This is a genomic window from Streptomyces sp. NPDC029292 (assembly GCF_055569295.1).
On record NZ_JBVHXR010000003.1, the window covers coordinates 280,923 to 337,866 of the forward strand.

49 protein-coding genes (2 of these 49 only partly in view) are annotated in these 56,944 nt (G+C 71.6%); 24 read left to right on the forward strand and 25 right to left on the reverse strand.

Features of this window, described 5'->3' with window-relative positions; translation table 11 throughout:
- The 9 genes from ACZ4WS_RS09500 to ACZ4WS_RS09540 all read right to left on the reverse strand — a co-directional run.
- Positions 1-93, reverse strand: the 5' end (the start) of a protein-coding gene (locus ACZ4WS_RS09500) for a 2-oxo acid dehydrogenase subunit E2 (RefSeq protein WP_467978748.1). 783 nt of this gene lie to the left of the window's left edge; 93 of the gene's 876 nt are visible here — the first part of the coding sequence; it begins with the start codon at positions 91-93; its stop codon lies off the left edge, out of view.
- Positions 90-383 (reverse strand): acyl carrier protein, encoded by a 294-nt coding sequence (locus tag ACZ4WS_RS09505; protein WP_467978750.1) that lies wholly within the window; start codon positions 381-383, stop codon positions 90-92. Before ACZ4WS_RS09505 ends, ACZ4WS_RS09500 begins: the two co-directional genes overlap by 4 nt.
- Before the next feature lie 4 nt (positions 384-387).
- A complete protein-coding gene (locus ACZ4WS_RS09510) occupies positions 388-1,431 on the reverse strand; it encodes a 3-oxoacyl-ACP synthase III family protein (RefSeq protein WP_467978751.1) in 1,044 nt (347 codons plus the stop codon).
- A complete protein-coding gene (locus ACZ4WS_RS09515) occupies positions 1,428-4,457 on the reverse strand; it encodes a type I polyketide synthase (protein ID WP_467978753.1) in 3,030 nt (1,009 codons plus the stop codon). Before ACZ4WS_RS09515 ends, ACZ4WS_RS09510 begins: the two co-directional genes overlap by 4 nt.
- The gene (locus tag ACZ4WS_RS09520; protein WP_467978754.1) at positions 4,454-4,720 is read right to left on the reverse strand and encodes an acyl carrier protein; all 267 of its coding nucleotides are present in this window, start codon (positions 4,718-4,720) and stop codon (positions 4,454-4,456) included. The genes ACZ4WS_RS09515 and ACZ4WS_RS09520 overlap by 4 nt, the downstream gene beginning before the upstream one ends.
- An 89-nt stretch (positions 4,721-4,809) precedes the next feature.
- The gene (locus ACZ4WS_RS09525) at positions 4,810-6,504 is read right to left on the reverse strand and encodes an acyl-CoA dehydrogenase family protein (RefSeq protein WP_467978756.1); all 1,695 of its coding nucleotides are present in this window, start codon (positions 6,502-6,504) and stop codon (positions 4,810-4,812) included.
- Positions 6,504-8,273 (reverse strand): acyl-CoA dehydrogenase family protein, encoded by a 1,770-nt coding sequence (locus tag ACZ4WS_RS09530; protein WP_467978758.1) that lies wholly within the window; start codon positions 8,271-8,273, stop codon positions 6,504-6,506. Before ACZ4WS_RS09530 ends, ACZ4WS_RS09525 begins: the two co-directional genes overlap by 1 nt.
- Positions 8,270-10,117, reverse strand: a complete 1,848-nt coding sequence (locus ACZ4WS_RS09535) for a fatty acyl-AMP ligase (protein ID WP_467978760.1) — start codon at positions 10,115-10,117, stop codon at positions 8,270-8,272. The genes ACZ4WS_RS09530 and ACZ4WS_RS09535 overlap by 4 nt, the downstream gene beginning before the upstream one ends.
- Entirely contained in the window at positions 10,114-12,009 is a 1,896-nt protein-coding gene (locus ACZ4WS_RS09540; RefSeq protein ID WP_467978761.1) for an HAD-IIIC family phosphatase, read from the reverse strand. The genes ACZ4WS_RS09535 and ACZ4WS_RS09540 overlap by 4 nt, the downstream gene beginning before the upstream one ends.
- Positions 12,010-12,149: 140 nt before the next feature.
- Here ACZ4WS_RS09540 and ACZ4WS_RS09545 point away from each other — a divergent pair, with 140 nt between their 5' ends.
- Complete coding sequence (locus ACZ4WS_RS09545) at positions 12,150-13,517, forward strand: FAD-dependent oxidoreductase (RefSeq protein ID WP_467978763.1); 1,368 nt, start codon at positions 12,150-12,152, stop codon at positions 13,515-13,517.
- Complete coding sequence (locus ACZ4WS_RS09550) at positions 13,504-14,370, forward strand: MFS transporter (RefSeq protein WP_467978765.1); 867 nt, start codon at positions 13,504-13,506, stop codon at positions 14,368-14,370. The genes ACZ4WS_RS09545 and ACZ4WS_RS09550 overlap by 14 nt, the downstream gene beginning before the upstream one ends.
- 299 nt (positions 14,371-14,669) lie before the next feature.
- On the opposite strand, the gene ACZ4WS_RS09555 is transcribed toward ACZ4WS_RS09550, so the two are convergent.
- Positions 14,670-15,488 (reverse strand): thioesterase II family protein, encoded by an 819-nt coding sequence (locus tag ACZ4WS_RS09555; protein WP_467978767.1) that lies wholly within the window; start codon positions 15,486-15,488, stop codon positions 14,670-14,672.
- A complete protein-coding gene (locus ACZ4WS_RS09560) occupies positions 15,485-16,330 on the reverse strand; it encodes an AfsR/SARP family transcriptional regulator (protein WP_467978768.1) in 846 nt (281 codons plus the stop codon). Before ACZ4WS_RS09560 ends, ACZ4WS_RS09555 begins: the two co-directional genes overlap by 4 nt.
- A gap of 224 nt (positions 16,331-16,554) precedes the next feature.
- Between ACZ4WS_RS09560 and ACZ4WS_RS09565 the strand changes: the two genes are divergently transcribed.
- On the forward strand, positions 16,555-17,739 hold the full coding sequence (locus ACZ4WS_RS09565) for a sensor histidine kinase (RefSeq protein ID WP_467978770.1): 1,185 nt from the start codon (positions 16,555-16,557) through the stop codon (positions 17,737-17,739).
- A gap of 16 nt (positions 17,740-17,755) precedes the next feature.
- Here ACZ4WS_RS09565 and ACZ4WS_RS09570 read toward each other — a convergent pair whose 3' ends face one another.
- The 6 genes from ACZ4WS_RS09570 to ACZ4WS_RS09595 all read right to left on the reverse strand — a co-directional run bounded on the left by ACZ4WS_RS09570 (position 17,756) and on the right by ACZ4WS_RS09595 (position 27,587).
- Positions 17,756-18,364 (reverse strand): response regulator transcription factor, encoded by a 609-nt coding sequence (locus ACZ4WS_RS09570; RefSeq protein WP_467979257.1) that lies wholly within the window; start codon positions 18,362-18,364, stop codon positions 17,756-17,758.
- Between the two features lie 111 nt (positions 18,365-18,475).
- Entirely contained in the window at positions 18,476-20,692 is a 2,217-nt protein-coding gene (locus ACZ4WS_RS09575; RefSeq protein ID WP_467978771.1) for an MMPL family transporter, read from the reverse strand.
- 85 nt (positions 20,693-20,777) lie between these two features.
- Positions 20,778-22,457 carry an allophanate hydrolase gene (gene atzF / locus ACZ4WS_RS09580; protein WP_467978772.1) on the reverse strand — a complete coding sequence of 560 codons (1,680 nt, stop codon included), beginning with the start codon at positions 22,455-22,457 and terminating at the stop codon, positions 20,778-20,780.
- 191 nt (positions 22,458-22,648) lie between these two features.
- A complete protein-coding gene (locus ACZ4WS_RS09585; protein WP_467978774.1) occupies positions 22,649-26,170 on the reverse strand; it encodes a 5-oxoprolinase/urea amidolyase family protein in 3,522 nt (1,173 codons plus the stop codon).
- Positions 26,167-26,766 (reverse strand): urea amidolyase associated protein UAAP2, encoded by a 600-nt coding sequence (locus ACZ4WS_RS09590; protein ID WP_467978776.1) that lies wholly within the window; start codon positions 26,764-26,766, stop codon positions 26,167-26,169. The genes ACZ4WS_RS09585 and ACZ4WS_RS09590 overlap by 4 nt, the downstream gene beginning before the upstream one ends.
- On the reverse strand, positions 26,763-27,587 hold the full coding sequence (locus ACZ4WS_RS09595) for an urea amidolyase associated protein UAAP1 (protein WP_467978778.1): 825 nt from the start codon (positions 27,585-27,587) through the stop codon (positions 26,763-26,765). The genes ACZ4WS_RS09590 and ACZ4WS_RS09595 overlap by 4 nt, the downstream gene beginning before the upstream one ends.
- A gap of 229 nt (positions 27,588-27,816) precedes the next feature.
- On the opposite strand from ACZ4WS_RS09595, the gene ACZ4WS_RS09600 reads away from it, so the two are divergent.
- The 6 genes from ACZ4WS_RS09600 (at position 27,817) to ACZ4WS_RS09625 (ending at position 33,311) form a co-directional block, all read left to right on the forward strand.
- Positions 27,817-28,443, forward strand: a complete 627-nt coding sequence (locus tag ACZ4WS_RS09600; RefSeq protein WP_467978779.1) for a TetR/AcrR family transcriptional regulator — start codon at positions 27,817-27,819, stop codon at positions 28,441-28,443.
- 315 nt (positions 28,444-28,758) lie between these two features.
- Positions 28,759-30,348 carry an ATP-binding protein gene (locus ACZ4WS_RS09605; protein WP_467978781.1) on the forward strand — a complete coding sequence of 530 codons (1,590 nt, stop codon included), beginning with the start codon at positions 28,759-28,761 and terminating at the stop codon, positions 30,346-30,348.
- Positions 30,345-30,752 (forward strand): roadblock/LC7 domain-containing protein, encoded by a 408-nt coding sequence (locus ACZ4WS_RS09610; protein ID WP_358817141.1) that lies wholly within the window; start codon positions 30,345-30,347, stop codon positions 30,750-30,752. Before ACZ4WS_RS09605 ends, ACZ4WS_RS09610 begins: the two co-directional genes overlap by 4 nt.
- Complete coding sequence (locus ACZ4WS_RS09615; protein ID WP_467978783.1) at positions 30,749-31,177, forward strand: DUF742 domain-containing protein; 429 nt, start codon at positions 30,749-30,751, stop codon at positions 31,175-31,177. Before ACZ4WS_RS09610 ends, ACZ4WS_RS09615 begins: the two co-directional genes overlap by 4 nt.
- On the forward strand, positions 31,158-31,778 hold the full coding sequence (locus tag ACZ4WS_RS09620) for a GTP-binding protein (RefSeq protein ID WP_467978786.1): 621 nt from the start codon (positions 31,158-31,160) through the stop codon (positions 31,776-31,778). The genes ACZ4WS_RS09615 and ACZ4WS_RS09620 overlap by 20 nt, the downstream gene beginning before the upstream one ends.
- Before the next feature lie 63 nt (positions 31,779-31,841).
- Positions 31,842-33,311, forward strand: a complete 1,470-nt coding sequence (locus ACZ4WS_RS09625) for a cytochrome P450 (RefSeq protein WP_467978788.1) — start codon at positions 31,842-31,844, stop codon at positions 33,309-33,311.
- On the opposite strand, the gene ACZ4WS_RS09630 is transcribed toward ACZ4WS_RS09625, so the two are convergent.
- Both ACZ4WS_RS09630 and ACZ4WS_RS09635 read right to left on the reverse strand, forming a co-directional pair.
- A complete protein-coding gene (locus tag ACZ4WS_RS09630; RefSeq protein ID WP_467978791.1) occupies positions 33,305-34,282 on the reverse strand; it encodes an RluA family pseudouridine synthase in 978 nt (325 codons plus the stop codon). The genes ACZ4WS_RS09625 and ACZ4WS_RS09630 overlap by 7 nt on opposite strands.
- Before the next feature lie 54 nt (positions 34,283-34,336).
- Positions 34,337-35,887, reverse strand: a complete 1,551-nt coding sequence (locus tag ACZ4WS_RS09635) for an amino acid permease (RefSeq protein WP_467978792.1) — start codon at positions 35,885-35,887, stop codon at positions 34,337-34,339.
- Between the two features lie 223 nt (positions 35,888-36,110).
- On the opposite strand from ACZ4WS_RS09635, the gene ACZ4WS_RS09640 reads away from it, so the two are divergent.
- The 3 genes from ACZ4WS_RS09640 to ACZ4WS_RS09650 all read left to right on the forward strand — a co-directional run bounded on the left by ACZ4WS_RS09640 (position 36,111) and on the right by ACZ4WS_RS09650 (position 38,760).
- Positions 36,111-36,761 (forward strand): PadR family transcriptional regulator, encoded by a 651-nt coding sequence (locus ACZ4WS_RS09640; protein ID WP_467978794.1) that lies wholly within the window; start codon positions 36,111-36,113, stop codon positions 36,759-36,761.
- 200 nt (positions 36,762-36,961) lie between these two features.
- Positions 36,962-37,987: an ATP-binding cassette domain-containing protein gene (locus ACZ4WS_RS09645; protein WP_467978795.1), complete on the forward strand. Its 1,026-nt coding sequence runs from the start codon at positions 36,962-36,964 to the stop codon at positions 37,985-37,987.
- Positions 37,984-38,760, forward strand: coding sequence for an ABC transporter permease (locus ACZ4WS_RS09650; protein WP_467978797.1), 777 nt, complete (start codon positions 37,984-37,986; stop codon positions 38,758-38,760). The genes ACZ4WS_RS09645 and ACZ4WS_RS09650 overlap by 4 nt, the downstream gene beginning before the upstream one ends.
- A gap of 152 nt (positions 38,761-38,912) precedes the next feature.
- On the opposite strand, the gene ACZ4WS_RS09655 is transcribed toward ACZ4WS_RS09650, so the two are convergent.
- Both ACZ4WS_RS09655 and ACZ4WS_RS09660 read right to left on the reverse strand, forming a co-directional pair.
- Positions 38,913-39,749: a siderophore-interacting protein gene (locus ACZ4WS_RS09655; protein ID WP_467978800.1), complete on the reverse strand. Its 837-nt coding sequence runs from the start codon at positions 39,747-39,749 to the stop codon at positions 38,913-38,915.
- An 89-nt stretch (positions 39,750-39,838) separates the two neighbouring features.
- A complete protein-coding gene (locus ACZ4WS_RS09660) occupies positions 39,839-40,768 on the reverse strand; it encodes a 5'-3' exonuclease (protein WP_467979259.1) in 930 nt (309 codons plus the stop codon).
- 226 nt (positions 40,769-40,994) lie between these two features.
- Between ACZ4WS_RS09660 and ACZ4WS_RS09665 the strand changes: the two genes are divergently transcribed.
- The 8 genes from ACZ4WS_RS09665 (at position 40,995) to ACZ4WS_RS09700 (ending at position 49,713) form a co-directional block, all read left to right on the forward strand.
- Positions 40,995-42,083, forward strand: coding sequence for a quaternary amine ABC transporter ATP-binding protein (locus ACZ4WS_RS09665; protein WP_467978802.1), 1,089 nt, complete (start codon positions 40,995-40,997; stop codon positions 42,081-42,083).
- Complete coding sequence (locus ACZ4WS_RS09670; RefSeq protein WP_467978803.1) at positions 42,076-44,685, forward strand: ABC transporter permease/substrate binding protein; 2,610 nt, start codon at positions 42,076-42,078, stop codon at positions 44,683-44,685. The genes ACZ4WS_RS09665 and ACZ4WS_RS09670 overlap by 8 nt, the downstream gene beginning before the upstream one ends.
- 151 nt (positions 44,686-44,836) lie before the next feature.
- Positions 44,837-45,424, forward strand: coding sequence for a hypothetical protein (locus tag ACZ4WS_RS09675; RefSeq protein ID WP_467978805.1), 588 nt, complete (start codon positions 44,837-44,839; stop codon positions 45,422-45,424).
- On the forward strand, positions 45,418-45,669 hold the full coding sequence (locus tag ACZ4WS_RS09680) for a hypothetical protein (protein WP_467978807.1): 252 nt from the start codon (positions 45,418-45,420) through the stop codon (positions 45,667-45,669). The genes ACZ4WS_RS09675 and ACZ4WS_RS09680 overlap by 7 nt, the downstream gene beginning before the upstream one ends.
- A 162-nt stretch (positions 45,670-45,831) precedes the next feature.
- Positions 45,832-46,410, forward strand: a complete 579-nt coding sequence (locus ACZ4WS_RS09685; protein WP_467978809.1) for a helix-turn-helix domain-containing protein — start codon at positions 45,832-45,834, stop codon at positions 46,408-46,410.
- A gap of 73 nt (positions 46,411-46,483) precedes the next feature.
- Positions 46,484-47,260 (forward strand): helical backbone metal receptor, encoded by a 777-nt coding sequence (locus tag ACZ4WS_RS09690; protein ID WP_467978811.1) that lies wholly within the window; start codon positions 46,484-46,486, stop codon positions 47,258-47,260.
- 335 nt (positions 47,261-47,595) lie between these two features.
- The gene (locus ACZ4WS_RS09695; protein ID WP_467978812.1) at positions 47,596-48,783 is read left to right on the forward strand and encodes a hypothetical protein; all 1,188 of its coding nucleotides are present in this window, start codon (positions 47,596-47,598) and stop codon (positions 48,781-48,783) included.
- A 408-nt stretch (positions 48,784-49,191) separates the two neighbouring features.
- Positions 49,192-49,713, forward strand: coding sequence for a hypothetical protein (locus tag ACZ4WS_RS09700; RefSeq protein ID WP_467978814.1), 522 nt, complete (start codon positions 49,192-49,194; stop codon positions 49,711-49,713).
- Between the two features lie 66 nt (positions 49,714-49,779).
- Here ACZ4WS_RS09700 and ACZ4WS_RS09705 read toward each other — a convergent pair whose 3' ends face one another.
- Together ACZ4WS_RS09705 and ACZ4WS_RS09710 are read right to left on the reverse strand one after the other, a co-directional pair.
- Positions 49,780-50,145 (reverse strand): hypothetical protein, encoded by a 366-nt coding sequence (locus ACZ4WS_RS09705; RefSeq protein ID WP_467978816.1) that lies wholly within the window; start codon positions 50,143-50,145, stop codon positions 49,780-49,782.
- A gap of 190 nt (positions 50,146-50,335) precedes the next feature.
- Positions 50,336-51,451, reverse strand: a complete 1,116-nt coding sequence (locus ACZ4WS_RS09710) for a TDT family transporter (protein WP_467978817.1) — start codon at positions 51,449-51,451, stop codon at positions 50,336-50,338.
- A 70-nt stretch (positions 51,452-51,521) separates the two neighbouring features.
- Here ACZ4WS_RS09710 and ACZ4WS_RS09715 point away from each other — a divergent pair, with 70 nt between their 5' ends.
- A complete protein-coding gene (locus tag ACZ4WS_RS09715; RefSeq protein WP_467978819.1) occupies positions 51,522-52,487 on the forward strand; it encodes a LysR family transcriptional regulator in 966 nt (321 codons plus the stop codon).
- Between the two features lie 270 nt (positions 52,488-52,757).
- The gene (locus ACZ4WS_RS09720) at positions 52,758-53,720 is read left to right on the forward strand and encodes an aminoglycoside phosphotransferase family protein (RefSeq protein WP_467978822.1); all 963 of its coding nucleotides are present in this window, start codon (positions 52,758-52,760) and stop codon (positions 53,718-53,720) included.
- On the opposite strand, the gene ACZ4WS_RS09725 is transcribed toward ACZ4WS_RS09720, so the two are convergent.
- Positions 53,689-54,372 carry a gamma-glutamyl-gamma-aminobutyrate hydrolase family protein gene (locus ACZ4WS_RS09725; RefSeq protein WP_467978824.1) on the reverse strand — a complete coding sequence of 228 codons (684 nt, stop codon included), beginning with the start codon at positions 54,370-54,372 and terminating at the stop codon, positions 53,689-53,691. The two genes, ACZ4WS_RS09720 and ACZ4WS_RS09725, sit on opposite strands and share 32 nt — an antisense overlap.
- 94 nt (positions 54,373-54,466) lie before the next feature.
- Positions 54,467-55,216: a FadR/GntR family transcriptional regulator gene (locus ACZ4WS_RS09730; RefSeq protein WP_467978827.1), complete on the reverse strand. Its 750-nt coding sequence runs from the start codon at positions 55,214-55,216 to the stop codon at positions 54,467-54,469.
- Positions 55,217-55,293: 77 nt separating this feature from the next.
- On the opposite strand from ACZ4WS_RS09730, the gene ACZ4WS_RS09735 reads away from it, so the two are divergent.
- Entirely contained in the window at positions 55,294-56,658 is a 1,365-nt protein-coding gene (locus ACZ4WS_RS09735) for a glutamine synthetase family protein (RefSeq protein WP_467978829.1), read from the forward strand.
- Between the two features lie 8 nt (positions 56,659-56,666).
- Positions 56,667-56,944, forward strand: partial view of an aldehyde dehydrogenase family protein gene (locus ACZ4WS_RS09740; protein ID WP_467978830.1) — the start only. Its footprint extends 1,147 nt past the window's final position; 278 of the gene's 1,425 nt are visible here — the first part of the coding sequence; its start codon is at positions 56,667-56,669; its stop codon lies off the right edge, out of view.

Below are 56,944 nucleotides of genomic sequence, written 5' to 3' on the forward strand. Positions count from 1 at the left end.
GTCCGTGTCCAGGTGGACGGGCCGCTGCCGGGCGGCGTACTCCAGGAAGTGGAGGGTGTGGCGGCGGTCGCGTACGGGATGGACCGTGCTCATGGGGTCACCACCAGGTCGTGGATCCGGCGCAGGGACCGGGCTTCGAGGAGCCTGCCGACCGGCACGGAGCGGCCGAGTGCCTGCTCCAGCGCCGTCACGAGTTTCAGCAGGTACAAGGAGTCCCACTCGGGCAGCTCGTCGAAGTCGGCGTCGAGCAGGGCCGCCTCCTCGGCGGGTGTCGAACCCAGGGGGAGGCCGGTCTCGTCGCGTACGAGGCGTGCGAACTCGGCGAGGGACAGGCTGCGTTGGCCGGATGCCCGGCCGTGCACGGTGCTGCTGGTTTCTTCCATGTCGTCACAGTCCTTCCAGTGCGAAGCCCGCTTTGATCCACTTGCTCGACTCGACAGCCACCGCCAGCGCCTTCTGGCCGCCGCCGATCTCCTTCATCAGCTGCTCGATCTGGAGGAACGGCAGCGCGTTGCCGTTGTTGCCCGTGTCGGCGACGCAGGAGATTTCCCGGGCGGCCGGCAGCCCCAACTGCTCCGTGATCAGCCGGGTCATCCGGCCCGACAGCTGCGGCGGCAGCAGGAAGTCGAGATCCTCGGCCGACCAGCGCAGTTCGTCGAGGAGTTCCCACAGGATTTCGACGGCCATCGTGGGCACCGACTCCTCGATGGCCTTGTAGTCCTCGGTGAGTGCCTGGCGTTGCTCGTGCCGGTCGGCGAGTCCGAACCAGTCGATGATCTGGCCGGGGCGGCGGCCCAGGCCCGTACAGCGGTTGAGCGTGTGGCGCAGTGCCACGGGCCGTTCGCCGGGGCGGGCGCCGAGGACGGCGGCACCCGCGCCGTCCCCGAACAGCACGCAGTTGACGAGGTCGCCGGGGGCTGCCGCGGAGAGGTCGCGGCGCAGGTCGAGGTGTTTGGTGCAGACGTCGCCGCCGACGGCGAGGCCGGTGGTGTACGCGCCGCTGCCGATGAAGTGGTGGGCCAGGGCGAGGGCCTGCACCGCGCCCGCGCAGCCCGACTGGAGCTGGTAGGTGGGGAGTTGGTCGAGGCCGAGCTGGTCGGCGATCTCGTTGACAGTGGCCGGCATGAGATGGTCGGGCGTCGCCGTGGCCAGGACCAGGAACTCGACCTCGGACGGATCGGTGCCGGCGCGCTCCAGGGCGTGCGCCGCGGCCTGCGCGCACAGGTCGGCGAGCGACCAGCGGACCTCCCCGGTGGCCAGGTCGCGGGCGAAGTGGCGGGTGCGGGTGCCGATGAAGAGGTCGATCCACTCCTCGTTGACGCCGAGCGACCCGGCGAGGGCGGCGTTGTCGACGGGGGCGCCGGGCAGCGCCGACCCGGCGGAGACGATGTGCACGACGGGAGGGGTGTCCCTGGGGCCGGGCTCGGTCACGGGGCGGGCTCCGTCCTGGGGAGATTCGCCGTACTCGCCGTACTCGCCGCGCGCGCCGTGACGTACGCGATGAGTGTGCCGAGCGTGGACAGATGGGTGAGCAGCTCCTCCACGGGCAGCGGCCCGAGGTACGGCAGCCGCGCCTCGACGCGCGCCTTCAGCTCGATCAGCGTGACCGAGTCGAGGCCGAGGTCCTCCTGGGGGCGGGAGTGCGCGGAGAGGGCGGCGGGATCGTAGCCGCCGAGCTCGGCGACGACTTCGAAGACGCAGGTCGCGATCAGGTCCGCGGGGGTGGTGGGTGGCGGTGGCTGCTGCGGATCGTGCTGGATCGGTCGTACGTCGTCCGGTTCCAGCAGCGACGCGCTCGCCCGTACGCCGGTCGAGGGCGCCGGAGCGGACGGCAGACCTCGGCGCCAGAACCGTGACTCCGTGGCGAAGACGTACGGTGCGAGCCGCCGTGTGGGGCCCTCGTCGAGCGCGGACCACTCCACGTCCAGGCCCGCCCGGTACAGGGCCGCCACCGTCCGGGCCAGTTCCTCGCCGGTCGCGGATTCGCCCGGCAGCGGGTGGAGCGGCGCCGGGCGGTGGGGGGCGGAGATGCGGCGGGCCAGGGAGGTGAGGACCGGGCCCGGCCCGAGTTCCAGCACATGCGAGGGGCGCTCGTCGAGGAGCTGGGCGGCGGCGTCCGCGAAGAGGACCGGGGCGCTGATGTGCTCCGTCCAGTAGGCGGCGTCCAGCGGCTCGGACTCCAGGAGTTTGCCGCGCACGGTCGAGTAGAACGGGGTGCTCGGTACGCCGCCCGCCGTGTCCTCGGCGATGTGGTGGAAGGCTTCGAGGACGGGCTTCATGAGGGGCGAGTGGAAGGCGTGCGAGACCTTGAGGCGCCGGACGTGGACACCGGCGAGGGCGGGCGAGGACGCGATCCGGTCCAGGGCGGCCAGGTCGCCCGACAGGACGGTGGAGCGGGCGCCGTTGAGGGCGGCGAAACCGACCAGGGGCTCGTCCTCGACCAGCTCCTGGAGGAGCGCCGCGGGTGCCTGGACGGCCAGCATGCCGCCGCCGTCCGGGAGTTGCTCCATGAGCGCTCCGCGCGCGGCGATCAGGCGGGCCGCGTCGGCCAGCGACAGCGCCTCGGCGTGCACCGCCGCGGCGTACTCGCCGACGCTGTGTCCGAGCAGCAGCCCAGGGTGTACGCCGACGTCGGCGAGGGCGGCGCCGAGCGCGTACCCGACGGCGAAGAGCGCGGGCTGGGCCCACCGCGTCCGGTGTACCAGGGGGTCGCCGTGCAGCAGCAGGTCGCGTACGGACTCCGCGGTGAAGGGGAGCAGCGCCGCGTCGGCCGCGTCGAGGTGACGGCGGAAGAGGGGGGACGCGCGGTAGAGGGGGGCGCTCATGGCGGGGAACTGGGCGCCTTGGCCTGTGTAGAGGGCGGCTATGAGGAGGGGGTGACGTGGAGGGGCGGGAGGGGTGGAGGGGGTGGGAGAGGCAGGAGGGCCGGGCCAAGAACTCTCGCCCCGGCCCGCCCCGGAGGCCGCCCGCAACAGCCTGGCCAGCCCCGTGCTGCTTTCTCCCGCCCCGACCACCATCGCCGCCCGCACCCCGTGCCCGGATTTGACCCGGTGCGAGGCCCGGCACAGGGGGGCCGCCGGTGACTGGCGGCGCGCCAGGGAGTCGGCCTGGGCCGCCAGGTTGCGGCGCAGCGCGGGCTCGTCCGGGGCCGTGAGAGTGAAGACGTGGGCGCCGAGGGCGGGTTGGGCCGTCGGGGAGGACCGGCGTACGGTGGGTGCCGATTCCAGGACCGCGTGGGCGTTTGTGCCGCCCATGCCGAAGCTGCTCAGGCCCGCGAGGGCGGGCGCGTCCGCGGGCAGTCGCATGGGGGCCTTGAGGAGCCTCAACCCCCTTTCCGCCAGCCGGAGTCCGGGGTTCTCGCGGGCCGCGAAGCGGCTCACCGGGACCGTGCGGTGGTGCAGGGCGAGGGCCACCTTGATGATCCCTGCGATGCCCGCGGCACCCTCCGTGTGGCCAAGGTTGCCCTTGACCGAGCCGAGCGCCATAGGGCGGTCCCGGCCGGCGTGCCAGGCGCCGAGGGCCTTCGCCTCGATCGTGTCGCCGAGGGCGGTACCCGTGCCGTGGCCTTCCGTGAACGCGATGTCGACGGGTTCGACGCCCGCCCTGCGGTACGCGGCCGCGACGACGTCCTGCTGCGACCAACGGCTCGGCGCGGTCAGCCCGTTGCTGCGGCCGTCCTGGTTGACGGCCGTCCCCCGGATCACCGCGTAGACCGGATCGCCGTCGGCGAGCGCGTCCTCCAAGCGGCGCAGGACGACGGCGCCCACACCCTCACCGCGCCCGATGCCGTCCGCACCCGCGCTGAACGGTTTGCAGCGGCCGTCGGGCGCCGCGAGCCCCGCCCGCTCGTAGAACAGCCCGAGCGCGGGCGTCAGCGCGATGTTCACTCCGCCCGCGAGCGCCCGGTCGCACTCGCCTGTGAGCAGCGCGTTCACCGCCAGATGCACCGCGACCAGGGACGACGAACACGCCGTGTCGACGGCCAGGCACGGGCCCCTGAGGTCCAGGTGGTACGAGATTCGGTTGGCGATCATGCAGTAGCCGTTGCCCGAGCCGATCTGCGGGGTGATCCCGGGCAGGTCCGTCAGCGTCAGCTGCGCCCACTCGCTGCCCATCACGCCGACGAACACCCCGGTCGCCGTCCCCGCGAGCCGGTGCGGCGCCGTGCCCGCGTCCTCGAAGGCCCGCCAGGCGCACTGGAGCATCAGCCGCTGCTGCGGGTCCATGGAGGCTGCCTCGCGCGGTGTGATCGTGAAGAAGGAGTGGTCGAACGCGTCCGCGTCGGCCAGGAAACCGCCCTCGGCGGGCCCGCCCGTCGCCTCCGGATCCCAGCGTTCACGCGGTACGCGGCCGATGCCGTCGCCGCTACGCATCAGCAACTCCCAGAAGCGATACGGGTCTTCGGCCCCCGGAAAGCGGCAGTCGAGCCCGGTCACCGCGACCCCGCCCGCGCTCATCCGGTGCCCTCCAGCTCCGCCCGCAGATGTCCCGCGAGCGCCCGCACCGTGGGAAAGTCCCAGGCGGCCGTGGGGTCCACGGGGACACCGAAGTGATCCTCCACGTCACCGCACAGGCTGAGCGCGGCCACCGAGTCGAGGCCGTACTCGGCGAGCGGCACGGCGGGGTCGATCTGTGATGGATCGCGCCGCAGGTAGGCGCCGACGCGAAGGGTGATCCAGTCGATCAGGGACTGCTCGGTGGGGACGGTGGGCAGGGACATGACGTTCTCCAGATCCGGGGCAACAGAGGGCATCTGAGGGCGACAGCGGGCAAAGCAGGGCAACGGGGGCGGACTGCGTGGCGCCGTCGCTACCCATGGCTTCCGTACAGATCGAAGGGCCGCAACTCCTCATACCGCCGCAGGAGTTCGTCCTGAAGCGGCCGCGCGTACGGCTCCGGGATCCCGCCCTCGCGCAGTCCGAGGCGGCGTGCCGAGCGGTGCAGTGCCGCGCCGAGCCACACCGGGTCGGCGAGGAAACCGCGGGGCGCGGACCGCCATACGCCGACGGCGGCGGCCGCGGCGAGCAGTTCGGCGTAGCGCGCGGCGAGGGCGAAGGCGCCCGGTGAGGCGAGCGGGGTGCGGTCGGCGGGAGGCAGGGCCCGGCAGGCGCGGTGGACGTCCGCGAGTTCGGCGGACAGGTCCCGCAGCAGGTCGCGGACGAAGGTGTCGGGCGCGCCGTTCTCCTGTGTCAGGGCCGCGGTCAGCGGGTCTCCGGTCGCGGCCAGGGTGAGGCGGCCGAACGGAACGCCGGTGGGGACACCCTCGCCGTCGATGGTGAACAGATCGGCCGGCACGGAGAGCTGGGGTGCTGTCGCCAGCCTTCGCAGCTGCGGTACCAGCGTCGCCAGACAGGCTGTCGGGCCGGCGTGGCCGAGCGAGAGGACCGGCAGATCCCGTACATGCCGGCCGAAGTCCGCGTGCTCGCCCTCGCGCAGGTAGAAGCGGGCGCCGAGCACCACCGACAGTTCGCGGACGCTCTCGGTGAGCAGCTTCGGCACCAGGTACTTCACGGCGGCCGCCGTGACGCTCGCCTGTTCGGGCAGCAGATGGACCGTGCGGGTGGCGGCCAGTGACAGGCTGTCGCAGAGCAGCAGATCGGCGAACGCGTTGGTCAGGACGGCCGCCGCGTGAGGGAGTTGGAGGACCGTGCGGTGGTAGAGACGACGGCCGAGTGCGAACCGCAGGACGGTGCGCAGACAGCTGTCGGCCGTGCCGATCGCCATCCCCGGCAGCGCGCTGCGCGTCACCTGGAAGGAGCGCAGGGCCACCTCACCGCCCCGCCCCGCCTCGCCGACCAGGGCGGAAGCGGGCAATGGGCAGTCGCGGAAGGCGAGTCCGGAGATCCGGCAGCCGCGTACGCCCGCCGTGCGGTAGCGCGGCAGCGGCTGCCAGCGGCCCGTGGGCACATCGTCGGGGCCCGCGAGCAGTACCGAGTGGCTGCGGCTGCCGGGGGCCGGATCCGTGCGCGCGAACAGGACCCAGGCGCGGGCCGTGTCCGCGTTGTTGATGACCTCCTTCGAGCCGTAGAGGCGGTAGCCGCCGCGCTTGGACCGCGCGGCGCGCGCGGTGAAGTCGCCGCGCAGGAAGTCATTGCCGTGGGCGAGCTCGTGGTAGGCGACGGACACCTTGGCGCCGTCCAGGAGGAGGCCCGCGAGCCGGCCGCGCTGCTCGGGCGAGCCCGCCGTCCAGACGTTGACCGCGGCCATGAACGACGTGATGCCGTGCCCCAGGCCGAGTGCGACATCCCGGCGGAACACCTCGCGGCACACCCGCACCAGACCGTCCAGGCGCGTCAGCCGCCCGCCGAGCTCGACGGGCACGTACTCGGCGCCCATCCCGAACCCGTCGAGCAACGCCTCGCCGTCCGCGCTGAGCTCGCCGCGCTCGTCGGCGGCGCCCAACCGCGCCTGTCCCAGCGGGTTTTCGGGATCGTCCGGGTCACCGAAGGCGTGCGCGAGCGCTGTCGCCCGCCGCGCCGCGCCAGCCGTCACGGTGTACGTCATCACGCCGCCCCTCGCGCCAGATCGAGCCGCAGGAGAGAGAAGAGCCGTCCCCGCCCGTGCGCCGCGAACGCCTCCTCCAGCAGCTCCTCGTACGCATCACCGGCACCCTGCTCGCCACCGGGCGGCCCTTCGCCGAGCCGCACCAGGAGCCGGTCCAGTACGGCCCGCAGCCACACTCCGTCGCGCCATAGCCCCTCCTCCTCCGCGGGACCACGCGTGTTGCGCACCCACAGTCCGAGGCAGGCGGAGGCCGCGCAGCACAGGCAGTAGCGGCGCGCCACGTCGAAGGCGTCCTCCGGCACATCGGTGACCAGGTCGGTGAAGTCCGCCATCCGGTCGTGGAGTTGCCCGGTGACGGTCAGGAGATGCCGGGCCGCGTCCGCGGCGCCCTTGAGGGCGGGCTGCCCCACGGCCTGCTCCCGCAGCGCCTCCACGAAGGCGGGCAGCGCGGCGAGCAGCGAACTGCCGTTCCGGGCGAACAGGGAGAGCCGTGCGGGCTCGAACTCGGGCAGCGGCACGGCCAGTTCGCAAGCCGCCCGCGCGGGTGCGGGATCCGACGTGCCGCGCCTGAAGTGCCTGACCAGCGAACGGAACTGCTGCACCAGTGACGTCAGGTTGACCAGGGTGTTCCCGTCGAAGAGGCCCACGATCCGGTGGTCGCGCTCGATCTTCTGGAACATTCCGTACGACCCCACACCCTGCCCCGACACCAGGAACGCTCGCGCTCCGAGTACACCGGCCAGGGCCCTGAGTACGTCGTCGGTGCCGGTCGGCAGCAGGTACTTCGTGACGGCCGCCACCAGCGACAGCTCCTCCGGCGCTGTGTGCACCATCCGGGAGGCGACGAGGGCGAGCGCCTCGTGGGCGAGGACGTCCGCCGCCGCCGATGCCAACACATGCCGTGCCTGCGGGAGTTCGGCCAGCGTGCGCCCGTACAGGCGGCGCTCGCGGGCGAAGCCGAGGGCGATGCGCAGACCGTGGTCGGCGGCGCCGAGGGACAGGGAGGCGCACATGGTGCGGGTGAGCTGGAGCGCCTTCAGAACGGTCTCGATGCCGCCGCCCTCCGCGCCCACCAGCGCGTCCGGGCCCACCCGGGCGCTGTCGAGGACGATGCCGGAGATGTCGGCGCCGCGGATGCCGTGCGTGGGCACCTTCGGCAGCGGGCGATGGCTGCCGGGCGCCAACTCCCGTTTGTCGGTGAGGAAGACGCTGAAGCCGCGGGCGCCGCCGGCCGGGTCGGTGCGGGCCAGCAGCGCCAGCAGGGTGCCACGGGTGGCGTTGTTGATGAGCCACTTCTCGCCGTGCAGCCGCCGGCCCCCGCCCGTCGCCTCGGGCGTGGCGGTCACCTCGCCCGCCAACAGGTCGCTGCCGTGGGCCCGTTCAGTGAGCGCGAGCGCCACCGGCACCCCCGCGCGGATGTCCGCGCCGAGCCGCGCGGCCTGCTCCTCGCAGCCCGCGACCCACACGCACACCGCCCCCAGGTAGGTCTTGCCGTGCGCGACGGCCACCGTCAGATCACGCCGGGCCACGGTCCGCATGAGGTGCAGCGCGTGCTCGTAGTCGCGCAGTCGGCCGCCGTGCCGCACCGGCACGTAGTAGTCCGGCAGGCCCCAGCCGTCGAGGTCGCGGCAGATCGCCGCCGGGAACTCCTCGCGGGCGTCGAGATCGAGACAGGCGGCGTACGAGAAGGTGGTGCGCGCGTCGGAGGGGTCACCGAGGGCGTGCTCGAGTTCCTCGGCGAGGCGGTAGGGCGAGTGATCCCTGGTCACGAGCCGCCTCCGGGGGCCTGTGCGTCCCGTACGGTCGCGTCTCGTACGGCCGGGTCCTGTACGTCGCGTACCGCCGGGTCATGTACGTCTACCGTCGCGTCCCGTACGTCTCGTACCGCCGGGTCCACGACCTCGTACAGCGGGGTCACCTCGCCCCGCAGGAACAGCTCCCGCATCGCCGCGCGGCGGACCTTTCCGCTGGTCGTGCGGCGGACGGCGCCGGGGCGGACGAGGAGGACGGTGCCGACGGGGAGTGCGAACACCCGGCCCAGGGTGTGCTGGACGGCCGTTGCGACCGTGTACAGGTCGCCGTCGGGGACGGCCGCGAGGCGGACCTCCAGGATCAGGACGAGGTGTTCGCGGTCGCCCGCGCGGACGCCGAACGCCGCGCCCGTGCCACGTGCGAGCGCGGGGTCGGCCGTCCGCGCGGCGCGCTCCACGTCGTGCGGATAGAGGTTGCGGCCGGCCAGGACGACGACCTCCTTGAGGCGCCCGGTGACGTACAGCTCGCCGTCGTCCAGGGCCCCGAGGTCGCCGGTGCGTAGCCAGCCGTCGGGCAGGAAGCACTCCGCGGTGGCCGCCGGATTGCCGTAGTAGCCGGCGGTCACGCCCGGCCCGCGCACCCACACCTCGCCGACCCGCCCCTCCGGCAGGGCGCTTCCCGTCTCGGGATCGCAGATCCGTACCTCGGCGTCGCGCACGGTGCCGCTGGCGACGAGGGAACGGTCCGCGCCCTCGGCGAGCACGCCCTGTTCCAGGGCGGTGGCGTCGACGGAGCGCAGGGTGGGCCCGGTCGTCGCGTCGGCGCCCGTGACCAGGAGCGTCGTCTCGGCCAGGCCGTAGCACGGGGTGAACGCCTCGGCGCGGAAGCCGGCCGGCGCGAAGCGCTCGGCGAAGGCCCGCAGGGTGTCGGCGCGCACCGGCTCCGCACCGTTCGGGGCGACCCGCCAGCTGGACAGGTCGAGCTGCTCCAGCTGCTCGTCGGTGATGCGGCGCGTGCACAGCTCGTACGCGAAGTCGGGTGCGCCCGAGCCCTCGACCCGGTAGGTGCCGATCATCTCCAGCCAGCGCCTCGGCCGTTTCAGGAAAGACAGCGGCGACATCTGGACGGCGACCCCGCCCACGTACAGCGGCTGGAGCAGATGACCGATCAGGCCGAGGTCGTGGTAGTGCGGCAGCCAGCCGCCGACGACCATGTCCTCTCTCGTGCCCGCCCACCGGTGGATCGCGGCCTCGTTGGCGAGGAGGTTGGCGTGCGTGACCATCACGCCCTTGGGGTCGCTGGTCGAGCCCGACGTGTACTGGAGAAACGCCAGATCGTCCGGACCGGTCGCCGGGGGACGCCACAGCTTCGGGTCGGCGACGAGGTCGACGGCGCCCGCGTCGGTGGCCAGGGTGTGGACGTGCGGCAGGGCGAGGGAGTCGAGCCAGGCCTGGAGGAGGGGAGCGTACGCCGAGGTGGTGAGGACGGCGACGGCCCGCGAGTCCCGCAGGATGCCTGCCACACGGGCCAGTTGCTCTCCCTGGTCGGTGGGCAGCGGCGCGGGCACCGCCACGGCACCCGCGTACAGGCAGCCCGCGAACGCCGCCACGAACGCCGGACCCGGCGGGTGCAGCAGCAGGACGGGGCGGCCGGTCGCGCGCCGCTCCTGGAGCCAGGCCGCGATGCGCCGCGCCCTCAAGTCGAGGGTTCCGTAGGTCAGATGCTCCGGTTCCGTGCCGTCCGAGCCGTCCGGGAGGTAGATGAACGCGTCGCGCTCCGGGTGCGCGGCGGCCCGCTCCAGGACGACGCGGGTGAAGGTGTCCGCGGTCGCCGGTGCGGAGCGGAGCGGAGTGCTGGTCACGGCCGTCCCCCTGTCACAGTGAGTGCGATGTGCGCGGGCGCTGCCGGCACTTCGTGCAGCGTGTGCCGGAAGTCGACTTCCCCGTCGGGCAGTTGACGCGTCGGTGCGAAGCCGAGCGAGGGATAGAAGTCTTCGAATCGGTGGTTCTTCGCGGTGGGCCGGAAGCGTCCGTGCACCGCGGGCGCGCCTTCCTGCCGGGCCAGCGCCAACACCCCTGCGAACGCGGCCTGTTCGATGCCGCGTCCGAAGACTCGGCAGCTGAGCAGCGCGTTGCCGATGTGCCAGCCCTGGTCGTCGAAGGCCACGAACACGGCGCCGACCAGACCGTTGCCGCCGAACCGGTCGCGGGTGGTGAGAGTGAGGACCAGGCCCTCGGCCGCGGCGCGGCGCACCTCGTCGGAGGTCATACGGCGGGTGGTCAGGTTGAACTGGTTGGTGCGCTGGGTGAGTTGGGCGACCCGGACCACCTCGTGCGGACGCAGCGGCGCCACCTCGACGGCCACGTCCAGGCGCGCGAGGAACTCCTCGTACGACTCCGCGCTCGCCAGCAGCTCCCGGCGCTCGCCGTCGCTGCGGTACTGCGCGGCCCGTTCCCGGTCCGTGTCCGTCAGCTCCGGCACGTCGAACCAGCTGTCCGCAAGCAGGCGTTCGGTGTGCAGCGCCGGTTCGTCGTCCAGCGGGACCAGCGCGACGTCCGGCAGCGCGCCCGCGACCTGGGCCCGCTCGAACGGTGAGTCGTCCGCGAACACGAGGCTGTCCACGCCGAGTCCGAGACGCTCCGCGATCGCCCGCAGCCCCTGATCCTTGGGGCCCCAGTCAGCCCGTACGACCGTGAAGTCGCCCTCGGACAGGACCATGTCGGGGTGGCTGCGCAGGACGTCGATGAGCGGATCCGGGTCGTTCTTCGAGCAGATGGCCAGCAGTACGCCCTGAGCGCCGAGCTGCTGCACCACGCGCTGGAACCGCCCGAACGCCTCCCCGCGCAGCGTCGACGCGGCGGCGATCCCCTCGGGACCCGCGTCGCCGAGCACGCCGTCCCACAGTGTGTTGTCCGCGTCCAGGACCAGCACCTTCTTCGTACGTCCCCGCAGAGCGCGCGCCAGATGCGCCACCTCGCGGGCGTACGCGGCGAGCAGTTCGGCGCCGAGCCGGGCCCGCGCGTACCCGGCGAGGCGGGTGTCGCGCACGGGGCCCGCGGCGTTCGCGAGCGGCTCCAGGTCGATGACGTGGGTGCGCGGACGGCGGGTCGCCAGCCGCAGCAGGCCGGCGTTGAACTGCCGCCAATTCGCGCCCAGTTCCGCCCGTGAGCGGTGGTCGACGAGCTGGTGCGTGTGCTCGCGCAGGAGTGGCAGTGTGTTGAGGACGAGGGTGCCGTGGCCGTGCCGCGCGTGGTGTTCGGCGAGGCGGTCGAGGCGGGCCAGGAACTCCTGGGCCGCCTCGGCCGCGTCCTGAGCGGTCCACGGTTTCGCCGCGAGCGTGTCGAAGACCACCGAGGCGTCGAGCACACACAGGGCGAGGCCGGTACCGGGCGCGTACACGGCGCTGTGCGCGTCCAGCAGGTCCCGCTCCCAGGCGCCGTGGTCGCCGGTGAGCGGGCGCAGCAGCAGGTGGTGCCGGGCCAGTTCCGCGGTCAGCGAGGGCACCAGGCCGTCCAGCGTCGAGCTGCCGCTCACGGCGACGGTCACCGTGTCCGGGGCCGGTCCGGCGACCGGTTCCCGGAGGGTTCCGATCAGTCGCCCCGCCGTCCGCAGGGCGGTCAACGGGTTGTCCCCCGCGGCCAGTTGCTCGAGCAGCGCGGGCAGTTCCCGCCAGTGCGCCGCGAGCCTGCCGTCGGAGTGCATCAGGCGCAGCCGGTCGAGTGGCCCGGCCGCCGCGGTCGTCTCGGTGGTCATGGCAGGGAGCGTGCGGGCGGCTCCTTAACGGTCCCTTGTGCGGGGGAGGGCGGCGCAAGGGGCGCGCAAGCGCGGGGGCGGAGGGTCTGGGGGCGGTGCAAGGCCCGGAGTGACCGAGCCGGAGAGCGGAGGGCGGGACGATGGACGACCTGCGAGGGGTGACCGGTGATCTGGAGGCGGGCTCGCGGGAGCCGCAAGGCGTGACCGGCGGAGCGGAGGGGGGCTCGCGGCAGCCGCAAGGAGTGACCAGCGGCCCTGGCGGGGCACCTCGCGAGCTGCGGGCCCAGGTGTGCGTGGTCGGCGGTGGGCCCGCCGGGCTCACGCTCGCCGTGGAGCTCGCCCGGCGTTCGGTGTCGGTCGTCGTGCTGGAGACGTCGCGGCACTTCAACCGCTCGTTCCGTGGCGAGTCCGTGTCACCGGACTCGGTGTGGCTCCTCGACCGGCTCGGCATCCTCGACCGGCTTGACGGCGCGTACGTCCAGATGCGGCGCATGGAGATCGTCGACTCGGGGCACACCGTGCTCGCCGCCGAATTCGACCGCTTCCGTTATCCGCACCCCTTCCCGGTGGAGCTTCCGCAGCACTCCCTGCTCGCCACGCTCGCCGAGGCGGGCGCCGAGCACTCCGGGTTCACCCTGCTCCAGGGCGCCACGGCCACGGAGCTGCTGCGCGACGGCGAGGGCCGCGTGACCGGTGTGCGGGCCCGCACCTCAGACGGCGAGACGACGATCAGGGCCGCGCTCACCGTCGGCGCGGACGGCCGCTTCAGCAAGGTGCGCGAGATGTCCGGCCTGACCGCGCGCACGGTTCCGCTCGAGCGGGACGTCATCTGGCTCAAGCTGCCCTTCCCGTACGGCAGTTGGGACGACCGCACGTATAGGATCCGCATCCGCGGCGACCATCACGGACTGTTCATCCCGACCCGGCCCGACAGTGTCCGCGTCGGCTTCAACATCCCCAAGGGCGGCCTCAAGGAGATCCGCCGGGACGGCCTGCCGCTGCTGCACCGGCGCCTCGACCTGCTCGCTCCCGAGCTCTCGGACACCGTCCGGGCGCACATCCGCGGCTGGTCGGACACGTCGATGCTGGACATCTTCACGACCGTCGTGCCGCGCTGGTCGGCACCCGGCCTGGTGCTCGTCGGGGACGCGGCCCACACCCTCACGCCGATCCTCGGCCAGGGCGTCAACCACGCCATCATCGACGCCGTCACCCTGGCGCCGCTTCTCGAACAGGCCCTGCCCGAAGGGCCCGCCGCCGTCACCGAGGCGACCGATCGCTTCCAGCGCACCCGCGAGTCCTCCGTGGCCCGCTCCCGCTCCCTCCAGCTCCGCCAGGAGCGCCTCTTCTCGCTCGGCGGCCGACTCGGCGGAGCCTGGCGCCGCACGCTGTACCGCGCGGTCGACCACAGCGAGTTCCTCACCCGCCGGGTCCTCGCGGGCGCGTACTTCCAGCTCCAGGAGCCGGGGGAGCGGATCGCCAAGGTGCAGCAGGATGTCCGGGGTTGAGGGGCGCGGAGACGGGGGCCGGGCCGGATCCGGCGGGTCGGCTGCCGTGACGCCCGAGGACGCGGACCGGGGTGAGCGGATGTCCGAGGGTGCGGGCCGCTGTGTTCGGGCGTCTGAGGAGGCGGACCGGGGTGAGCGGATGTCCGAGGGTGCGGGCCGCTGTGTACGGACGCCCGAGGACGCGGACCAGAGCGACCGGGGCGTGGCACGGCGCACCCGGCCGGGGCTGCGCCTCGCGCCCACCGGCCGCCCGGATCGCCCCGGGCTGCTGCTCGGCGCCCTCGCCCTGCACCAGCTCGTCATCGCCGCCGCCGGTGCCGTCGCGGCCGTCCTCGGGCCCGAGCTGCGCGCCGCGAACGGGCTGCCCGGCACCTGGCTGCCGTGGAGCGTCGTCGTCTACGTCGTCGCGCTCGGCGCGCTCGTGCTGCCTGCGCGGCGAGTCGGCCGGCGTACGGGCCCCCTGGTGGTCCTGATCATCGGACTCTGGCTGTTCGCGCAGGCGTCCGTGGCCTGCACCCTGGTGTCCGGCGCCGAAGCCTTCCTCGCGCTGCGCGCGGCCCAGGGCGCCGGGGCCGCCGCCCTGACGGCCGCCGCGCTGCTCGTCCTCCCGGCCCGCACGGACCGGTTGCTCGCGGTCTGGAACGCCGTCCTCGTCGCGGGCCTGACCGCAGGCCTCTGCGCCGGGGCCAACGTGCCCGCCCAGTACTGGCGTTGGACCTTCTGGGCCGACGTGCCCCTCGCCGCCGCGGGCGGCCTCACCACAATCCGCCTGCTCCGCGCACGAACGCGGCAACCTGCGGCGTCCGTTGCGCGAGACGCGGAGAGGCGCGCTGTTCGGGACGCGGCAGCGTGAGGAGAAGCGCGAGGCGCGCAGTGCGGATGCCGTTGCGGTGGCGGCGGGTTGGGCGGCGGTCCCGGCGCTTTCGCGCGAGGAGGGGCTGCGGCTGGTGCCTGCGCGATGCTGTTCGTGGGTGCGGCGGCGTGGCGTAGCGCTGTGGCGGCGGCGGTCTCCGGCCGCTCCGCCATGGTGACGACGGGCTTTATTACTGCGGTCTGGGCGCTTTCGCCCGAGGAGATGGCGGCGTCCGGCGGCTGCGTGGTGAGGCCCGGCGGGGTGCGGCGGTGTGACGTACCGCCGGGGTGGCGGCAGCCTCACGACCCCCCAGCCGCTCCCCCCGTGCCAGCAGCCGACTCTCGCCCCCGCCCCACGCGACGCGGCTGCGGAACATACCGCCGTACCACCCCCGCCACCGCGTCGAGCAGGGCCGACTCGTGGGTGCGCAGGAAGAAGTGGCCGCCGGGTACGGTTCGCAGGTCCCAGCCTTGGGTCGCGCAGTGGCGCCAGGCCGCGACGTGGGTGCGTGGTGCCAGCGTGTCCGCTTCGCCGGCGAACAGGTGGAGTGGCACCTCGACGGGGTCGGCGACCCCACCCGCGCCCGCGCACAGTCGCAGGTCGTCCCGCACGACCGGCAGCAGCGCCAGGAGCCACTCCGGGTGGCCGAGCAGCGCGGGGGGAAGCCCGCCGAGCGCGGCGAGTTCCCGTGCCAGGTCCTCGTCGGAAGCGTCGGGCGTGCCGATGCGTGGCGGGGGCAGCTGCGGGGCACGGCAGGCGGCGAGGAGCGCGGCGCCAGGGAGGCGGGCACCGTGTGATTGGCGGCGCTGGATCAGCTCGTACGCCAGGAGCGCCCCCATACTGTGCCCGTACAGGAGGACCGGCGGCCCCTTGTCGAGGGCCGGTCCGAGCTCCGAGTCCAACTCGGCGACCAGCGCGGTGAGGTCGGTGTGGCGGGGCTCCTCGGTGCGTCCCTCGCGTCCGGGCAGCCGCACCGGCAGCACGTCCACCGCCGCGCCGCGTCCCGCGAGCCCCCGCTCCCAGCGGGCGTACGCGGACGCGCCCCCGCCCGCGTACGGGAAGCAGAGCAGCCGCGCGGCCGCACCGGTCCGCGGCGACCGTGAGAGGTACGCCGTCACCGCACGACCAGCAGCCGCGGGGCCGCGGGTGACGCCACCCCGCCGCCGGCCGACGTGACGGGCCCGCCGGTCTCCAGAGCGGGGTCACCCCGCAATATCGCCTCGTGCAACTCCCGTACTCGCAGAGACGGTTGGAGTCCCAGCTCGTCCGCGAGTGTCCGGCGCAGCGCGCGGAACGTCTCCAGGGCCTGCCAGGAGCGGCCACTGCGGTGCAGGGCGAGCATCAGCTGAGCATGCAGGGTCTCGTGCAGCGGGAACCACGCGGTCAGCGAGGTGAGTTCACCGAGGAGCGCCCGATGACGGCCGAGCCGCAGCTCGGCGTCGAAGCGTTCCTCCCGGGCCGCCATGCGCAGCTCCTCCAGGCGCAGCACCTCGGCCCGCAGCACGAAACCCGGTGTCATATCGCCGAGAGCGGGCCCCCGCCACAGGCGCAACGCCCGGACCAGGAACGCGGATCCCTCGTCGTCCGCGCCCCGCTCCAGCGCGGAACGGCCCGCCGAGGCGAGCCGTTCGAAGTGGGCGGCGTCCGTGGCCTGCGCCGGGACGTCGAGGAGATAGCCTCCCGGGACGCGGCACAGCACATCCCGGGGACCTCCCGGGGCGTCGGGTCCGAGCGCCTCCCCGATCAGCCGCCTGAGCTGTTTCACATACGTATGGAGCGTGGCCTGGGCCGAACGCGGCGGCCGGTCCCCCCACAACTCGTCGACCAGCAACGAAACACTCACCGGACAGCCACAGTTGAGCGCGAGCAGCGCCAGGACCTTGCGTGGTTTTGCGGCGCTCGGCACGACCGACGCCTGCCCCAGGCGTGCGCTGAGCGGTCCGAGTACGGCGATCTCCATCACTCGTCCCCCCTGCTGATAAGGCATATGAATGCTCTGTCGACGTTCGCAGGGGGTGCGCGGCGGGCGCCAGTGACCGCGGCACGAAGTCGGTATGAATCTGTCATACCCGGCACGGCGTACGACAGGGGGGTTACAGATGCCCACTGTCGGGCGGGCCCCCGTTGCGCCTAGCATCCCGCCCGTCCAGACATGGAGAGCAGGGCAGACTCTGGAGGGAGTCGATGTCCGGAACGGCTGAACTGCCGCCCGGCGCGTTGGCGCACCCGGTCCACGGGGGGCTCGTACCGAGGCGTGCCGGACGCGTCGCGCTCCTGAGCAGCGCCGTGTTCCTGCCCCTGGGCCTGCTCGCCATCGCCGCCGAGCGCCCGGGAACTGCCGCGGCCGCCGTCGCGGTGGGCGCGCACCTGGGGACGTACGCCCTGCACCTGCTGCACAGCCTGCCCGTCCGGGACGGGGCGCGCGGACCCCGCCGCGGCCTGACGCTCACGGCGCAGGGCGTCCTCGGCTTCCTGCCCGCGGTGGCGACGGGGACCGTGTGGCCCGGCATGGCCGGTTACTTCACCGGCTCGCTACTGCTGACCGTCTCGTCGCGCGCGGGCCGGGTGCTCGCCGGGCTCGCCGTCGCGGGCGTGTGCGCGGCCGCGTTCGGGGAGGGCGCGGACCCCGCGCGGTGGCTGTACGCGGGCTGGTCCACCGCGGTGGTGGCCCTCGTCGCGTACGGCACGGGGCACCTGGCCCAACTGGCCTCGGCCGCGCGGGAGGAGCGCGAGACACTGGCCTGGCGGGCCGTCGAGCAGGAGCGCCGCCGCTACGCCCGCGATCTGCACGACCTGCTCGGTTACAGCCTCTCCGCCATCACGCTCAAGGGTGATCTGGCGCAGCGACTGGTGCGCCGGCATCCCGAGCGGTCCCGCGAGGAGCTCGACGGCCTGCTCGTGGTGGCCCGGCAGGCGCTCTCCGACGTACGGACCGTCGCCCGCGGGTACCGCGACCTGTCGCTGTCCGTGGAGGCCGAGTCGGCCCGCTCGCTGCTCACCGCGGCCGACATCCGCGCGAGCGTGGATCTGCGCTGCGAGAGCCAGGGACCCGTGGGCACGGTCCTCGCCACGGTGCTGCGCGAGGGCGTCACCAACATCGTCCGGCACAGCAAGGCCACCGAGTGCCGCATCGAGACCCGGCGCACCGACGACGGCTTCGTCCGCCTCACCCTCACCAACGACGGTGCGGGTTCCGGTCCTTCGCGCCCCTGCCTGCTCCATACCGGAGTCCCGGGAGACGCCGGTGGCAGGGGAGGCCTCGCCAACCTCGCCGAACGGCTCGCGGCGATCGGCGGCCGGCTCACCGTGGACACCGACGACCGCGGCTGGTACCGGGTGGTGGCGGAGGCGCCGTCCCACCTGCGGTGACGCCGGGGGAGCGGCGCTACAGGAGCCAGCCCGACTCCCGCGCGATGCGTACCGCGTCCACGCGGTTGCGCGCGTTCAACTTCATGACCACGGAGGTCAGATAGTTCCGCACGGTGCCCACCGACAGGTGCAGCGCCTGCGCGATCTCCGACGCGTCGGCGCCCCGCGCGGCCAGGCGCAGGATCTCCGTCTCTCGTTCGGTCAGCGGCGACTCCCCGTCGGAGAACGCGGAGAGCGCCAGTTCCGGGTCGACGACCCGCTCCCCGGTGGCGGCCTTGCGCACGACCTCGGCGAGGTACGAGGCGGGCGAGTCCTTGAGGACGAACCCGGTGACCCGCACGGCGAGCGCCCGGCGCAGCGTGCCCGGCTTGCCGAGGCTCGTGAGGATGACGGTGCGGCAGCCGGGCAGGTTCTCGTGCAGCTGCGCCGCCGCCGTGATCCCGTCGGTGCGGGGCAGGTCGAGGTCGATGACCGCGACGTCGGGCCGTGTGGCGAGCGCGGCCTCGAGCACCGCGTCCCCGGATTCGACCTCGGAGACCACCTCCAGGTCGGGCTCCAGATTGAGGAGCGCCACGAGGGCACCGCGGACCATCGAGACGTCCTCGGCCAGCAGAATCCGTATCAACCCGCCCCCAAGGCTCACGCGAACGGCAGACCGCAGTCCCACGTGGCCGGGAGTGTATCCCCGTCATATGACTGTTTTGTGATGCATTTGTGGCGGAGGATCGGAAGGTGATCACGCTCGGCCACGAACGGAGCCGACCGGTGAGGGAGTGCTCAACGGCCGGTCGTCCGTGGAGGTTTCGGCCATTCCCGCCCGCCGGTGCAGCCGCCGCAGCGGCCCAGGAGCCCACCAGGTGGCCCGCCCGGTGAGGCGGAGGACGGCGGGCACCAGCAGACTCCGTACGACCATGGCGTCCATCAGCACCGCGAGCCCCACGCCGAGCCCGAGCATCTTGATGTTCGTGACCCGTGAGGTGCCGATCGCCGTCATCACGACGGCCAGGATCAGCGCCGCCGCCGTGATGAGCCCGCCGGTGCGCCGGATGCCGTCCGCGATCGCGGCCCGGTGGTCGCCCCCGGCCTCGTACTCCTCCTTGATACGGGAGATCAGGAACACGCCGTAGTCCATGGAGAGCCCGAACGCCACGCAGAACATCAGCACGGGAAGAGCCGTCTCGATGTCCCCGGTGGGCGTGAAGCCGAGCGGTCCGGCCAGGTGTCCCTGCTGGAAGACCCACACCATCGCCCCGAACATGGCGGTCAGGCTCAGGGCGTTGAGGAGGATCGCGAGTACGGGGAGCAGCACGCTGCCGGTGAACAGGAACACCAGCACGAGCGTCGCACCGGCGATGATGCAAAGCGCCCACGGAAGGCGCTGCGCGGTGCCGTGCTGGGTGTCGGCGAGGACCGCGGCGGGGCCCGTCACCGAGGTGCGGAAGGGGGCCGGAACCGACCGGATCTCGCCCACCAGATCCAGACTGGCGTGCGAGGTGGCCTCGCCGGAGTGCAGCACGGTGAGGTACCCGGCCTGCCGTGCCGCAGCGTCACTGACGCGTGCTCCCTTCACAAACCGGCCCGCGGGGCCGGTCACTTGGACGACGTGCGGCAGTGCGGACACCCTGCGGCTGTAGTCGGCGACGGCCTGGCGTTGCCCCGCTTCCCGGCCCTCGGTGAGCACCGTGAGCGCGCTGCCCGGACTGCCGGGGAACTCCGACCTGAGATGCTGCTGCACCACGCGCGGCCCGGACGACTCGGGCAGCTGCCGGTCGTCCGCCGTGCCGAACCGCACGTCCTTGAACGGCAGCCCGAGGGCGACCAGGAGGGCGACCGTGCCCGCCACGAACAGTGGGGCCCGCCGCATCACGAGCCGCGCGAGCCGCCCCCACCCGGCGCCCGGCTGCCCGCCGCGCACCCTGCGCGGCGCCAGCCGCAGCGCGTTCACCCGCTGCCCGAGCAGGACGAGCGCGGCGGGCAGCGCGATGAGCGAAGCCGCCGCCGCGATGAGGACCACGGCGATCCCCGCGTACGCGAACGACCGCAGGAAGTACTGCCGGAACACGAACATCGAGGCCAGGCAGGCGGCGACGGTCAGGGCCGAGAACAGCACGGTCCGGCCGGCCGTCCGCAGCGTCGCGGCCACCGCCGCCGGTGGATCGAGCCCCGCCGCCAGCTCCTCCCGGTGGCGGCGCACGATCAGCAGGGCATAGTCGATGGCGAGCCCGAGGCCGAGCGCCGTCGTGAGGTTCTGCGCGTACACCGAGACATCGGTGAACTCGGTGACGAGCCGCAGGACCGCGTTCGTGCCGAGGATCGCCACGATGCCCACGAGCAGCGGCAGCAGCGCCGCGACCGCGCTGCCGAACACGATCACCAGCAGGAAGAGCGTGAGCGGCAGCGCGATCATCTCGGCCCGCACCAGATCCTCGGCGATCACGTCCTGCGAGGCGTGCCGCACGGCGGCCGGACCTCCGAACCGGATGTCCACGGCGCCGGGTTCACCAGCGCCGTGTTCACCGCTGTACCGGGGTTCCAGGGCCTTCAGGGTGTCGTCGACGGCGTCCTCGTCGCCGCGCAGATGCGCCGTGATCAACGCCTCACCGCCGTCCCGCGCGCGCAGCGCCTTGTCACGCCCGTCCCAGTACGAGACGACGCCGCCGACGCCGGGTTCCCGCTTCAACTCGCCTGCCAGCGCCCGTGCTTCGGCGGTCACGGCGGGATCGTCGACACCCTGCTTCGAGCCGGTGGCGACGAGCAGCAGCAGGTTCGGCTGGGACGCGGGCCACCGTTTCTCCAACTGCCGGGTGGCGTACGTCGATTCGGAGCCCGGTATCTGCGAACCCCCGCTGCTGAGCCGCTCCGCGACCCCCCGCCCCAGCAGGACGGCGAGCGCGGTGAGCAGCAGCACCAATAGGAGGGTGAGGCGTGGGCGGGCGGTGAGGATCCTGGTCATCGGAGTCGTCCTCCCTGATTCCCTGGTGGCGCGATTCGCTGGTTGCGCGGGCAGGGTGTGCGGACTCCGATGGTCGCGGGAGCGGCTAAAGCGGCGGCTGCACGGACCGCGCTCGGAGGTAGCCGCGCCAGCCGCCGTAGGCCGTGATGTCCTCGGCGCCTTCGAGCGCGGACGGCTCGCACAGGAAGCCCGGTACGTGACTGCCGTCGGCCAGCTCGACCCGGCCCAGGGTCATCGGCCGGGGCAGCGCGGTGAGCAGCTGCCCGAGGCCCGCCGCGGGCAGCCGCCACACCTCGGCCTCGACGGCGGCGCCCCCGGCGCCGTCCGCGCCGACGTGGACGAGGCCCGGCTTGGGCGGGGTGGTGGACAGCGCGTGCAGACGGTAGGCGGATGCCGTCGTGGTCGTACGCTCCCACTCGGCGCCCAGGGCGAGGAGCTGGGGGTTCAGTGGCTGGCCTGACAGGTGTGCGCCGACCACGGCGATCCGGAGCTGCGGCTGGAGCAGTGCGGCGATACGGGCGAGGCGGTCGTCCGTGAACGCGGGGCCGATCAGCATCACGCCGAAGGGCAGTCCCGCCACGCCGCCCCCGGGGACGGCGACGGCGGCCAGGTCGAAGAGGTTCGTGGAGTTGGTGAAGCGGCCCAGGCGGGCGTTGGCGCCCAGCGGGTCGGCGGCGACCTCGGCGAGCGTGGGATGGCCGGGCGTGGTCGGCAGCAACAGCGCGTCCGCGTCTGCGAGTTGGGTCAGTGCCCGGGTGCGGAGGTCGTCCAGGCGTTCCTGGTCGGCGTACAGCTGGTGGGCCGGGACGCCCCGGGCGCGGGTGATGATCCCGGCTACGGTCGGGTCCAGACCATCACCACCCTCGGCGATCAACTTGTCGACAAAGCTCCCCACCGCGGTGTAGCGCTCGGCGACGAACGCGCCCTCGTAGAGCATCGCGGCGGCCTCGGTGAACGGGGTGAGGTCGAGGGTGCGTACCTCGGCGCCCGCCGCCGCCAGTTGGGCCACGGCCGCCTCGTACGCCTCCGCCCAGCCCTCGTCCAGCTCTCCGAGCTGGGCTGTCGGGGCGACGGCGATCCGCCAGGGCCCCGGGGTGCGCTGGGGGAGTGCCGGGAGATCGCGTCCGGTCGGGGACGTCATGTACGCGAGGGCCTGTTCGGCCTCCGGGAGTGTGCGGGCGAACACGGTCACGCAGTCCAGCGAGGCGCAGGCGGGGACGACGCCGGTCGTCGGGACCAGGCCGCGGGTCGGCTTCAGGCCGACGATGCCGTTGAAGGCGGCGGGGACGCGGCCCGAGCCGGCCGTGTCCGTGCCGAGGGCGAAGTCGACGATTCCCAGGGCTACGGCCACGGCTGATCCCGAGCTGGAGCCGCCGCTGATCCTGGCCGGGTCGTGGGCGCCTCGGACCGCGCCGTGCGGGGAGCGGGTGCCGACCAGGCCCGTGGCGAACTGGTCCAGGTTCGTCGTGCCCAGGACGATCGCGCCTGCGGCGCGGAGGCGGGCGACGACCGGGGCGTCGCCCTCCGGGGTGTACGCGTACGCCGGGCAGCCCGCGGTGGTCGGGAGGCCCGCCACGTCGATGTTGCCCTTCGCCGCGAACAGCTTGCCCGCGAGGGGGAGTCGCTCGCCTGCGGCGACGCGCTCGTCGATGGCCCGCGCTTCCTCCTCGACCTCCGCCTGGGGGCGCAGGTCGATCCAGACCTCGGGGCGGTCGACTGCATCGATGCGGGCGTAGGCCAGGTGGACTCGGGTCAAGGTGGACATCGGTGCTCCTCGTTCGTCGACTGCGGGTCAGTGGGTGGTGTGTGCCCGCCCTCCCCCACTCTCGGCTTCGCTCGAGCGGGGGGACCCCCATTGCCCTGCGGAACGCCTGCCCACACACCACCGGTGGGTTTCAAGTCACTGCTGGATCTGCGGGCCCGCCAAACTGCTGCCCGCAGACCAGGCGCCGGTTGTCAGGCCACCGGCGCCAGGACGATCAGTGCCGTTCCCGCCTCCACCTGATCGCCCGGTTTGGCGAGGATCTCCTGGACCACGCCGTCCATCGGGGCGGGGACCCTGGACTCCATCTTCATGGCCTCCAGGGCCAGGAGGGGCTGGCCGGTGGTCACCTCGTCGCCGGGGCTGACGTTCAACTGCCATACCGACGCGGCGAATTCGGCCTCCACCAGGCGGCCGCCCGCCGGGACGATCACCTCGGCCGCAGGAGCCGGAGGCGCGGACGCGGCCTCCGCCCGGGCGAACTCACCCGCGGCCTCCCAGGCATCCCGCTCGGCGGAGAAGGCGGCGCCCTGGGTGGCGCGGAACTCCGCGATGGAGTCGGCGTTCTCGGCGAGGAAGGCCTCGTACGCGGCCAGAGAGAACTCGCCCTCCTCGATCCGGGGGACGAACCGGCCGGAGGTGATGTCGGCGCGGAGGTCGAGCAGCTCGTCGGGGTCGACGGGGTACCACTTGATGCGGTCGAAGAAGCGCAGCAGCCACGGCGAGCCCGGCTCGAACGCGCCGCGCTGCTGCCAGCCCGACCACACCTGGGTCGTACGGCCGACGAACTGGTAGCCGCCGGGCCCCTCCATGCCGTAGATGCACAGATACGCCCCGCCGATGCCGACCGAGTTCTCGGCCGTCCAGGTGCGTGCCGGGTTGTACTTCGTCGTGACCAGTCGGTGGCGGGGGTCCAGCGGCGTCGCGACCGGCGCGCCCAAGTACACGTCGCCCAGGCCCAGTACGAGGTACTCGGCGTCGAAGACCGTGCGGTACACCTCGTCCACCGAGTCCAGGCCGTTCACGCGGCGGATGAACTCGATGTTCCACGGGCACCAGGGCGCGTCGTCGCGGACGCCCGCCATGTAGCGGGCGATCGCCTCGCGGGTCGCCGGGTCGTCCCAGGAGAGAGGGAGGTGGACCGTGCGGGAGGGGACGACGAGTTGGTCGCTGGGCGGCAGGGCCCGCGTGATTTCCCTTACGGTGGCGAGGAGTTCGCGCTGCGGCAGCCGGCGCGGGTCCGTCTGGATCTGGAGGGAGCGGATGCCCGGCGTGAGGTCCGTGACGCCGTCGAGCTCGGCCTCGGCCACCGCCTCCATGAGCGCGTGTACGCGCATCCGCAGGGCCAGGTCCAGCTGCATGGGCCCGAATTCGACCAGCAGGTTGTCGTCGCCGCTGCGCCGGTACGTCACGTCGCCGTCCCGCGCGAGCACCCCGCCGTCCACGATCGCGGCCCGCGTCGAGCCGTCGTCGGCGACCGGCGCGAAGCGCACCGTGTCACCGGGGCGGAACTGGCCGAGCTTCCAGCGCTCCGTGCTGACGACCGTCGCCGGGCAGACGAAGCCGCCGAGCGAGGGACCGTCCGGGCCGAGCAGCACCGGCATGTCGCCGGTGTAGTCGACCGCGCCGACCGAGTAGGGCGTGTCGTGGATGTTGGACGGGTGCAGGCCCGCCTCGCCGCCGTCGGTGCGCGCCCAGCGGGGCTTCGGCCCGACCAGCCGGACACCCGTGCGCGCCGAGTTGAAGTGGACCTTCCAGTCGGCGGCGTAGAAGTCGTGGATGTCGTCCTCGGTGAAGAACTCGGGCGCGGCATGCGGGCCTTCGAGGGCGCCGACCTGCCACTTCGAGCCGAAGACTGGCCGGTCGGCAGCCGCTACCGGAGCACCCGGAGCACCCGGAGCGACCGAGCCGCCGTGCAGCACATCCCCGGTCCGCAGTGCCCGCCCCCCGTGTCCGCCGAACCGGCCCAAGGTGAAAGTGGCCGCGCTGCCGAGGAACGCCGGCACGTCCAGCCCCCCGCCCGCGAAGAGCACGTATGTGCGCAGGCCGTGCTCGCTGGGTGCGCCGACCTCCAGGGCGGCCCCCGCGGGCACCGTCACCGGCTCCCACTGCGCGACCGCCGCACCGTCCACGGTGACCGGCGCGGGAGCACCCGTGACGCACACGGTCGTGGCGTGCGTGAACCTCAACGTCGGTCCCTGCAAGGTGCATTCGAGCCCCGGCGCGCCCTCGTCGTTTCCGAGCGCCCGGTTGCCCAACCGGAACGACAGGTCGTCCATCGGACCGCACGGCGGCACCCCCACCTGCCAGTAGCCGGTGCGGCCCGGCCAGTCCTGGACGGTGGTGAGCGTCCCGCCGGAGACGACCTCGATGCGAGGAGTCGGGTCCGAGACGTCCGCGAGCGTCGCCGTCGAGTGGTCCGCGGCCCGGAAGGAGGGTGACACGAGGGCCGCCCGCACCAGCCCGAGGTTCGTCTCGATCCCGTCGACCCGGGTCCTGGCCAGCGCCTCGTCGAGCCGCTCCAGCGCGTGCGCCCGGTCGGATCCGTACGCGATGACCTTGGCGAGCATGGGGTCGTACGACGTCGTCACCTCGGTGCCCGTCTCGACCCAGCCGTCCACCCGGACGCCGCCGGGGAACTCGACCCGTGTCAACAGGCCCGCGCTCGGCCGGTGTTCGCGGGAGGGATCCTCGGCGTACACACGGGCCTCGACGGCGTGACCGCGGGGCGTCCCCGGGTCCCGTACGACAGCCGATTCCCCGCGCGCGAGCCGCAGCATCCAGGCGACGAGGTCGACGCCGTAGATCTCCTCGGTGACCGGGTGTTCCACCTGGAGACGGGTGTTGACCTCCAGGAAGTACGCCTCTTCGCGTGCGGCGTCGTACACGAACTCCACGGTTCCGGCCGAGCGGTAGTCCACCGACGCGCACAAGTCACGTGCAGATGAGCCGAGTTGGTCGCGCACGCGGGAGGGCAGCCCCGGCGCCGGAGCCTCCTCCAGCACCTTCTGGTTGCGGCGCTGGAGCGAGCAGTCGCGGTCGCCGAAGGTGACGACGCGGCCCTGGCCGTCGCCGAAGACCTGCACCTCGACATGGCGGGCGTGTTCGACGAGGCGTTCCAGGAAGACGCCGGCCGAGGAGAAGGAGGCCGCGGCGACGCGCTGCACGCGCTCCCAGGCCTCGGTCAGCTCATCGGCCGATCGACATGCCGACATACCGATGCCGCCGCCACCGCCGGTGGCCTTGAGCATGACGGGATAGCCGATGCGGTCGGCTGCCTCCAAGGCCTCCGGAAGACCGGGGAGGAGCCCCGTACCCGGCGCCAATGGCACCCCGGCCGCCTCCGCCGCGGCCCGCGCCGTGTGCTTCGCCCCGAACAGCTCCAGCTGCTCCGGCGTCGGCCCCACGAACACGATTCCGGCGTCCTCGCAGCGCCGGGCGAAGGCGGCATCCTCGGAGAGGAAACCGTACCCGGGGTGGATCGCCCCGGCACCCGTGTCCTTGGCCGCCTTCAGGACGAGGTCGGCGTCGAGGTACGACTCCTTGGCGGGCGCGGGGCCCAGCCGTACCACCTCGTCGGCGAGCCGGACGTGGGGTGCGGAGCGGTCGGGGTCGGAGTACACGGCGACGGTACGCAGGCCGAGTTCGCGTGCCGTCCGTATGATCCGTACCGCGATCTCGCCCCGGTTGGCGACCAGCAGGGTGTCAAAGCTCATTCCGGGGCCCCGATGGTCATCTCCACGGCCGTCGGCTCGAAGCCGTTGCAAGGGTTGTTGATCTGCGGGCAGTTGGAGACCAGCACCAGCACATCGCGCTCGGCGCGCAGCGTCAGCTTCAGGCCCGGGGCCGAGATGCCGTCGACGATGCCGAGGGTGCCGTCCTTCTCGACCGGCACGTTCATGTACCAGTTGATGTTCGAGACGAGGTCGCGCTTGCCGAGGCCGTGCTTGGCGCCCTCGGCGAGGAAGTTGTCCACGCAGGCGTGCTGGGACCAGGTGTGGTGGCCGTACCGGAGCGTGTTCGACTCCTTGGAGCAGGCGCCGCCGACCGTGTCGTGGCGGCCGACCTCGTCCTCGACGACTGTCATCAGCGGGGTGTGTTCGTTCGACATGAGCACGCTGCCCGTGGTCAGGAAGAGGTTGCCCTGCGCGTGGATCGTGTCGGGTGCGCTGTAGCGGACCGACGTGTCGTGGGCGTCGTACACCAGGCAGTCGACGGCCTGGTTGCCGTGCAGATCGGTGATGGTGAGCGTCTCGCCGGTGCGGACGACGGCCGACCAGGCGGCCCGGGCCGGGACAGTGACGCGGGTCATGCGATCCCCCTCGCGGCAAGGAACTCGGTGGTGTTCAGGAAGGCGCGACGGCCCTCGGGCGTCGCCTCCCACAGCGGGTCGCCCGGCTCGGTCGCCGCCGAGCGCCAGGCGAGCACCTCCAGCGGGGTGCTGACGTACTCCGTACGGGGATCGGCCGGGTGCGGCACGTTCGCGACGAGCACCGTGACGTCCTGCTCGGCGCGCAGCGTGACGCTGCCGCCGGGACCGGCCGACCCGGTGAAGTCGAGGGAGCCGTCGTCGCGTATCTCGACGCCCTGGAAGAAGGAGAGCGAGGGCGGCAGATCGCGCGGCTCGAGCCCGTTCTTGGCGGCGGCCAGCTTGAACAGCTCGCGCCCGGCGGGGGAGGCGGACTGCGGCGTCCCGTCCCCGTACCGCTGCGTGTTCCGTACGAGCGTGGAGGTGCCGCACAGCGCGTCGTGCCGTCCGGAGGTGTCGGCGATCACCGAGGCCAGCACCCGGCCCTGGTCGGAGAGGAGCAACTGCCCCTCGCGCAGGTAGGCGTTCCACTGGACCTTGACCGTGTCCGCCACGTTCAGGCGCTCCCAGGGCCGGTCGGCGGAGTGCAGCAGGAGGTGCGCGCACGCGTCGCCGCTCAGGTCGGTCAGCCGCAGCTCGGTGCCGCGGGCCAGCACCTTGTGCGTGTAGTTGCCGCCCGCCACCGTCTCCGCCCACACGAGGTGGCCCGCCTCGCAGGGCGGCGTCGGCCAGGCGCTCGCCGGGACGACGGGCATGGCCTCGGCGCGGGTGCCCTCCTGGGCTCGGGCGTGATCGCGTGCTCCGTATGTGGTCGCTGTCGCCATCGCGAGTCCTCCGGCTCCGGGTGATTTCTGTCGCTCGACAGAAATTAGGAGCGACGAGGGTCGGTGCCGTGTCCCGTGCGTTGCCGTCCGGTTACCGATCCCTCACGGTGGCCGCCGTGGGTGGGGAGTCGCGGGCCGTCGCTCGCTGGTCGCGCCCACGCGGCCCAGCCGTATCTCGTCACTGGTCCGCGCCGCGTTACGGGGCGATCCGTGTGCGAGGATCGAACGCATGGGAACCGGTGCTGGACGAAGGGTCGGCAGGCCGCGCGCCGCGCAGCGGCCGGACAGCGGTCTGTCACCGCGCGACGAACTGCGCCACGCCGCCGCCGAGTTGTTCACGACACGCGGATACGCCGCCACGACCACCCGTGCCGTCGCCGAGCGGGCGGGCATGCGCCAGGCGTCCATGTACCACTACGTCTCGGGCAAGGAGGAACTGCTCGCCGAGCTCCTGGAGTCCACGGTCACGCCCTCGCTGGCCCTCGCCCGAGAGCTCCTCGCGGACGACGCGACCCCGCCCGAGGACCGGCTGTGGGAGCTGTGCCGCACCGACGTGGAGCTGCTCTGCGGTGGCCCGTACAACCTCGGCGGGCTCTATCTGCTGCCCGAGGTGCGCGCCGAGCGCTTCGCCGGCTTCCATGCCGTACGGGCCGAACTCAAGGACACCTACCGGCAGTTGCTGGCCGCGACGGCCGCGGGTGGCGCACTCGCCAAGAGTGAACTCGATCTGCGGACGGATCTGCTGTTCGGTCTCATCGAGGGTGTGATCCTCGTGCACCGATCCGATCCGGAACGGCCCGTGTCGGCGTTCGCCGAGGCCACCGCGGACGCGGCCCTGCGCATCGCGGGAATCTGACTTTCCGTCGCCGAGTCACCCCTGAGAGGGGTGCTTTCCGCATGCCCGTACGCCGTGACGCACCGTGTGCGAACGGAGCCTCAGCGTGCAAATGGAGCCGAGGGTACTCCTGTCGCGAGGGCGATTTCAGGTGCTTGCTGAATATGACACAGCGATGATCCGGTCGGACTAAGCTCGCCCGCAGCGCACCGAGTTGAGGTGTATTCGTGCGCTTGTTCCCAAAAGTTCCGAAGATTCAGTTTGATCCCTGCGGATCCATGCCGTTTCCCCCACAAACTTCCCCGACCCCCAGCCGATTTGTCTCAGAGGGCATACATGGTGAGTGTTCAATCGCCTCCCGGTGGCCGTGAACTTCCCTACGCGCGCGTGCTGTTGCTGCCGGCCATACTGATGGCCGCGGCGACCGGGGCCGCCGTCGCCATGGTGACGGAGCAGGCCCGGGCCGCCGTCGGCTGGTGCGGTGCCGTCGCGACGCTCCTGGTCGTCGCGATCGGCGCCGAAGCCGTGCGCCGTGGCCGCGTCGCCCGCGACCTGCGCACCCAGCTCACACACCGCACCGCATACCTGGAACAGCGCATCGCCGCCCACGACCAGGACATCGTGCACCTCACCGAGGAAGTCCTGCCCGCCGCGCTCGACCAGCTGCGCGGCGGCGACTCCCCCGCGGAGGCGGCTCGCACCGTCGGTCACGGCGACCCGGACCACCGCGAAATTCCCCAGTCGCAGCGCGACTTGGTGAAAAAGGTGCTCAAGATCGTGGACCACGAGGAGACGATGCGTGACTCCGCGCAGCGCGCCTTCGTCAACATCGCCCGGCGCGTCCAGGCGATCGTCCACCAGCAGAACAAGGAACTGCGCGAGATGGAGGAGGACCACGGGCGCAACCCCGAGGTCTTCGACGACCTCCTGCGCATCGACCACGGCACCGCGCTGATCGGCCGCCTCGCCGACTCCATCGCGGTGCTCGGCGGCGGCCGCCCCGGACGCCAATGGCCCGAGCCCGTACCGCTGTTCAGCGTGATGCGCGGCGCGATGTCCCGGATCCTGGAGTACCGCCGCATCGAGCTGCACAACATCGTCGAGGTCGCCGTCAACGGCGTATCCGTCGAACCGCTCATCCACGCCTGCGCCGAACTCCTCGACAACGCCACGCGCTACTCGCCGCCGCACACCAAGGTGCACGTCACCGCCCTCGAGGTGCAGACCGGCATCGCCATCGAGATCGAGGACGGCGGCGTCAGCCTCAGCGAGGAGGCCCGCGGAAAGGCCGAGGACCTGCTCCGGCAGGCCGCGGCCGGTGTCGACCTCGACGTCCTCGGCGCCACCCCGCGGCTCGGCATGGCCGTCGTGGGCCGGCTGTCGAAGATGTACAACCTGCAGGTCTCGCTCCGGCAGTCGGCGTACGGCGGTGTCCGCGCCGTCCTCGTCGTACCGCGCGACATGCTCACCACCGACCCCGCCCCGGGCCTCGCGCACGGCATCGGTATCGCCGCCGTACCGAGCATGGACACCGGCGGAGTCGAGGGCCCCAAGCGCAAGCCCAAGAGGCGCCGCCCGACCACCGGACCCCGGATCCCCGCACCGCTCGGCGGCTCCCAGGAGGACGACGTCCCCGAGGTCACCGAATGGACGGCCAACGGCCTGCCGCAGCGCCGCAGCCGGGTGAAGGTCCCGCTCAGCCAGCGGATCGCCGAGGCACGGGCCGCCGAGGAGGCGGCCGAGGCCGCCGCGGCAGCGGCGCCCGCGTGGGCGCCCGAGCCCGTCCCGGAGGAGAAGGAGCCCGAACCCGGGCTGTGGGTCGAGGCCTTCATGAACGGACTCAAGGGCGACCCGGACCCGAACGCGTTCAGTACGGACAACCGGCCGGCCCCTGTGGAGGCCGACGACGAGGGGGACCTCAAGTGATCCAGCAGCGAGCCAACTTCGACTGGATGCTCAAGGAGCTCGCCGACGGCGTACCCGGCATCCAGCAGATCGTGGTGCTCTCCGCCGACGGCCTGCGCATCGCCCGCTACGGCGGCGACCCCGACGCCGCCGACCGTGTCGCCGCGGCCTGCGCGGGCCTGCAGAGCCTGGCCGGAGCGGTCGCCGGCGAGATCCCCAACAGCGACGGCCGGATGCGCATGGTCATCATCGAGATCAACGGCGGCTACTTCTATCTGATGTCGGCGGGACCCAACGCCTATCTCGCGGTCCTCGCCAACCAGACCGCCGAGCCCGGACTGATGAGCAACCGCATGCGCGACCTCGTCGTACGGATTGGAGCCCATCTGACAAGTCCGCCGCGACGCAACGGCCAGACCGTATGACTCCTCCGCAACGCCGGCGGCGCTATCCCAAGGAAGAGCCCTCCGGCCCTCCCAAAAATGAGGCGCCTCCCCCCGAGGGCCAGGAACAGGCCCCGAAGATCCCCGGGCGCTTGTACGTGCTCACCGGCGGGGGCGAGGACGGCGACCGCGCCGCCCTCGACCTGGTCACGTTAGTCGTGGCGCGCGCCGACGTGCCGCCCCCCAACGCCCAGCCGGAGCAGTCGGTGCTGCTCCGGCTCTGCAAGGCCCCACTGTCCGTGGCCGAGCTCTCGGCCTATCTCAATCTGCCGTTCAGCGTGGTGACCGTCCTGCTCACCGAGCTGCTGACGGCCGAACTGGTACAGGCGCGCGCCCCGATCGTCCGCTCGGCGCTCCCCGACCGTTCCCTCCTCGAAGCGGTGATGCATGGACTTCAAAAGCTCTGACACGATCACGGGCCCTCGCGCCGAGGACCATCTGCCGCACACGGCGCAGGCCGCCGTGAAGATCGTGATCGTGGGCGGCTTCGGGGTCGGCAAGACGACCATGGTGGGTGCCGTCAGCGAGATCAAGCCGCTGACCACCGAGGAGACCATGACGCAGGCCGGCATCGGCGTCGACGACAACTACGGCTCGGAGACCAAGACGGCCACCACCGTCGCCATGGACTTCGGCCGCATCAGCATCACGGAACAGCTGGTGCTCTACCTCTTCGGCACCCCCGGCCAGGAGCGCTTCTGGTTCCTGTGGAACGGCCTCTTCGAGGGCGCGCTCGGCGCGGTCGTCCTGATCGACACCCGCCGTCTGGAGGTCAGCTTCGACGTGATCGGCCGCCTGGAGGAGCGCGGTGTGCCGTTCGTCGTGGCCATAAACGACTTCCCGGACGCGCCCGGCTACCCGATCGAGGACCTGCGCACCGCGCTCGACCTCTCCGCGGAGATCCCGATCGTGCAGTGCGACGCGCGCCGCAGGGCCTCCAGCCGGGACGTGCTGATGACGCTGATGCGCTTCCTGCACTCGCTGGCGATGACCTCGCCGCGCGCCTGAGCCGTACTCCCCACCTGCCCACTCCCCACACACCGGATCCACTTCAGTTTCGGAGCGATCACCGTGACGCCTGAATCCCACTCCCCGACCGGTACGGACGACCCCACGCTCGGCCCGCCGCCCGGCTGCCCCGCCCACGGCCTCGGTCCCGGCGGGCTGCGCCGGCTGTACGGCCCCGAGGCGGAGGACCTGGAAGCCCTGTACGAGAAACTCCGCGCCGAACACGGCGCCGTCGCCCCCGTGCTGCTCCACAACGACGTGCCGATCTGGATGGTGCTCGGTCACGGCGAGAACCTGCACATGGTGAGCACCCCCTCGCACTACGCGCGCGACAGCCGCCTGTGGACCGCCGTCCAGGACGGCACGGCGGGCCCCGACCACCCGCTCGCGCCGCACATCGCCTGGCAGCCCATCTGCGCCCACGCCGAGGGCGACGAGCACCTGCGGCTGCGCGGCGCGGTCACCGGCGCCATGACGACCATCGACCACCGCAGCCTGCGCCGGTACATCAACCGCTCGACACAGCGTCTCGTCAACGAGTTCTGCGAGCTGGGCACGGCCGACCTGGTCGGACAGTTCGCCGAGCACCTTCCGATGGCCGTGCTGTGCGAGATCTTCGGCATGCCCGAGGACGCCAACGACCGTATGGTGCAGGCCGCCCGCGACCTGCTCAAGGGCACCGAGACCGCGATCGCCAGCAATGAGTACGTCATGAGCGTGCTGATCCAGCTCACCGCCCGCCGCCGCGCCCAGCCCGAGGAGGACTTCACCAGTCACCTCATCAACCACCCGGCCCGGCTCACCGACGACGAGGTCGCCCAGCACCTGCGGCTCGTGCTGCTCGCCGCGTACGAGGCCACGGCCAACCTCATCGCCAACGTGCTGCGCATGGTGCTCACCGACCCGCGCTTCCGCGCCCAGCTGAACGGCGGCCAGATGACGGTGCCGGAGGCGGTCGAGCAGTCCCTCTGGGACGAACCGCCGTTCAGCGCCGTCCTCGGCTACTTCGCCAAGCAGGACACGGAGTTGGGCGGACACCGCATCCGCCGGGGTGACGGACTGCTCCTCGGAATCGCCCCGGGCAACGTCGACCCGCGGGTACGCCCCGACCTCGCCGCCAACATGCAGGGCAACCGCTCCCACCTCGCCTTCGGCGGCGGTCCCCACGAGTGCCCCGGCCAGGACATCGGCCGTGCCATCGCCGACACCGGTGTCGACGCGCTGCTGATGCGGCTGCCGGACGTCCAACTCGACTGCGAGGAAAACGAGTTGCGCTGGCGTGCGTCGATGTCCTCGCGTCACCTGGTGGAACTGCCGGTACGGTTCGCGCCGAAGCCCCCGCAGGACATCCTGCAGCGGCCCGCCGTCCACGCGGTGCCGCGCCAGCGGCCGAACTGGCAGGTCACGACGGAGAATCCGCAGCCGACCGCGCCCGCTCCGCAGCCGGTGGCTCCCCAGCCCGCGCCGACACCGGAGCCCGCCCACCGGCTCGGCGCCTGGCAACGCTTCCTGCGCTGGTGGCGCGGCTACTGAGCCGAATCCTCACGCGAGGCCCACTGGCCGTGGCCCGCCCACGCGTCGTACGACGTCCAGGCCTGGAGCCCTCGCCCGCTGACGAACCGGTGCGCGTGCCCCGTGACCGGATCGGTGAACTCCAGCACCCGCGCCAGCAGTTGGAGCGGACGCCGGAAATCACCGGCCGGCACGGGGCCGGTCACCACCGGGTAGAGCGGATCGCCGAGCAGGGGAACGCCCAACGCGCTCATGTGGACCCGGAGTTGATGGGTCTGCCCGGTGCTGGGCGTCAGCCGATAACGCCCGAGGCCGTCGTGGTGGTCGCGCAACTCGACGCGGCTGACCGCGTTCGGCTCGCCCGCCACTTCCCGGGCGGCCATGACCCCGCGCTCCTTAAGGATCCGGCTGCGGACGGTACGCGGCAGGTCCAGCTCCGCGTCGTACGCGGCCACGGCCTCGTACTCCTTGCCGACCAGCTTGTCGCGGAACAGCGACTGGTACGCGCCGCGCTCCTCGGGCCGCACGGTGAACAGCACAAGACCTGCCGTGAGCCGGTCGAGGCGGTGCGCGGCGCCGAGCGCCGGGATGCCGAGCTCTCGCCGCAGCCGGGCGAGGGCGGTCTCGGTGACATGGCTGCCGCGCGGGGTGGTGGCGAGGAAGTGCGGCTTGTCGGCCACGACGATGTGCTCGTCGCGGTACACCACGTCGAGCGCGAACGGCACCCGCTCCTCGTCGGGCAGCTCGCGGTGGAACCACACGAACATCCCCGGCTCGTACGCCGTGTCGTGCGCCACGGGCCGCCCGTCCTCGCCGACGATCAGCCCGTCGCCCAGCATCCCGTCGATCACCCCGGTCCCCGCCGCGAGCCGCTCCACCAGATGCTCCCGCACGGTGGACCAGCCCCCGCCCTGCGGCAGCTTGATGCGCACGGGGTCGACACCGTCGCGCTGCGGCAGGGGGGAGGGCGGGATCCGGGGCTTGCGTCTCACCTGATCAAGCGTACGAGGCCGGGACCACCTCAGGCGTACGAGGCCGGGACCACCTCAGGCGTACGAGGCCGGGACCACCTCGGGCGCCTGCGTCATCGCCGTACGCGCCTTGTACGCCCGGTACGCCACACCGGCGGCCAGCGTCACACCCAGGAACAGCACCGTGAACCACTGGAAGTACCAGTGCCCGCCCGTCGGGTCGTACACCGCCGCGCGGGGCCACGCCAGGTTGACGGTCATGAAGAGGCCGTAGACGAGGGCGATCGCGTTGACGGGGACGCCCCAGCGGCCGAGGGAGAAGAGCGGCGCGCCCGTCTCGTCGGTGCCGTCGGCGGTGAACTCTCCGCGCAGGCGGCGCACCAGCATCGGTCCGGTCACCATCGCGTACGCCAGGTACAGCATCACGATGCAGGTGGTGCCGATGGCCAGAAAGGCGTCCGGGGAGGCGAAGTTGAGGAGCAGCAGGGCGGCGGCGAGGATGCCGACGACCAGGGCGGGGGCGCTCGGCATGCCGGTGCGCGGGTTGACCTTCGCGAGGCGGCCGGAGAAGGGGAGCTGGTTGTCGCGGGCCATCGAGAAGAGCATCCGGCAGGCGGCCGTCTGGATCGCCAGGGTCGCCACCGCGATGGCCACCACCACGTCGGCGAGCAGCACGCGGCCGACCCCGTCGCCGAGGCTGCTGGTCAGCACATAGCTCAGACCGTCGACGCCCAGATGTCCGTCCGTGAGGCTGGGCGCGGCGAGCAGACCGCCGAGGACGATCAGACCGCCGAGCAGGCCCGCCGCGCCGAGCGCGGTGAGGATAGTACGGGGCGCGGTGCGGCGCGGGTTGTGGGTCTCCTCGCTCATCTCGCCCGCGCTGTCGAAGCCGATCATCACGTACGCCGCCATGAACGAACCCACCATCAGCGCCCCGAAGAGGCCGGTGCTGCCCTCGCCGGTGTGGAAGGTGATGCCGGGGGAGCGCTCGGAGTGGGTCAGCAGGAGCACGATGATCAGGACGGCGCCGATGATCTCGGCGGTCACACCGATCCGGTTGATCACGGACATCACGCGGTTGTCGACGACGTTCACCAGCGTGGTCAGCACCAGCAGGATCACGCCTAGGACGGCCGCGTTGGCCGCTCCGTCGGCGCTGGTGGGTGCCGGATCGGTGCCCACCAGCTGGAAGCCGGACCAGATCGCCGGCAGCACCATCTGCAGCGCGAGCGCCGCCGCCGCGACCACCACGATCTGCCCGATCACCATGATCCAGCCGGCGAACCAGCCGAAGGAGAGGTTCGACAGGCGCGAGGACCACTGGTAGATCGCGCCGGAGATCGGGTAGCGCGCGGCCAGCTCCGCGAAGCACGCGGCGACCATCAACTGGCCCACCAGCACGGCCGGCCAGGTCCAGAAGAAGACCGGGCCGCCGAACGCGAACCCGAAGGCGAAGAACTGGAAGACGGTCGTCAGTACGGAGATGAAGGAGAATCCGGCGGCGAACGAGGCGTACCGGCCAAGGCTGCGATGCAGCTCCTGGCGGTAGCCGAACTCGGCCAGGGAGCCGTCGCCGGGGGACTCCGGCGGGTCGGGGCGTACGTCGGAGGGGGCGGTGGTGGTCACGGCGGCACCTGCCTTCGGCGCGGAAGGGAAGCGGAATTCCTGTCGGGTGACAGAAATTAGGGAGAGCCTGTTTCGCCCGCGTGACGCGGCCATGTCCGGGTCGCGCCGAAGTCCTCACGCCCTTGCGGCCCGCCCTGAATCGCGATACATCGTGAGTGTTGACGCTCGCTTCCGAGACGCGATATGTTCGTCTACGGATATTCGGAGGCGAGGTGGGGTCATCATGGCGACGAAACGCCGGAAGCTCAGCAATCCGCTGGCACTCGCGGTCATGGTGCTGCTCACCGAGAAACCGATGCATCCGTACGAGATCGCCCAGACCCTGCGCCGACGCGGCAAGGACACCAGTCTGAAGATCAACTTCGGCTCGCTCTACACGGTCGTGCAGAACCTGGAGAAGCACGGTTTCGTCGAGGTCGCCGAGGTGCAGCGGCAGGGCAACCGGCCCGAGCGCACGCTCTACGGCATCACGGACGCCGGGCGCGAAGAGGCCATGGAGTGGCTGTCGGACCTGCTCGCCGTCCCGGCGCAGGAGTACCCGATCTTCGAAGCCGCGCTCTCGCTGATGGGCGTGCTCCACCCCGATGAGGTGGCGCGCCTGCTGGGGGAGCGGCTCAACATGCTGGAGGTGCAGGCCGCGAGCCTGCGCGGCGGCCTGGAGAAGCTCTACGAGACGCTGCCCCGGCTCTTCCTGATCGAGTCCGAGTACAAGCTGCACATGATCGAGGCGGAGGCCGCCTGGGTCCGCGCCTTCCTCGTGGAGGTCAGGGAGGGCACGTTTCCGGGCGTCAAGGAGTGGCGGACCTTCAATGAGACGGGGGAGGTCCCCGAGGAGTTCCGGAATCTGGAAGGCGGCGACGTCGACAGACGCTAGCCGAAGCGAAAAAGACCCCGGCAGGGCTGTTGGAGCAGCCCCGCCAGGGTCTCGAACCCCGAACTGAATCCGCCGTGAGGCAGCTCCAGGCGATCGAGGTGCGGCACACCCAGGATAGCCCGGCGCTCTTCACGCGGATCAGCAGTCATCCGCTGCACAGCGGATCCGTTGTCATCCGTTCACACAGGAGAGCAGTCGTCATGAATACCCGTGCGCCCGCGGTCGAGGCGCGTCAGCTGATCAAGACCTATCCCGGTGATGTGACCGCGCTCAGCGGCATGGACGTCACCGTCGAGACCGGCACCGTCTTCGGGTTGCTGGGCCCGAACGGCGCCGGCAAGTCCACCACCGTCAAGATCCTCACCACCCTGGCCCGCCCCGACTCGGGCACCGCCACCGTCGCGGGCCACGATGTGCTGCGCCACCCCGACCGGGTGCGCCGCGCGATCGGCGTGGTCGCCCAGAGCTCGGGCGCCGACCCGGTGGCGACAGGCCGGGAGAACCTCCAACTCCAAGGCAGGCTCTACGGGTTGAAGGGCGCCGAGCTGGCACGTCGGGTGGACGAGCTCCTTGAGCGTTTCAAGCTCGCCGACGCCGCGAAGCGCCCGGTCAAGGGCTACTCGGGGGGCATGCGACGGCGTCTGGACGTGGCACTCGGCCTGGTCCACCGGCCCGAGGTGCTCTTCCTGGACGAGCCCACCACCGGTCTCGACCCCGAGGCGCGCACCGCGATGTGGGACGAGATCGCCCGCCTCGCCGGCGACGAGGGCCTGACCATCCTGCTCACCACCCACTACCTCGAAGAGGCCGACCGGCTCGCCGAGCGCATCGCGATCGTCGACCGCGGCCATGTCGTCGTCGAGGGCACGCCGAACGCGCTGAAGGGCGAACTCCGAGGCGACGCCGTCCACTTGGAGCTGCGGGAAGCGGTCGGCGAAGCCGGCCGTACGCTGCTCAACGGCGCCCTCACCGGGTTGCCCGGTGTGCACGAGGCGCTGTTCGAAGGCCGCCGCATCAGCGTCCGCGCCGACGACGGGGCCGCCGCGATGCCCGTGCTGCTCGGGGCGCTCGAGCGCGCCGGGGTCGCGGTCGCGGCCGCGACCGTCGCCCGTCCCTCGCTCGACGACGTCTATCTCCGCTACGCGGGCCGCCGTTACTCCGAGGCCGAGGCCGAGGCCGAAGCGGAAGGCGCCGAGGCGCTCGCCCTCGCGGGAGGTGTGCGATGAGCACCGCCGTCTCCCAGACCTGGTACATGACGCAGCGTCAACTCATGGTGTTCGTACGGCAGCCGGCGTACCTGCTGATCACGCTGATCCAGCCGGTGGTCTGGCTGTTCCTGTTCGGCAACCTGTTCAAGAAGGTCGTCGAACTCGGCGGCTTCGGCACCACCTCGTATCTGGACTACCTCGTCCCCGGCGTGGTCGTGATGAGCGCGCTCAGCTCCAACATGTGGGCGGGCATGAGCACGCTCGACGAGATCCAGCGCGGCACCCTCAACCGGTTCCTGACCACGCCGGTCAGCCGGGCGGCCCTGATGAACGGCAATGTCGTCAACAACGGCCTGGTCACCGCGTTGCAGTCGGTCATCATCGTGCTGCTCGGACTGCTCGGCGGCGCCGACTACCCGGGCGGGATCGGTGGCGTCGCGATCCTGATCGTCGCCTCGGTGCTGCTCGGCACCATCTTCGGGGCGCTGTCCAACGCGCTGGGCATGCTGGTCCAGGAGCGGGAGTCGATCATCGGCATCAACACCTTCCTGCTGCTGCCGCTGACCTTCCTCTCCTCGGCCTTCATGGCCCCGTCCCAGATGCCCGGCTGGATGCGGCACATCGCCGACTTCAACCCGCTCAACTGGGCGATGGTCGCGGGCCGTTCGGCGCTGTCCGAGCACCCCGACCGGGGTGACGTGCTCAGCCGGGGCGGGGCGCTGCTCGCGCTCGCGGTGGCGGCGGTGTGGCTGTCGATCCGCACGTTCCGGTCCTACCAGCGGTCGGTGTAGCCGGCGGAAACGGCCAGCGGCTCACCCGGAGAACGCCAGGAGGCGGCCCGCGCAACGCGCGGCCGCCTCCCTGTGCTTGCGTGCGTCCGCCTCGGGCGGACGGTGCTTGCGTGAGCCCGCCCTGGGGCGGACCGTGCTCGCCTGAGCCCGCCTCAGACGGACGCCTCCTGCTCCGCCTCCACCTGCGCGTTCCACTCCCGCTTCGACGCCTGCCAGCCGTCCTCGTTGTGCCCGAGCCGCCAGTAGCCGGAGATCGACAGGTCCTCGCGCGCAATCTCACGTTCGACCCGCAGCAGCTTGCGCAGTTCCTTCACGAAGCCCGCCTCGCCGTGTACGAAGGCGTGCACCCGGCCCTCGGGGAACTCGAGGGCGCGAACGGCCTCCACCAGGGCCTCGCCGACGGGCCGGTCGCCGCGGTGCAGCCAGACGACGTCCACGTCGGAGGCGATCTTCTGCTCCTCGTCGGGGCCCGAGACCTCCACGAAGGCGTGCGCCACGGCGTCGTCCGGCAGCGCCTCCAGGGCGGCGGCGATCGCGGGCAGCGCGCTCTCGTCACCGGCCAGCAGATGCCAGTCAGCGCTCGCGTCGGGGGCGTATCCGCCGCCGGGGCCCATGAACCGTACGACCTCGCCCGGTTGGACGCGGGTGGCCCACGGCCCGGCCAGGCCCTCGTCGCCGTGCACCACGAAGTCGAGCGTCAGCTCGCGCTGTTCGGCGTCCCAGGCGCGCACGGTGTACGTCCGGGTCACGGGCCACTGCTCGCGCGGGAACTCCTCGCGGATGCGCTGCATGTCGAAGGGCTCGGGGTAGGTGACACCCTCGGCGCCGAACAACAGCTTCACATAGTGGTCGGTACTGCTGCCCGCGGTGAACTCGGCCAGTCCGTCGCCGCCCAGCACGACTCGCTGCATGTGCGGGCTCAGCCGCTCGGTCCGCACCACCCGCGCGGAGTGGGGCTTCCGGGGCTTGCGTGCCGGGCGCTCTGCCATGACGGCCTCCTGGTTCGCGTGCTTAGGCTTACCTAAGTTAGCACCCTTCCCTTGGTAACACCTATGTCTGAACGGTCGAATGGCACCACCTATGCCTGCAGAGTCGAGAGCACCCTGTGCAACGAGCCGCCCAGGCCCCACCGGGCGGCGAGTGCTTCCAGCGCGGCCGGGTCGCGCGGCGCGTGCGGCACCGCCGTGTCGACGTCCGGCAGGGGAACGTCATCGGCGACCTTGACGACCTTGGGCGCCACGGCGATGTACGGCCGTGCCTCGTCGAGTCGCTTGCGCTGCGTCGGGGTCAGCTTGGCGGCCGGATCGTCGACCGCGGACATGATCCCGGCCAGGTCGCCGAACTCGGCGAGCAGCTTGGCGGCGGTCTTCTCACCGATGCCGGGGACGCCGGGCAGTCCGTCGCTCGGGTCGCCGCGCAGCAGCGCCAGATCCGCGTACCCCGGACCGTCGACGCCGTACTTCTCGCGCAGCCACGCCTCGTCGGTGAGTTGCAGCATGCCGACACCCTTGAGGGGATAGAGGACGCGCACCCCCCGCTTGTCGTCGACCAGTTGGTAGAGGTCGCGGTCGCCGGTGACGATGTCGACCGGGCCGGCGGCGCGCCCGGTGAAGGTGCCGATCACGTCGTCCGCCTCGTACCCCTCGACCCCCACGCGGGCGATACCGAGCGCGTCGAGGACGTCCTCGATGACCGGCACCTGCGGCGACAGCGTGTCCGGCACCTCCTCCTCGTCCGGGCCGGTCTCGGTCTCCACGGCGACGCGGTGCGCCTTGTACGACGGGATCAGGTCGACCCGCCACTGCGGGCGCCAGTCCGCGTCCATGCAGGCCACCAGGTCGTCGGGGCGGTGGTCCTTGACCAGGCGGTCGATGAATTCCAGCAGCCCGCGCACGGCGTTCACAGGTGTGCCGTCCGGGGCCTTCACGGAATCCGGCATGCCGAAATAGGCGCGGAAATACAGCGAGGCGGTGTCGAGGAGCATCAGGCGTCGGGTCACGTTTCGCATCATGCCGTACGCCACTGACAGTCACGTTCTCGTACGCCGCCGACCACCATGACGCCACTGACAGTGACCTTCTCGTACGTCACCGCCGACCACGTCAGCCACCGACAGTGACCTCGGCCACTCCTGTGTTTGCTCCGCGTAAGCGGGGGCAGGCGCGGCATCGGGGCGAGCCCGGTTGCGTTTTCAACCGTTCGCACCGGTCCCAGCGTCCACCGAGAGGCCACACGTGTCAGCCAGGCTTGAAGCGGAGCATCTGTACAAGGTGTTCGGAAGACGACCAGAAGAGGCGGTCGAGCGGCTCCGGCAGGGAGCCGACCGTGAGGAACTGCGCGCCGACGGCACCACCGCCGCGGTGATCGACGCCTCCTTCACGGTGGAGCCGGGCCAGATCTTCGTCGTCATGGGCCTGTCCGGATCCGGCAAGTCCACGCTGCTGCGCATGCTCAACGGACTCCTGGAGCCGACCGCGGGACAGGTGCGCTTCGACGGCCAGGACCTGACCGCGCTCAGCGCCCGTGAACTGCGCGAGGTCCGCTCGAAGAAGATCAGCATGGTCTTCCAGCACTTCGCGCTCTTCCCGCACCGCAGCGTCCTGGAGAACGCCGCGTACGGCCTGGAAGTCCAGAGCGTACCGAGCGCCGAACGCAAGGAACGCGCCACCAAGGCCCTCGAACTGGCCGGGCTCGCGGGCTGGGAGAAGTCCTGGCCCGACGAACTGTCCGGCGGAATGCAGCAGCGCGTGGGCCTCGCCCGCGCGCTTGCCACCGACGCCGACCTGCTGCTGATGGACGAGTCCTTCAGCGCGCTCGACCCGCTGATCCGCCGTGACATGCAGGACCAGCTGATCGAGCTCCAGAAGAAGCTCAAGAAGACGATCGTCTTCATCACGCACGACCTCAACGAGGCGATGCGCCTGGGCGACCGGATCGCCGTCATGCGCGACGGCCGCATCGTGCAGATCGGCAGTGCCGAGGACATCCTGGTCCGCCCGGCCGACGACTACGTCGCCTCCTTCACCCAGGACGTCGACCGCTCCCGCGTACTGACCACCGGCGCGGTCATGGACACGGACGTACGCGGCGACGAGGCGGACTGCGCCTGCGAGACCGCCGCGCCCGACACCTCCTTCGTGGACCTCTGCGCGATCAGCGCCCGTCTGTCGCACCCGGTCGCGGTGCTCGACAAGACCCGGAAGCTCGTCGGAGTCGTCCCGCGGCAGCGGCTCGTCGGCTTCCTCGGCGACGAGCAGGGCACGCCCGAACGCTGCGCCAGCCCGCGCGACCAGCGCGACAAGGCGGTGAAGGCCGGTGCCTAGGATTCCGTTCGGCGACTGGGTCAATGACGCGGTCGACTGGCTGCTGAACCACATGTCGTGGCTCTTCGACTTCTTCAAGACCGTCTTCCAGGGCACCTTCGACGGCATCGACTCCGTCCTCCAGGCCCCCGAGCCGCTCCTCCTCGCGGGTATCTTCGCGGTGATCGCGTTCTGGCTGCGCGGCACCTCGGCCGGTGTCCTCACCTTCGTGGGATTCGCCTTCATCGACTCCCTCGAACTGTGGGAGGACGCGATGGTGACCCTGTCGCTCGTCCTCGTGGCGACGCTCATCGCGCTCGTCGTCTCCGTACCCGTGGGTATCTGGGCGGCGCGCTCCGACCGGGTCAGCAGCATCGTCCGCCCGGTGCTCGACTTCATGCAGACGCTGCCCGCGATGATCTACCTCATCCCGGCCATCCTGTTCTTCGGCACCGGCGCCCCCGCGGGCATCGTCGCCACCCTGATCTTCGCGCTGGCCCCCGGCGTCCGGATGACGGAGCTGGGCATCCGCCAGGTCGACAAGGAACTGGTCGAAGCGGCCGACGCGTTCGGCACCACACCGCGCAGCACCCTGCTGCGCATCCAGCTGCCGCTGGCCCTGCCCACCGTCATGGCGGGCGTCAACCAGGTCATCATGCTGGGCCTGTCCATGGCCGCCATCGCGGGCATGGTCGGCACCGGCGGCCTCGGCGGCGACGTGAACGAGGCGATCGGCCAGCTGAACGTCGGCCTGGGCTCCGAGGCCGGTGTCGCCATCGTCATCCTGGCGATCTACCTGGACCGCATGACCAGCGCCCTGGGCACCCAGGTCTCGCCGCTGGGCCGCCGCGCCGCCGCCAAGCTGCGGGCCGCGCAGGGCCTGAAGATCTGGTCCTACCGCCCCCGGCCCGCCGTGGCGATGGCGGGCGTCGTCGTGCTCGCACTGGTCGCGGGCGGCATGGGCATCTTCGGCGGTACGACCTCCACGTCCACCGCGGCCGACGGCGAGAACGTCGGCCAGGGCAAGAAGGTCACCATCGGCTACATCCCGTGGGACGAGGGCGTCGCCTCCACCTTCCTCTGGAAGGAGATCCTGGAGCAGCGCGGCTTCGAGGTCGACACCAAGCAGTTCGACGCGGGCCCGCTGTACACCTCCCTCGCCCAGGGCGACATCGACTTCCAGACGGACTCCTGGCTGCCGACCACGCATGAGCAGTACTGGAAGAAGTACGGCAAGCAGCTCGACGACCTGGGCTCCTGGTACGGCCCGACCTCGCTGGAACTGAGCGTGCCCGCGTACATGAAGGGCATCGATTCCCTGGCGGACCTCAAGGGCCAGGCGTCCAAGTTCGGCGGCAAGATCACCGGCATCGAGTCCAGCGCCGGAATGATGGGTCTGCTCAAGAGCAAGGTGCTGAAGGAGTACGGGCTCGACAAGGAGTACAAGGTCGTCGACAGCTCCACGCCCGCCATGCTGGCCGAGCTGAAGCGCGCGTACGCCAAGCAGGAGCCCGTCGTCGTCACCCTCTGGTCGCCGCACTGGGCGTACAGCGAGTACAAGCTGAAGAAGCTCAAGGACCCGAAGGGCGCCTGGGGCAAGGGCGACGGAGTGCACACGCTGTCCCGTAAGGGCTTCGCCCAGGACAACCCGGTCGTCGGCCAGTGGCTCAAGAACTTCAAGATGACCGAGACACAGCTCACCAGCCTGGAAGCCGAGATCAACAAGGCGGGCAAGGGCAAGCAGCAGGACGCCGTGCGCGCCTGGCTGAAGAAGAACCCCGGCGTCGTCGACAAGCTGGCCCCGGTCAAGAGCACTGCCGCCAGTGCCGAGGCCAAGCGTTCGCTGGACGTCGCCTGGTTCCCCTGGGACGAGGACGTCGCCGTCACCTACCTGTGGAAGAACGTCCTGGCCCGGCGCGGCTACACGCTGAACCTCAAGCAGATGGACGTCGGCCCCGTCTACACGGGCCTGGCCTCCGGTGACCTCGACCTCAACTTCGACGCGTGGCTGCCGTACGCCCAGTCCAACTACTGGGACCAGCACAAGGACGACCTGAGAGACCTCGGCACCTGGTACCAGCCGACCTCCCTGGAGATCGCCGTGCCCTCGTACGTGAAGGACGTCAAGTCCCTCGCGGACCTCAAGGGCAAGGGCGGCACCTTCGACGGGAAGATCATCGGCATCGAGCCGGGCACCGGCGAGATGAATCTCCTCAAGAAGAAGGTGCTGCCGGGCTACGGCCTGGACAAGGAGTACAAGGTCGTCGACGGCTCCACGCCCGCGATGCTCGCCGAGCTGAAGCGCGCGTACGCCAAGAAGGAGCCGGTCGCCGTCGTTCTGTGGTCCCCGCACTGGGCCTACAGCGAGTACAAGCTCACCAAGCTCGCGGACGACAAGAAGCTGTTCGGCGAGGGCAACACGATCCGGACCATCTCCAGCGCGAAGTTCCCCGAGCAGTACCCGCAGCTCACCAAGTGGATCAAGAACTTCAAGATGAGCGAGGACGAACTCGGCAGTCTGGAGAGCGAGATCAAGCAGCGCGGTCAGGGGCATGAGGAGGACGCCGTGGCCGCGTGGCTGAAGGAGCACCCGGACATGGTGGAGCGGATGACTCCGCAGTAGCGGTTCGTAGGCCGTTCACTCGGTCGCCGAGGGGTGTGCTTCGCCGCACGGATTCCGTGTGTGGCGAAGCACACCCCTCGCGGGATTTCCGGGGCGCGCGACTCGTCCCTACGCTCGGCTCTTCTCTTGCGCTCGCTCCTGTGAGACCTCCGTGCGACCCCTGTTCCGGCTCGGCCCCCTGTTCGTGGCGGTGCTGCTGACCGCCGCGCTGCCGGACGCGAGTGCGGAACCCGCGTCCCTGGCGACGGCCCGCCTCGCGGAACTCGCCTCGGACGTGCGCGACGCCGACGGCTACGCGTACGGCCCGCGGGACGGCTCCGGACGCACCGTGGACGCCGCGCGGATCACCCAGGCGCCGGACGGCACGTATCTCGCCGTCCACCACACGATGCTCGGCGGCGGCCGCTTCCACGCGGCCCTCGCCACCTCCGCGGATCCGCGCACCTGGACCCGGCGCCACGACTTCGGCGCGGGCACCAGCCGGCCCGCGCTCGCCGCCGACGACACCGGTAGCTACGTACTGGCGTACGAGAAGGATCCGGAGAACCACATCGAACTCACCGGCCACTACCGGGCGCGGTGCGACACCGACCGCCAACTCCGGGCCGCACTCAAGGACTTCACGACCTGGCACGCCGAGCCCGACCAGCGCCTGGACGGGCGCTGGAGTCCTGGGGGACCGCCGGAAACATCGGTGACCGCGCGCTCCTCGAACTCGGGGGAAAGCGGCTGGTGTTGACAGAGGGGCAGCGGTGGCCGGAGGGCATCGGAAGCCGGCGGACGTACGCCTACGATCCGGCGACCGGGCGGGCCGACCGGCTGCCCCTGCGCACCCACGGCGGCAGCCGGGCCTTCGCCAACCCCTCGGCGACCCTGCTCACCGACCCGGACGGGCGTCCGGCCCTGCTGGTCAGCCTTTTCGTCGCGCGCGAGGGGGCGGCGCCGGGGGAGACGGGGCAGCTCCTCCAGTGGCGAGAACTATGACCCTCGCCCTCCTTCGATGTGACAGCGATGTGACGGGTGCATGAAACGGTTTGCCGAACATGCGTAGGGTGCAAACAACTCTTCAGAAGTAGTGGTCCGAGAAGTGGCGGACCGAAGCCCTGGAAGTACTGGACCGACGACGCAAGGGAGGGAGCCGGAGCGATGGGCGACCACAAAGAACAGCCCCTTCGGGTGGGCGCCGCCGTCCGGCGGCGGCGCCGGGCACTGGAGCTCACCCTCGCCGTCGTGGCCGAGCGCAGCGGCCTGTCGGTCCCCTTTCTCAGCCAGGTCGAGAACGAGCGGGCCCGGCCCAGCAAGAGCTCCCTGGAGAGAGTCGCCGACGCCCTCGGCACCACTGCCGTCGAGCTGCTCGCCGCGGCCGACCCGGCGTGCAGCGTCGACGTCGTGCGCGCCGACGGCGCCGAATTCGCTCCCGAAGCCCACGTGCGCCCCCTGGTGCGCGGTCACCACCAGTTGCACGCCACGGAGTTCACCGGCGACCACGAAGAAGGCCGCGAACTCCAGCACCGCAACGACAAGTTGATGTACGTCGCCGACGGCGCCGTCGAGGTCGAGGCGGAGGGCCGCGCCCACCGGCTCGGGCGCGGCGACACGCTCTATCTGACGGGCGGCGTGCGGCACCGGTGGCGGGCGACCGTCCCGGACACCCGCGTGGTCGTCGTCGAGGTCGCCGACCACATCGACGCGGTGGAGGACCGGAACGGCTTCGGCAAGCGCTGACGTGCACGCCGGGAAGCGCTGACCGTTCCCCGGTGATCGGCGCACCTTCGGGTGGCGCTGCGATACTGACGCCATGCCCGGCACCTCCGGTTACGCCCCCGACGACACACCGCGTGCCCTGCCGCGTGTCGTGTCGCTCGTGCCCTCGCTGACGGAGGCCGTGGCCGTCTCCGTACCCGGCGCCCTGGTCGGCGCGACCGACTGGTGCAGCCATCCCGCGGACCTCGACGTCGTACGGATCGGGGGCACCAAGAACCCCGAGATCGACAGGATCGTGCGGCTCGCCCCCGACCTCGTCGTCGCCAACGAGGAGGAGAACCGCGAGCCCGACCTGGCCGCTTTGCGGGAGGCGGGAGTCGAGGTCCTGGTGACCGAGGTGCGCGACGTGCCGGGGGCCTTCCGCGAGCTGGAGCGGGTGCTGAGCGCGTGCGGGGCGGCGGTTCGCCCGAGGTGGCTGGACGAGGCGGAGGCGGCGTGGCAGCGGCTGCCGGTTCCGGACCGCCGTACGACCGCGATCGTGCCCGTCTGGCGGCGCCCCTGGATGGTCGTCGGCCGGGACACCTTCGCCGGGGACGTGCTGGCGCGGCTCGGCGTGGACAACGTGTACGCGCACCACGAGGACCGCTATCCCCGCATCCCTCTCCCCGAGCTCCTGGCGGCGGCTCCGGAGCTCGTGGTGCTGCCCGACGAGCCCTACCGCTTCACGGCCGACGACGGGCCCGAGGCCTTCGACGGCGTGCCCTGCGCGCTCGTCGACGGACGCCGACTCACCTGGTACGGGCCGTCGTTGGCCGGGGCGCCAGGTGTGCTCGGTGAGGCGCTGCGACAAGCTGCCTGCCGGGCAACGTGACGTCAACTTCTCCCATACGCGGATACACGCACTCTCGGCGGGCAGGCCATGACCACGCTGAAGTGGTGGCGCCAATCGAGGGAACTCCGCTGCAGCCCACACCGCATCACCGACATGGTGAAGGCCGTCCACCTCGCCACCTCTGGCTGATGACATCCCGCGGCAGCCACCAAGATCCTCATTCCGGCCTCGGTGGTCCCAGCCCGAAGGCGAACGCAAGGCGGAGGAGGCACCGGACGTGCAACTGTTCGGGATCGGCAAGAGTCTAGGGATCGAAGGGCTGTTCTCCTGGAAAACACCGTCCGTTTGCCCGCGTTCCAACAGAGGTTCTCTCCATGCCGATGCCCCCGCACAACCGTCGCGCCTCCCGTGCCGCTGTTGCCGCCCTCGGCGCTGCAGGCCTGATCGCGCTGGCCGCGGCTCCCGCCGCCTTCGCCGATGAAACCGGACCCGAATTGGTCATTGGAGGCATCGAGCCGATCGTCGGGGTGAAACCGGGGAGCACCTTCGATCTGCCGGTCACGGTGGCGAACAAGGGCACCGGAGCTGCCGAGAAGGTGTGGGTCACCTACTCCGTCACCCGGGGACTCGACCTCGCGGAGGTTCCCTCCAACTGCCGAACACAGCAGGTCCGGTCCTACGACGAGATGCCCGAGAGGTGGACCGCGGTGTGCGCGTTCGACCAGGCGGTGGAGCCGGGCGTCGTCTACACGCCCGAGAGGCCTTTCCGTGTCAAGGCACTGGACCGCGCGCTCAACGACGAGCTGCGCCTGCGTGTCGGGGACGACGATCCGGGGGCGGACGACAACGGCACTCCGCCGGTGGTGGGAACCGCACCGGCGGTGAAACTGGTCGAGGGACAGGCCGGGGGCGAGGGGTCCGCGCGAGTCGTCGATGTGCCCGTCACCTCCGTGAACACGGCCGACTACCAGGTGACGGGTGCCGCGTTGAAGGGGAGCGTCGGTGAAACGGTGACGATGAAGGTGGAGTTCACCAACGCCGGGCCCGCCTGGGTCATGGCCAAGGTGGAGGACCGGTCCGCCAGGGTCATGATCACGCCTCCTGCCGGAACGTCGGTCGTCAAGACTCCCGGGTTCTGCAAGGCCAAGGGTGAGGCGTACGACTGCGGCACGAGTCAGCGGGCTCTCAACGAGGGCGGCCGAGAGACCTACAGCTTCGAGCTGAAGATCGACAAGCGGGTGGCGGACGCCAAGGGCTCGGTGGCGCTGAATACCGAGGCGCGGCCGTTCGACCCCAACAAGGCCAACGACAAGGCCAACATCACCCTGGACGTCACGGGTGGGGGGTCGACCGGCTCGACGGGCAGCTCGACCAGTGGCTCGGGCGGATCGGCCGGCGGGTCGTCGTCGACCGGCGACGACGGGACGACGGCGAAGGGCGGCAACCTGGCAGAGACCGGGTCCTCGGCGCTGCCGATCACGGGCGTTGCTGTCGCGGCGGTGGCCACGGGTGCGGGCATGCTCGTCATCGTGCGCCGCCGCCGGGCCCAGAGCCTGAGCTGACGACCGTCCGACGCGAGCGGTGGTACCAGCCCGGGCCGCTGGTCCGGGACCTCCGCGCCGCCTTGATCGGTGGCGCCTCAGGCGGTTCCCGGTTCCGAGCCGACTTGTTGAAAGGCGTGCGCGAACCGCGTTGTCGGCGACGGACTGAGTCTGTCGGCGCGGCTTGATGATCCATGTCAAGCCTCGTTCACAGTCCTTTTCTCGCTGGTACGCCCACGCAGGATCAACACTGTGAAGGGCGACCTCTTGGGCACTGCCGCGCCGTACGACCCTGGAGGAACTCGTTCAGGATTTCGGCATCGTAGTGGAGTAGGTCCGCCTGAGGTCCGCATGCTGCTGGCACCATGGATCGGGCTGTGAACGCGGCTTGATGACCCGAATCAAGCCGCGTTCACAGACCTTTGCCGGATGGAGCGGCGGCGCTTTGATCTCGCTGCGGACTCCCGAGTGGTTGTCCTCGCTGGCAGGGTGGTCAACATGGAGATCATCCCAGGACAAGGCGTGGCCCTCGTCAGGATCGGCGATCCGCGCTCACAGGTCGAGGAGCGCGTCGGGTCGCCGTATCACGGCCCGGGCGGACAGCGGGCCGTCTACACCACCTCACCCACGCTGGTGATCACCTACGCGGCTGACGAGACGGTCGAACTCGTGGAGATCGGCTACAGCGGCGAAGGCGGCGATGCCGAAGCGCACTACGACGGGGTTCAGCTGACCCATCGCTTTCTGGATGACGTCGTCGCGGACCTACACGCCCTGGGGCACTCGAGTACACCCTCAGACATCGGCCACGACTTCCACGCCGGCTTCTCCGTGTGGTCCATGCATTCGTTGTGGGCGCGCGACCTCGACCCGGAAGCCGGCGAGGACGACGAACGCGCGGTCTCCGAAGGAGTCTCGGTGGCGCCGTATACCTACTTCACTGAAGGGTAGGGAGAGGCCGGGAAGTAGCGGGCCTGCCCGGAGAGCGAACGCACTCCGGTGCCACCCCTCCGCAGCTCAGCCGGTGTGCCGGTCCGTGGAGAGCAGCCACTGCCAGCGCTGACGTTCCGTGACGAGGGTGGCGGCCACGAGGAGAGACACGAGGACTGCCGCATAGAGGGGCCATGCCAACCATGCGGCGACCGCGGCAGCAGCGAGCTGGAGCAGCACGAGCAGGATCGTGACCGTACCCGAGACAGGGATGATCACCTGCGCCTTGTCTCCCGGAGTGGAGAAGACGGTCGGGAGGCCGATCAGTACCACCACCGCCAAGACGGCAAGCAGCCATGAGTACTTGGACAAGACCCAGGGAGCGGCCACCCAGGCGACGAGTTCCGCAGCGAAGCGCAGGACGGATGCGATGCGGTCGTCCGGTCTCTCCATGTTTCGCCCCCCACAAGCTGTGTCGACCACCAGCGGGAGATCTTACGACCACGGATGGGGCTGTGAACGCGCCTTGGTGATCCACGTCATGCGGTCCCGCTTTCAGGGAACGGGGATACGGATGAGGAACAAACCGTGGCCGATCCAATGAGGACGGTGAAGGCTGGGGGCGCGACGCAAGAGGTTACTTTCATCGAGGCGCTGCGAGCAGCTCGCCGCTGACCAGGCCGCGGGCCGTGCGGACGGCGGCCACCGACCACGCGGCCACGAGCAGCACGTACAGGGCGACCGCGAGCCCGTCGAAGGCGACAAGACCGGTGTGCCGGGCCAGCCCCTCGGCGCCGGTCACGCAGGTCCCCACCGGGAAGGTGAACGCCCACCAGGTCATCGTGAAGCCCATACCCCGGCGGCGGGCCCGCACCACCATCGCGGTGGCGAGGCCGAGCCAGAGCAGCGCGAAGCCCATCACGGGGACGCCGTAGAGGACGGCGAGGATGCCGAAACCCTGGTCGTACGGGGCGGCCACCACGCCGGGCGCGAAGTCGGCGAACTTGCCCACGGCGGTCGTCGACTGGCCCAGCGGACCGAGCACGAGGAACAGGGTCGGGGTGAGGGCGAGCGGCAGCGGACCCGCGGTGACGAGCCGGGCGAAGATCACCGGCAGCATCACGAAGGTGGCCAGCAGACTCAGCCCGAACATCGCGAAGCAGGTGAGGAGCAGGGTCTCCCGGGGCTGGCCGGGCGGGAGATACGGGACCAGGAGGGGGCCGAGGGCCGCGGAGACCATCGGGGCGACGACGGGGAGCAGCCAGACGGGGGTGGCCTCGCCGGGTTCGATGCGATGGCGGGCGACCATGAGGTACGGGACGGCCACGGCGGCCGTCAGACCGATGGCCGTACCCGCCGTGAACAGGACGGCGTCCAGGGCGACCGCGGCCTGCGTCCCGGTCCAGTCCCGGCCCACGACCAGGGCGCCGCCACCGACCGCCAGCAGGGCCATCGAGAGACAGCCGTAGAACGGGGCCATGGCCGGGTCGAGGAGGTGGGCGCGGGCCTGGTCCCGGTGGTGCGTCCAGTGCAGGGCCCGGGCGGCGAGCAGGACCACGAGCAGGGCGAGCGAGAGAGCCCACACCGCGGCGCAGGCGGTTCGCAGGCCCGGAACGTCCCCGGGGAGCCCCGCGCCCGCTGTGGAAACGATCGCCGTGCCCATCACCGAGGCGTACCAGTTCGGACCGAGGTGTCGGACGGCGGCGGCGCGTGGAGTCGTCCTCCGGAGGACGGTGAGGGGCTGGGCTGCGGTGACCATGTCGCCACGGTCCCGCCGCTTCGGGCTCCCCACCAGGGAGGATGGCTCTATGAGGACATAAGCTGGATTTATGAGCACGGCTGAAGGATCGACGGGACGGACGGGACCGACGGGATCGGCGGGGAGCAGCGGCGAGGAGTCGGTCGGGATCGCGCACCGAGTGCCGGATCTGGGGGCGCTGGAGCTGCTGCTGGCCGTGGCCCGGCTGGGCAGTCTGGGACGTGCCGCGCGGGAACTGGGGATCACCCAGCCCGCGGCCAGCAGTCGCATCCGCTCCATGGAACGCCAGCTGGGCGTGGCGCTCGTCGACCGCTCGCCGCGCGGGTCCCGCCTCACGGACGCGGGGGCGCTCGTCACGGACTGGGCGCGGCGTGTGGTGGAGGCGGCCGAGGCGTTCGACGCGGGGGCGCAGGCCTTGCGTGACCGCCGTGACTCCCGGCTTCGTGTCGCCGCGAGCATGACGATCGCCGAGTATCTGCTCCCGGGCTGGCTGATCGCGCTGCGCGCGCAGCGCCCGGACACGGCGGTGTCGCTCCTCGCCGGGAACTCCGCCGCCGTCGCCGAACGACTCCTCGCGGGCGAGGCGGACCTGGGCTTCGTCGAGGGCCTGTCCGTGCCCGCGGGACTGGACTCCGCCGTCATCGCCCACGACCGCCTGATCGTGGTGACCGCGCCCGGACATCCGTGGGCGCGGCGTCGGGCGCCGCTCGCCGCCGCCGAGCTGGCGGCCACGCCGCTCATCCTCCGGGAGGAGGGGTCGGGTACGCGGCAGGTCCTCGACGCGGCGCTGGGCGGGCTCGCCCGGCCGCTCTTCGAGCTCTCCTCGACCACGGCGGTCAAGGCCTCCGCGGTCAGCGGTGCGGGCCCCGCCGTCCTCAGCGAACTCGCCCTCGGAGAGGAGCTTTCCGCCCACCGTCTGGTGAGCATCCCCCTCGCCGACGTCCGACTCGGCCGGGCCCTGCGGGCGGTATGGCCGACGGGCCATCGCCCCACGGGGCCGGCGAGGGACCTGCTGTCGCTGACGCGGGGGTCGTAACGTTCTTTCGCCCCTCCGCCCCTGCCCGTCCCGACCTGGGGCTCCGCCCCAGACCCCGCTCCTCGAACGCCGGAGGGGCTGATTCTTGGCCCGTCCGGCGTTTGAGGAGCGGGGCCGTTCAGGCCGAAGCGGGGGTCTGGGGGCGGCAGCCCCCAGGTACGGGACGGGCAGGGGCGGAGGGGGCGACAAACCGCTCAGACCTCAACCCCGACGCCGGGTGCCAGGAAATGCGGTGGTGGGGACAGACACCCACCCCGCAGGATGCGGTACATGAACGTCACCGCCCCGCCCGCCGCAGGCGTACGTACCCCTTGGGAAGCCCTCCCCAAGGCGGTCCGCGACGCCGTCGCGGGCGTGCTCGGGGCGCCGGTGACGGCGGCGGTCACTCAGCCGGGCGGATTCTCGCCCGGCGTCGCGGCCCGCGTCACCACAGCGGAGCGCGGACGCGCGTTCGTGAAGGCGGTGAGCGCCGACACCAACCCCCACAGCCCCGCACTGCACCGCACGGAGGCGAAACACACCGCGGCACTGCCGCCCGGCACCCCCGCACCCCGCCTCCTGGGCACGTACGACGACGGCACATGGGTGGCCCTCGTCTTCGAGGACATCGACGGACGCCAGCCCCATGTCCCCTGGCGGGAGGGTGAGTTGAGGCGCGTCCTGGACGCCATGGGAGAGCTGAGCCGGAGGCTCACCCCGGCCCCCGTGGACGCCCGCCCCGCAGCGGATGCCCTGGCGCGCTCGTTCCACGGCTGGCAGCAGTTGATCGACGCGGGGGACACCGGCGAGGGCCTCGACCCGTGGGCCGCCGGTCATCTGCGCGCGCTGGCCGAACTCTCCGCCCCCTGGGCCGAGTTCGCCACCGGTGACACCCTCGCGCACGGTGACGTGCGCGCGGACAACGTCCTGCTCACGGAAGACGGGGGCGTCGTCTTCGTGGACTGGCCCCACGCCCTGCGCGCAGCGCCGTGGTTCGACCTGCTGGTGATGCTGCCGTGCGTCCGCGCCCAGGGCGGCCCCGACCCCGAAGAGGTGTTCACCGCGCACCCACTGGGCCGGGACGCCGACCCGGACGGGGTCACCGTCACCCTGGCGGCCCTGGCCGGCTTTTTCGTCCGGCACTCCCGGCAGCCGCCGCCACCGGGACTGCCGACCCTGCGCCCCTTCCAGCGCGCCCAGGGCGACGCCGCCCTGGACTGGCTCAGGAAGCGGCTCGGACCAGGGCCCGCATGACCCGCAGGTCCTCGCCCATTTCCGGGTGCCACTGGACCCCCAACACCCACGCCGGGCCGGGGAGTTCGATCGCCTCCACCATCCCGTCGTCGAGTGCGTGCGCCGAGGCGACAAGACCCTCGCCGAGGCGGTCCACCGCCTGATGGTGGTACGTCGGCACGGCGCACGACTCCGGCACGGCATCGGCGTACCGACTCCCCGGCACGGGGGTCACATCGTGCCGCCCGAAGACTCCGACGTCCTTCACGTGCCCGTCGATGTGCTGGACGAGCGTGCCGCCCAGGGCGACGTTCAGGAGCTGCATGCCCCGGCAGATGCCGAGAAGTGGAGTGCCCGAGGCCAACGCCGCCTGGATCAGGGCGAGTTCCCAGGCGTCGCGCTCGGGCGCGGGCGGTCCGGTGCGCGGGGAGCGCTCGGCGTCGTAGCGGGCGGGGTCGACGTCCGGGCCGCCCGCGACGACCACCCCGTCGAGGCGGGCGACGGTCGCGGCCGCATGGGACGGATCGTCCGGCGGCAGCATCGCGGAGAGCCCGCCCGCCCGCTGCACGAGCCGCGGATAGCCGACCGGCAGCAACGCCGCCTCCAGCTCCCAGACCCCCCAGCGCGCCCCGGCCTCCAGATACGTACTCACACCGATCAGCGGCCTGCCCACGCTGCCTCCTCCTGGTCAATGGACTCTTCAGCGGAGTCCTCAATGGAATAGACGCGTACCTTTGCGGACGTAGTCCGGTGGAGACAAGGTTCCGTCACGTCAAGAATCCCCGCAGCAGTGCCGCCGTCCCCCCGCAGTGCTCCCGCATCATCTCCCGCGCCCCGTCCGCGTCCCCGTCGAGCACCGCCTCGACCAGCGCGGTGTGCTGGCGCTGGGAGTGCTCCAGGTTGCGTACCAGGAGGGGGATGCAGTCCAGGAGGTCGTTCACGGAGGCGCGGACGGCCGCGTACTGGGCCGTGAGGGACGGGGAGCCGCACAGTTCCGCGAGGGTGAGGTGGAGCATCGTGTCCAGGCGGCGGTAGTCGGCCAGCGGCGCGTCGTGCGTGCGGGCGAGCGCCTCGCGCAGGCGGTCGGCCTGGTCGTCGTCGAGCCCGTGCGCGGCGCACAGTCCCGCCGCGCCCACCTCCAGTACCTCCCGGAAGCGCAGGACGTCCTCGATGTCGACCTCGGCGACCCGGCGCCGCAGCTCCTGCTCGCCGGGCGCGTCGGTCCTCGGCAGCACGAACGTTCCGCCGTACCGGCCGCGCCGCGACTCGACCAGGCCCTGGTCCTGAAGCACCTTCAGCACCTCCCGCAGCGTCACCCGGCTGATCCCCAGCCGTTCCGCCAACTCCCGCTCCGCGGGCAGCCGTTCGCCGCCCGGCACCAGGCCGAGCCGGACGACCTGGAGGATCTGCTCCAGCGCCTCCTCGAAACCGTTGCCCGCCCGCACCGGCCGCAGCACCGGCGTCAGTCCGTCCCCCAAGCTGCTTCCCGGACCACTGTCAGGACCCGCCTGTGTCATCTGGTCGTGCCCCCTTCCCAAGCAATGGTTCTCGGCAATACCTTATGGCTCTCGGCTGACCCAAGGAGGCTTTTCCGGTGGCAGACCGCACACCCCCGCTCGCCGTCGAGGAGCTGCACACCCTCGTCGCGGGCGGCGAGATCGACACGGTCGTCCTGGCCTTCCCCGACATGCAGGGGCGACTCCAGGGCAAGCGGTTCGCCGCGCGCTTCTTCCTCGACGAGGTCCTGGAGCACGGCACGGAGGGCTGCAACTACCTCCTCGCCGTCGACACCGAGATGAACACCGTCGACGGGTATGAGATGTCCTCCTGGGAGCGGGGTTACGGCGACTTTGCCATGCACCCCGATCTCAGCACCCTACGGCGCGTCCCCTGGAACGAGGGCACCGCCCTGCTCATCGCCGACCTCGCCTGGAACGACGGCTCCCCGGTCGTGGCCGCGCCCCGCCAGATCCTGCGCCGCCAGCTCGACCGCCTCGCCGAACTCGGCTACACCGCCCAGGTCGGCACCGAGCTCGAATTCATCGTCTTCAAGGACACCTACGAGCAGGCCTGGGACTCCCATTACCGGGGGCTGACTCCCGCCAATCAGTACAACATCGACTACTCGGTACTGGGGACCGGGCGCATTGAGCCGCTGCTGCGCCGCATCCGCAATGAAATGCAGGCCGCGGGCCTCGTCGTGGAGTCCGCCAAGGGCGAGTGCAACCCCGGCCAGCACGAGATCGCCTTCAAGTACGACGAGGCGCTCGTCACCTGCGACCAGCACGCCATCTACAAGACGGGTGCCAAGGAGATCGCCTCCCAGGAGGGCGTCTCGCTCACCTTCATGGCGAAGTACAACGAGCGCGAGGGCAACTCCTGTCACATCCACCTCTCGCTCGCGGACACGGACGGCACCAACGTCATGGCCGGGGACGGCCCGGGTGGGATGTCGGAGGTCATGCGGCACTTCCTCGCCGGTCAGCTCGCCGCCCTCCGCGACTTCTCGCTCCTCTACGCGCCCAACATCAACTCGTACAAACGCTTCCAGCCGGGCTCCTTCGCCCCGACCGCCGTCGCCTGGGGGTACGACAACCGCACCTGCTCCCTCCGCGTCGTCGGCCACGGCCGCTCGATGCGCTTCGAGAACCGGCTCCCCGGCGGTGACGTCAACCCGCACCTGGCCGTCGCCGGACTCGTCGCGGCCGGTCTGTACGGCATCGAGCAGAAGCTGGAGCTTCCGGAGGTGTGCGCGGGGAACGCGTACACCGCCGAGTACGCGCACGTGCCCACGACCCTGCGCGAGGCCGCCGAGCTCTGGGAGAACAGCCCCATCGCCAAGGCCGCCTTCGGCGACGAGGTGGTCGCGCACTACCGCAACATGGCACGCGTCGAGCTGGACGCGTTCGACGCCGCGGTGACCGACTGGGAGCTGCGCCGCTCCTTCGAACGCATGTGAGGCCGATCTTGTCCGACCAGTCCGACCAGTCAGGCCAGTCAGGCCAGTCCGAGCAGTCCGACCAGTACGAGCTCCAGGTTCTCGATCCGGCGACCGAGGAGGTCATCGCCACCGTCCCGGCCGCTACCCCGCAGGACGTCGACGCCGCCGTCGTACGGGCGGCCAGGGCGCAGGCCGGGTGGGCCGCCCTGGCCCCGGGCGAGCGTGCCCGGCTGCTGCGCCGCTTCGCCGTCGTCGTCGACGAACACCTGGAAGAACTCGCCCAGTTGGAGGTCCGCGAGGCCGG

Bases quoted from the DNA above. Each gene is read 5' to 3' on its own strand.
- ACZ4WS_RS09505 (WP_467978750.1), bottom strand. From the start codon at position 383: ATGGAAGAAACCAGCAGCACCGTGCACGGCCGGGCATCCGGCCAACGC.
- ACZ4WS_RS09515 (WP_467978753.1), bottom strand. From the start codon at position 4,457: ATGAGCGCGGGCGGGGTCGCGGTGACCGGGCTCGACTGCCGCTTTCCG.
- ACZ4WS_RS09520 (WP_467978754.1), bottom strand. From the start codon at position 4,720: ATGTCCCTGCCCACCGTCCCCACCGAGCAGTCCCTGATCGACTGGATC.
- ACZ4WS_RS09525 (WP_467978756.1), bottom strand. From the start codon at position 6,504: ATGACGTACACCGTGACGGCTGGCGCGGCGCGGCGGGCGACAGCGCTC.
- ACZ4WS_RS09540 (WP_467978761.1), bottom strand. From the start codon at position 12,009: ATGACCACCGAGACGACCGCGGCGGCCGGGCCACTCGACCGGCTGCGC.
- ACZ4WS_RS09545 (WP_467978763.1), top strand. From the start codon at position 12,150: ATGGACGACCTGCGAGGGGTGACCGGTGATCTGGAGGCGGGCTCGCGG.
- ACZ4WS_RS09550 (WP_467978765.1), top strand. From the start codon at position 13,504: ATGTCCGGGGTTGAGGGGCGCGGAGACGGGGGCCGGGCCGGATCCGGC.
- ACZ4WS_RS09560 (WP_467978768.1), bottom strand. From the start codon at position 16,330: ATGGAGATCGCCGTACTCGGACCGCTCAGCGCACGCCTGGGGCAGGCG.
- ACZ4WS_RS09565 (WP_467978770.1), top strand. From the start codon at position 16,555: ATGTCCGGAACGGCTGAACTGCCGCCCGGCGCGTTGGCGCACCCGGTC.
- ACZ4WS_RS09575 (WP_467978771.1), bottom strand. From the start codon at position 20,692: ATGACCAGGATCCTCACCGCCCGCCCACGCCTCACCCTCCTATTGGTG.
- atzF (WP_467978772.1), bottom strand. From the start codon at position 22,457: ATGTCCACCTTGACCCGAGTCCACCTGGCCTACGCCCGCATCGATGCA.
- ACZ4WS_RS09585 (WP_467978774.1), bottom strand. From the start codon at position 26,170: ATGAGCTTTGACACCCTGCTGGTCGCCAACCGGGGCGAGATCGCGGTA.
- ACZ4WS_RS09590 (WP_467978776.1), bottom strand. From the start codon at position 26,766: ATGACCCGCGTCACTGTCCCGGCCCGGGCCGCCTGGTCGGCCGTCGTC.
- ACZ4WS_RS09595 (WP_467978778.1), bottom strand. From the start codon at position 27,587: ATGGCGACAGCGACCACATACGGAGCACGCGATCACGCCCGAGCCCAG.
- ACZ4WS_RS09600 (WP_467978779.1), top strand. From the start codon at position 27,817: ATGGGAACCGGTGCTGGACGAAGGGTCGGCAGGCCGCGCGCCGCGCAG.
- ACZ4WS_RS09605 (WP_467978781.1), top strand. From the start codon at position 28,759: ATGGTGAGTGTTCAATCGCCTCCCGGTGGCCGTGAACTTCCCTACGCG.
- ACZ4WS_RS09615 (WP_467978783.1), top strand. From the start codon at position 30,749: ATGACTCCTCCGCAACGCCGGCGGCGCTATCCCAAGGAAGAGCCCTCC.
- ACZ4WS_RS09620 (WP_467978786.1), top strand. From the start codon at position 31,158: ATGGACTTCAAAAGCTCTGACACGATCACGGGCCCTCGCGCCGAGGAC.
- ACZ4WS_RS09640 (WP_467978794.1), top strand. From the start codon at position 36,111: ATGGCGACGAAACGCCGGAAGCTCAGCAATCCGCTGGCACTCGCGGTC.
- ACZ4WS_RS09645 (WP_467978795.1), top strand. From the start codon at position 36,962: ATGAATACCCGTGCGCCCGCGGTCGAGGCGCGTCAGCTGATCAAGACC.
- ACZ4WS_RS09650 (WP_467978797.1), top strand. From the start codon at position 37,984: ATGAGCACCGCCGTCTCCCAGACCTGGTACATGACGCAGCGTCAACTC.
- ACZ4WS_RS09655 (WP_467978800.1), bottom strand. From the start codon at position 39,749: ATGGCAGAGCGCCCGGCACGCAAGCCCCGGAAGCCCCACTCCGCGCGG.
- ACZ4WS_RS09660 (WP_467979259.1), bottom strand. From the start codon at position 40,768: ATGCGAAACGTGACCCGACGCCTGATGCTCCTCGACACCGCCTCGCTG.
- ACZ4WS_RS09685 (WP_467978809.1), top strand. From the start codon at position 45,832: ATGGGCGACCACAAAGAACAGCCCCTTCGGGTGGGCGCCGCCGTCCGG.
- ACZ4WS_RS09690 (WP_467978811.1), top strand. From the start codon at position 46,484: ATGCCCGGCACCTCCGGTTACGCCCCCGACGACACACCGCGTGCCCTG.
- ACZ4WS_RS09695 (WP_467978812.1), top strand. From the start codon at position 47,596: ATGCCGATGCCCCCGCACAACCGTCGCGCCTCCCGTGCCGCTGTTGCC.
- ACZ4WS_RS09700 (WP_467978814.1), top strand. From the start codon at position 49,192: ATGGAGCGGCGGCGCTTTGATCTCGCTGCGGACTCCCGAGTGGTTGTC.
- ACZ4WS_RS09705 (WP_467978816.1), bottom strand. From the start codon at position 50,145: ATGGAGAGACCGGACGACCGCATCGCATCCGTCCTGCGCTTCGCTGCG.
- ACZ4WS_RS09710 (WP_467978817.1), bottom strand. From the start codon at position 51,451: ATGGTCACCGCAGCCCAGCCCCTCACCGTCCTCCGGAGGACGACTCCA.
- ACZ4WS_RS09715 (WP_467978819.1), top strand. From the start codon at position 51,522: ATGAGCACGGCTGAAGGATCGACGGGACGGACGGGACCGACGGGATCG.
- ACZ4WS_RS09720 (WP_467978822.1), top strand. From the start codon at position 52,758: ATGAACGTCACCGCCCCGCCCGCCGCAGGCGTACGTACCCCTTGGGAA.
- ACZ4WS_RS09730 (WP_467978827.1), bottom strand. From the start codon at position 55,216: ATGACACAGGCGGGTCCTGACAGTGGTCCGGGAAGCAGCTTGGGGGAC.